The organism is Pseudomonas sp. UBA5666 (assembly GCF_002420785.1).
Classification (GTDB): domain Bacteria; phylum Pseudomonadota; class Gammaproteobacteria; order Pseudomonadales; family Pseudomonadaceae; genus Aquipseudomonas; species Aquipseudomonas fulva.
Map to the genome: position 1 here is coordinate 169713 of NZ_DIIQ01000002.1, position 56472 is coordinate 226184.

The following is a 56472-nucleotide window of genomic DNA, read 5'->3' on the forward strand; positions in this document are numbered from 1 at the left end:
TGCCGTTCACGAAGTGGCGCAACACGTGATAGCTGAGCTTCGACCAGCGCCAGGCACAGGGGCGTACCAATGGGGCAAGCAGCAATACCTGCCCATCGATGGGGCTTGTCTGTGGGTTGTGCAGCAGGTGATCCACGGCAATGGCCCCACCTGTGCTCTGCCCGCACAGGTGCCATGGATGAGGCAGCTGCAAGCTGCGCGTCTGTTCGAACAGGCACTCAAGTACCTGCTGGTAGATCGCGAAATCATCGATGCTGGCGCGTTCGCCGCTAGACAGGCCGTGGCCGGGTAAATCGCAGCTGACAACGGCATAACCGCGCTTCAATGCCCATGCCACCAGATGCCTGTACAAGCCCATGTGGTCGTAGTACCCGTGCAACAGCAGCAAGGTAGCCTTGGGCTGCTGTGGACACCACACCTGCGCAACCACCTCGAATCCGGCAACCGCAAACTGCCCAAGCCAGCTGTGGACAGGCAGATCGAGCCCATAGAAGCGTTGGTAGGCCTTCGCATGGGTGCACAGCGGCTTACGCGCATTCAGCGGGGCCAGGCTTGTGCGCAGGAGGTCTGGATGGAAGCTTGCAGGCATTTTGGTGGGTCCGGCGTGAAGCAAGTATTGACCTGAGATATTCAGCTCATCGACGCGCCGTGGCAAGCTGGCCGTACCAGCAACCCACCTCCCACTGCCCGTGGGAGCAGCAATCGGCCTTTCATGAACCTGCAAACTCTCAAATGGCTGAGCATGATGCTCGGCGTCGTGGCCGGGACGGTCATCATCTGGCAGGCGTACACGACCTTCCAGGTCCGCTATTTACGCCCGTTCGACAACCAGGCCACGTTGTTCGACGGCTCGCACTTACAGCTACCTACCGAACTGGCCGGCCCCGGGCCCGTGCGGGTCGTGCATTTCTGGGACCCAGCCTGCCCGTGTAACGTTGGCAACCAACAGCACCTGGCCGACCTGATGAAGCAGTTCACGAACCGGGGCGTCAGCTTTCACGTCTTGCACAAACCCGGCACACGGGGCTATCTGCCGGACGACCTTGCTGCGCTGGAACCACTAAACAACCTGCCTGGCAGTGAACATATGCCAGCGTCGCCCGCGGTAGCCATCTGGGATCGCCAAGGGCACCTGGCCTACTTCGGCCCGTACAGCGAAGGCGCGGTATGCAACGCTGCCAACAGCTTCATCGAGCCCATACTCACCGCGCTGCTCGACGGCCGCCCTGTCAGCGCCTCCAACACCCTGGCGATCGGCTGTTACTGCCCCTGGGCAGACTGATGTATGCGAGCAGGGTTGCCCACCACCGTCGCCCCTGCCGGAACATCCCGGGTAACGACACTGCCTGCGCCGACCACTGCATCATCACCGATGCACACCCCTGGAAGAATGATGGCACCGCCACCAATCCACACGTTATTGCCAATGCTGACCGGCCGCCCACTCTCAAGGCCCGTGCGCCGCAGCTGCGGGTCGAGCGGGTGGTCGGCCGTGTAGATCTGCACATTGGGGCCGATCTGGCAGTCCTCGCCGATGTGCACAGGCAGCACGTCAAGGATCACGCAATTGAAGTTCATGAACGTATTGCGGCCCACGCTGATGTTGTATCCATAGTCGCAATAGAAAGGGGCACGCAGCACCACACCCTCACCCGCATGGCCGAGGTGCCCTGCCAGCAATGCATGCCGCGCCTGGGCCGTCAGCTCCACGCTGTTGTTGTAGCGGTGCATCCAGTGTTTGTTGGCCGCCTGTTCGGCTTGCAACTCGGGGCACGTGGCGTGATACAGCTCGCCTGTCAGCATTTTCTGTTTTTCGCTTTTGGACATGGAAACTCCTGGCGGCTCGTTATGCTACTGATCGTCAGACCTCACGATGAACCAGACTTCCCAACGCGTCGCATGAAAACGGCGTGCTGCTCAACCCCGCAGCGGCTGTGCAGCGCGCTATCAGAACCCGCCGATGGCAACGCGTTTGCTAAAGGATACGTTCTGGTGTGCATCCACTAATCAGACAAGCGCATGTAACGAGCAGGCCTACGCGCTTACTGCATGCATTTTTTCTCAAGAGAAATGACCTATGCATAAAAGATTCATGGAAATCGATGGCGCACGGCTGAGCTACATCGACCAGGGCCAAGGTTTTCCAGTGCTCCTTGGCCACAGCTATTTGTGGTCAGCTGACATGTGGAGTGAGCAGCTCGACGCGCTGTCCCGGCATTTTCGAGTCATCATTCCAGAGCTCTGGGGGCACGGCGACTCCGATGCTCCGCCGGTTACGACCAGAACCACCTCTGATCTGGCGCGTCAGCACATTCAATTGCTCGACAAGCTGGGGATTGAACGCTGCCACCTGGTGGGGCTATCGGTCGGGGGGATGTGGGGGGCACTGCTGGCCGCCGAGCATCCCGAGCGGGTTGACCGCCTGGTGCTGATGGATACCTACCTGGGCGCAGAGCCGGACGCCACCAAACGCAAGTATTTCGCCTTGTTGGACGCTGCGTCTGCCGCAGGTGCGTTCGACGATGAGCTGCTGGACGTCATCGTACCCATCTTCTTTCATCCCGGCGGCCATACAGTGCCAGCACTGCGTGAACGGTTTCGAGCAACATTGAAGGCCACGTCCGCCAACACTATCCGCGACAGCTATGACCCAATGGGCCGCATCATATTCGGCCGACCGGACGCACTGGCGCAATTAGGGGGCCTTTGTAGCGAACGAACCATCGTGGTGTGTGGCGACCAGGACATCCCCAGGCCACCGGCTGAAGCCAACGAGATGGCGCAGATCATCAATTGCCTGGCCGCTCAGATCCCCGTTGCGGGGCATATCTCGTGCCTGGAAAACCCTGAGGTGGTGAACCAGTTTCTCTTGAATTGGCTACCGCGACACTGCTGAAGCCTGCTGGCCTGTTTCAAGCAGCTGACCATTCTTGCAACGCGGTAACCTGAGCCCAATAGGGTTGGGCTCAGGTGGAGACGCCCTCAGGTCGCGATTGGAAACGACCCGAAGGCAGCCGGTGCATCAGAATGCAGGCAGCACGGCACCTTGGTATTTCTTGGCGATGAATGCCTTCACTTCAGGGCTGGTCAAGGCTTTGGCCAGCTTCTGAATGGCATCGCTGTCCTTGTTGTCAGGACGCGCCACGAGGAAGTTGACGTAAGGCGAGTCGCTGCCTTCGATGACCAGGGCATCCTTGGCAGGATTCAGGCCGGCTTCCAGCGCGTAGTTGGTATTGATCATGTCCAGGTCGACCTGATCCAGCACGCGCGGCAACATGGCCGACTCCAGCTCGCGAAACTTCAGGTTTTTCGGGTTCTCGGCGATGTCTTTCGGGGTGGCCAGGGCGTTCTTCGGGTCCTTGAGGGTGATCAGCCCCGCCTTCTGCAAGAGCAGCAGTGCGCGGCCGCTGTTGCTGCCCTCGTTAGGAATGGCAACGGTTGAGCCTTCCTTGAGCTCATCCAGGCTTTTGACCTTCTTCGAGTAGCCACCAAACGGCTCGACATGCACGCCGATCACGGTCTCAAGGTGCGTACCCTTGCCCTCGTTGAAGCTCTGCAGGTACGGGAGGGTCTGGAAGTAGTTGGCATCCAGACGCTTCTGATCAACCTGCACGTTGGGTTGCACGTAGTCGGTGAATACCTTGATCTGCAAGTCGACACCTTCTTTGGCCAACGTCGGCTTGATCAGCTCCAAGATCTCGGCATGCGGCACCGGCGTTGCGGCAACCACCAGTTTTTCGGCGGCGGCGACCAGGCCGCTAAAGGACAGGGCGGCAGCCAGGGCAGTGGTCAGCAGGGTCTTCTTCATGGTGATCCTTGTTCTGCATCTGAGCCATCGAAGATGGCAAATGGGGCGCCCAACGCAATGCGATGACGGGCGTGAAGCGGACAATACCGATAATTTTTATTCCCGAACAATATCTTTTATTTCGTTGCTTATTCCAAAACCAAAATGCCACCAGCGTGTTTGCTTATGAGCTGCCTCTAGCGTGGAACGTCGGGCAGGTCCAGGTCTTCGGGCAGGATTTCCGGCCCATCACTGACCAGCAGGGCGAAGTGGATGACGTTTTCCAGCTCACGGGTATTGCCGGTCCAAGGATGCTGCTCGAGCAGGCTCTGTGCAGCCTCGCTTATCAACGGCACGGGCCGCTGCAAACGCCCGCTGTAGATGCCAACGAAGTATTCCGCCAACGCAAGGATGTCCCCCGGCCGCTCGCGCAGCGGCGGCAATTCAAGGGCGCCCTCGCGCAAATATTGATACAACCGCTCGCTGAAGCGCCCTGCCTTCACCACCCGCGCCAGGTCAATGCTCGTGGCCGCCACCAGTCGTACATCCACCGGCTGCGCCTGGTGTGCGCCTACGCGGGTGACTTCGCGGTTTTCCAGTGCTGCCAGCAGCTTGGCCTGAATGGCCTGTGGCAAGTCGGCGATCTCGTCCAGGTAAAGCGTGCCGCCGTTGGCCGATCCGAACCAGCCAGCGCGGCTGCTGGCAGTGCCGCCATGGCTACCGGCGCTATAACCGAACAGCTCTGCATCGGCATAGGTTGGGCTGATGGCGGCGCAGTTGACCGACACGAACAGGCCGGTGCGGTCGCTGGCGCGGTGAATCTGGCGGGCCAGCAACTCCTTGCCGGTGCCGGTTTCGCCTCGGATCAGCACCGGCAGCGGCAGCGGCGCCAGGTGCTCCAGCTCCGTGCGCAATCGCTGGGAACGCGGGTCGATGAAGACCAGCGCCTTGGCGCGAATGCTCAGCGGGCTCTTGTCGAGTTCGGGGAATGTCAGCAATGGCTGGCCGAAGGGGTTCTGATACGTCATGACGAGCTCCCGCCCCTGGCCTGCGGCGGCCGGGCGTGTGACGGATGGAAACGGACGCCGTTCAGGCGCGGCGCAGCGCGCGTTGTTCGATGCGGCCTTGCAGGCGATACAGGTAGGCGAACCCCTGCTCCCAGCATTCATGGCCGGATTTCACGTTGATGTGGCCGGCGCCGGTCAGAAGCCCTGCTTCTGCACCCCACTGCTGGGCCATGTGCAAGGCGCGCGGGACGCTGACAGCGGGATCGTTGTCCGAGCTGACCACCTGACTCGGAAAGGGAAGCGGCGCCTGCGGGATGGGCGAAAAATTGCGCAGCGCCGGCGCGCACCCTGGTCGCTCGACATCCGCCGGCGCCACCAACAAGGCGCCACGCACGCGACCGAGCAGAGCGGCAGCGGCCTGTTCGGCCCAATGCGCCACCGTGATGCAGCCCAGGCTATGGGCAATCAGGATCACCGGGCCGGGCTCGGCGGCGATGGCGGTATCCAGCGCCTTCACCCAGTCCTGGCAGAGCGGTGTCAGCCAATCGCGCTGCTCCACGCGTGCGCTGTTGGGCAGCGTACGCTGCCAGTGGCTTTGCCAATGATTGTCCGGCGATCCCTGCCAGCCTGGGATGATCAGGTAGCGAACTGATTCGTTACGCATGAAGTGGGTCTCCAGTAGCTTGCGTGCTTGGAAACCCAGTATAAGGCGGCCTATATATACTTAAAGGAATAAAAAGAAATTTGTTTATAACCTTTAAGTAAATAACCAGCCGACGTGACCTTGCGACGCCGCGTTATTCCCATCAAACGTACTGCCTCAAATGGCTGGCAGTTTCTGCCAGACCTTCGGCCGGAAGAACAACGTTTCGCCCCTTGCCAGCCCTGTCAGACTGTCGTGGTCCTTGACCACCTCAGCTTCGATCAGCTCGCTTTGGCCCTCGACTTTCAAGGTCACCCGCGTGGTGGCACCCAACGGGCGAATATCCCGAACTTCGGCGGCATGGTGGCCCTCGGTTTCATGACGCGACAACGACACTTCATGGGGCCGGAACAGCACATGCTGACCCTCGCTCAAGGCCAGGCGGTTGGAATCCCCCAGGAAGTGGTAGACGAAATCATTGGCGGGTTGTTCGTACACTTCGCCCGGCGAGCCGATCTGCTCGATCACGCCCTTGTTCATGACCACGATCCGGTCAGCCACTTCCATGGCCTCTTCCTGGTCATGGGTCACGAATACCGAGGTCAGGTTGATATCTTCGTGCAAGCGGGCCAGCCAGCGGCGCAGCTCCTTTCGCACCTTGGCGTCCAGTGCGCCGAAGGGTTCGTCCAGCAGCAGCACCTTGGGCTCCACGGCCAGCGCGCGGGCAAGGGCGATACGCTGACGCTGACCACCGGACAATTGCTCCGGGTAGCGATCGGACAGCCAGTCGAGCTGCACCATGTTCAGCAGCTCGTGCACTTTATGGGCAATGCTGCTTTCGCTCGGGCGCTCACTCTTGGGCTTCATGCGCAGGCCGAAGGCGACGTTGTCGAATACGGTCATGTGCCTGAACAGCGCGTAGTGCTGGAATACGAATCCGACGTTGCGATCACGAACGTCATGGCCAGATACGTCCTCGCCATGGAATACGATATTGCCCTGATCAGGTGTTTCCAGGCCGGCGATGATGCGCAGCAGCGTGGTCTTGCCGCAGCCGGATGGGCCCAGCAGCGCTACCAGCTCACCGCTGTTGATGTCCAGGTTGATACCATCGAGCGCCTGGAAACTGTTGAAACGCTTGCTGACGTTACGAACTTCGATCGACATGAATCATTCCTCCGCAGCGCTATGGCGCAGACGGTTAATACGGTTCTCGCTCCACTGCTTGAGCAGCAGGATGAAGAGCGCCAGGATCAGCAACAGGCTGGCCACGCTGAAGGCCGCCACGTGGTTGTACTCGTTGTAGAGAATTTCCACGTGTAGCGGCAGCGTGTTGGTCACGCCACGAATATGGCCGGAAACGACCGACACCGCGCCGAATTCGCCCATCGCCCGCGCTGTACACAACACCACGCCATAGATAAGGCCCCACTTGATGTTCGGCAGCGTCACATGCCAGAACATCTGCCAGCCATTGGCACCGAGCAACCGGGCAGCTTCTTCTTCCTGGGTGCCTTGTTCCTGCATCAGCGGAATCAGCTCGCGGGCTACGAACGGGACCGTGACGAAGATGGTGGCCAGGACGATGCCCGGCAGGGCGAAGACGATCTGGATGTCGTGATCCTGCAGCCACGGCCCGAACAGGCCCTGGGCACCGAACATGAGCACGTAGACCAGGCCGGCGATCACGGGCGACACCGAGAACGGCAGGTCAATCAGGGTGACCAGAATACTTTTGCCGCGGAAGCTGTACTTGCTCACGCACCATGCCGCACTGACCCCGAACACCAGGTTCAGCGGCACCGAAATGGCAACGGCGAGCAGGGTGAGTTTCAGGGCCGACAACGCGTCGGGTTCGAAGATGGCTTCGAAGAAAGTGCCGAACCCATTCTTCAGGGCCTGGGAAACCACGATGACCAGCGGCAACAGCAGAAACAGTGCAAACACCAGCCAGCCAAGGCCGATGAGTAACCGCCGCGATGTGGCGCTGCCGCGGCGGGCGGCGTTGGCGGCGGCGGTTGCATTCAGGGAAGAACTGGACATGCCGACCTCCTTCAAGGGGTTTCGATGCGGCGCTGCAACAGGTTGATCAGCAGCAGCAGAATGAAGGAAACCACCAGCATCAACACGCCAATGGCGGTAGCGCCGGTGTAGTCGTACTGGTCGAGCTTGACCATGATCAGCAGGGGCAGGATCTCGGTTTTCATCGGCATGTTGCCGGCGATGAAAATGACCGAACCGTACTCACCCACGCCACGGGCGAACGCCAGGGCAAAGCCGGTGAGCCAAGCCGGTAGCAAGGCCGGGGCCAGGATGTGGCGAAACACCTGCAGCGGTCTGGCGCCCAGGCAGGCAGCGGCTTCTTCGACCTCGCGCGGGATGTCTGCCAGCACTGGTTGTACCGTGCGCACCACGAACGGCAGGGTGACGAACGTCAGCGCCAGGGTGATGCCCAAGGGGGTATAGGCGATCTTGAAACCCAGGTCGGTCGCGAACTGGCCGACCCAGCCCGCCGGCGCGTACAGCGCGGTGAGCGCGATGCCGGCCACTGCCGTTGGAAGGGCGAAAGGTAAATCGATCATCGCGTCGATGATCTTGCGCCCGGGGAAGGTATAGCGCACCAGCACCCAGGCCAGCAGCGTCCCGATCACACCGTTGATGATCGCGGCAAACAGGGCGGTGCCAAAGCTCAGCTTCAGCGCAGCGATGACCCGCGGCGCGCTGATGATGGTCCAGAACTGTTCGAAGGTCAGCTGCGAGGCATGGATGAACATGGCCGCCAGCGGTATCAGCACAATCAGGCTGAGGTACACCAAGGTGTATCCCAGCGTCAGCCCGAAGCCGGGTATGACGGGGGAAATGCGACGTGACATAGAGATCCCTGGTTGAATGCACGTGGCCCGGGAACCATCCCGGGCCGTGGTAGGCGTCCGAATTGTGTGTTGTTCCTTGGCCCTTACTGTGCCTGATAGATCTGGTCGAACACACCGCCATCATTGAAGAATTTTGGCTGGGCGATCTTCCAGCCGCCGAAGTCCTTGTCGATGGTCACCAGGTCCAGCTTGGGGAACTGCTTGCCAAATTCAGCCGCCACCTTCTCGTCACGCGGGCGGTAGAAGTTCTCGGCGGCGATCTTCTGTCCGGCCGGGCTGTAGAGGTGTTTCAGGTACTCGGTAGCGATTTCGGTATTGCCCTTTTTCTCGGCGTTCTTATCGACCACCGCCACGGGCGGCTCGGCCAGGATCGACAGCGACGGCACGACGATGTCGAACTTGTCAGCCCCACCGTCTTCCTTCAACGCCAGGAAGGCTTCGTTCTCCCAGGCCAGCAGCACATCGCCCTGACCGTTGTTGACGAAGGTGATGGTCGATCCGCGGGCGCCGGTGTCCAGGACTGGCACGTGCTTGAACAGTTCCTGCACGTAGGCTTTTGCCTTGTCCTCGCTACCGCCGGTTTTCAGGCCATAGGCCCAGGCGGCGAGGAAGTTCCAGCGCGCGCCCCCGGAAGTCTTGGGGTTCGGGGTAATGACCGACACATCCTTCTTGATCAGGTCGCCCCAGTCCTTGATGCCTTTGGGGTTGCCCTTGCGTACCAGGAATACGATGGTCGAGGTGTAGGGGGTACTGGCGTCCGGCAAACGCGTCTGCCAGTTTTCCGGCAGGGTCTTGCCGAGCTTGGCGATTTCGTCGATGTCGCCGGCCAAGGCCAGGGTCACCACGTCGGCGCGCAGACCGTCAATCACCGCACGGCCCTGTTTGCCCGAGCCGCCATGGGACTGCTGGATCTTCACCTTATCGCCTGGATGGGCCTGCTGCCAGTGCTTGATGAACTCGGCGTTGTACTGCTGGTACAGCTCACGGGTCGGGTCGTAGGACACGTTCAGCAGTTCGTAATCCTTGGCGATGGCGGAACCGGCAAAAATAGCACTGGCCAGAGCGGCAAGCGCATAACGACGGATGGACATGGTGAAGCTCCCGATTGGCATTTTTCTAGTTCTGGAAGGTGGGGCGTGTTCAGCCGGGCTTGTTGCCAGGCTGCTGCAGGCGGAACTTCTCCTTGCGCTCGATCTGCACCACCTGGGCGTTGTGCACGGTGATTTCCACAGCGCCAAAGCGCAGATCGCGCAGCGCGCTCTGGATCTCACGCAAGATGGTGGCTTCGTCCTGACCGTCGATACTGCGCAGCGATGCACTCATGCTCGTTCTCCTTGGAGTGAGATTGCCGGGCAGAGGTTTGAATGAGGGTTTGCGCCTGGCGTGAGGGCAATAGTAGTGGGGGCGGATTATTCTTAAAAATACTGTTTGGGCATTTTTATATAACCATTTACACGATTGTCTGGATGCGCTTCCTCAATGGACGTATTAGCGCAGGCCATGCGCTGGTTGACGTGTTTGCGCGTAGAGTCCATCGCCGAAAAGTCGGCTTTTACGCGCAGGGTCGCTGGCTTCCAGGTCGTGGCTTAGGTGTGCAGTTGAGGGGTGCAGGTTCGCCTCGTAGGCGCGGCGTCTGCGGGGCGCCAAAGCGGCCATGATGGGCCGCAGAACGGCCCCGCATGGCAAGCGGCGCGATAGGCGCCTCAACCTTCCTGATGCGGCTCGCGGATCTTGTAGGACGCTACGTAGAGCGCTGGCAAGAACAGCAAGGTGAGCAAGGTTGCCACAATGATGCCGCCAATCATGGCGTACGCCATTGGCCCCCAGAATACTTCGCGAGCAATCGGAATCATGCCCAGGCTGGCAGCCGCAGCTGTCAGCAGGATTGGCCGGCGACGATGGTTGGTGGCCTCGACCACGGCATCCCATGGTGAATACCCCTGGGCTTCGAATTCATCGATCTGGGTGACCAGAATGACCGAGTTACGAATGATGATGCCCGCCAGCGCCAGGATGCCCAGGATCGCCACGAAGCCCATCGGCGTACCCGTCGGCACCAGCGCCAACACCACACCGATCAGGCCCAACGGCGCGACGCTGATCACCAGGAACAGCTTCTTCACGCTGTGCAACTGGATCATCAGGAACGTGGCCATCAGGAACAGCATCAGCGGGATCACTTTAGCGATGGGCCCCTGTGCCTTGCCGCTCTCCTCCACGGTGCCGCCGGTGGCCACTTCGTAGCCGGTAGGCAACTCGCTGGCGAACTTTTCGATGTCTGGCTTGAGCTGAGCCACCAGGTCCGTAGGCTGAATATCCCCGTTGACCGACGCTTTGAGGGTGATCGTAGGCTTGCGATCGCGCCGCCACACAAGAGGCTGCTCCTGCTCGTAGCGCACCGTGGCGAATGACAGCAAGGGTATCGAAGTGCCGTTGGGTGTAAGGATCTGCAGGTTCTGCAGCGTATCGGGCGAGCCCCGCTCGCTATCCACGGCGCGGGCCACCACGTCGATCAGGTAGATATCATCGTTGACCTGGGTAACGGGCACGCCGGTGACGATGCTGTTCATTACATTGGCCACATCTTCCGAAGAAAGCCCCAACTGGCGGGCCTTGTCCTGGGCAATATCGATGCGCAGCACTTTACCCGGCTCGTTCCAGTCGTAAATCATTTCGCCGATGTTGGGGTTCTTGTCCAACAGGGTCGCCAGCTCGATGGCATGCTTGCGCACCTGCTCGATGTCCTTCCCGCTGACGCGGTACTGGATTGGTCGCCCCACAGGTGGCCCCATCTCCAGCGACTGAACGTTCGAACCGATACCGACGAAGTCCTCTCGCAGGCGTTTCTGCAGGCGAGTGATGAGCTCACCGCGCTCTTCCAGGCCTTTGCTGACGATGACCAATTGGGCGTAGTACGGGTTCTGCAGTTGCTGGTCCAGCGGCAGGTAGAAGCGCACCGCACCTTGACCGATATAGGTGCTCCAGTGATCGATGTCTTCGTCATCCTTGAGCGTGGCCTCCAACTGGTCGACCACCTTGCGAGTTTCCTGGATCGACGCGTTCTGTGGCAGGTTCAGATCGACCAGGATTTCCGGACGGTCCGAAGCAGGAAAGAACTGGTTCTGCACGAAGCGCATGCAGAACACGGCCAGGGCGAACAGCACCACGGTGCCGATGATGGTCATCCAGCGGTGGCGCATGCTCCACAGCAGGCCATGCTCGAAGACCCGGGCTACCCTGCCCGGCTTGTCATCATGGGACTTCACTTTGCGGGCGTTGAGAATGTGCACGCCAAGCACGGGGGCGAAGAACACGGCCACCACCCATGACACCAACAGCGCAACGGCAATGACCGCGAACAAGGTGAAGGTGTATTCACCTGCCGAACTTGCGTTGAGGCCAATCGGTACGAAACCTGCGACAGTCACCAGCGTACCGGTGAGCATTGGAAATGCCGTGGAGGTGTAAGCGAAAGTAGCAGCGTCTTCCTTGCTCTCGCCCATTTCCAGGCGCGTGACCATCACCTCCACGGTGATCATGGCGTCATCCACCAGCAGCCCCAGCGCAATGATCAGTGCACCTAGCGAGATACGCTGCATGGTGATGCCGCTGTATTCCATGAATACGAACACCATGGCCAGTACCAGCGGGATCGAGCACGCCACCACCAGGCCTGCACGCACACCCAAGCTGACGAAGCTCACGGCCAGAACAATGATCACCGCTTCGAACAATGCACTGGTGAAGCCACCGACGGCCTTCTCCACCACCGTCGCCTGGTTGGACACCGTGTGCACATCGACGCCTACCGGAAGCTCGTTGGTGATGCGCTGCATGGTTTGCTTGAGCGCCTTGCCAAACTCCTGGATGTTGCCGCCCTTCTGCATGCCGATGGCAAGGCCCAGGGCCGTCTTGCCGTTGTAGCGGAACATCGGCGCAGGCGGGTTGGTGTAGCCGCGTTCGACCTCGGCGATGTCTGCCAAGCGGAAGAAGCGATCGTTGATGCGCAGGTTGACGTTCTCAAGGTCCTTTTCCGAGGCGAACTGCCCACTTGTCCGTACGGAGATGCGCTCCGGCCCGGCCTCGATCACGCCCGCTGGCGTCACGCTGTTCTGCGCCTGCAGAGCCTGCATCACCTGACGCTGGTCGATACCCAAGGCGGCGAGCTTGCGGGTGGAGAAGTTCAGGTAGAGCACTTCGTCCTGGATACCGACCATTTCGATCTTGCCGATATTGGGTACTTCGCGGACCTCGGCCCGCGCCTGCTCCACATAATCACGCAGCTGGCGCAGGCTCAGCCCGTCGGCGGTGAAGGCGTAGATGGAACCGAACACATCGCCGAATTCATCGTTGAAGCCGGGGCCCTGCAAGCCCTCGGGGAAATCGCCGCGAATGTCCTGGATCTTCTTGCGGACCTGATACCAGATCTGCGGTATGTCGTCTGCCTTGGTAGTGTCGCGCAGGTAGACGAACACCGTTGATTCACCAGGCCGGGTATAGCTCTTGGTGTAATCGAGCGAATCGAGCTCCTCGAGCTTCTTCTCGATCCGGTCGGTGACCTGCAGCAGCGTTTCTTCCTGGGTAGCGCCAGGCCAGCGGGTCTGGATCACCATGGTCTTGATGGTGAAGGACGGATCCTCCTCACGACCCAGGTTGAAGTACGAAAAGATGCCCATGAGCAAACCGACGAACATCAGGTACCACACGAACGACTGATGCTTGAGCGCCCATTCGGACAGGTTGAAGCTTCCTTTCATTGCGCATCCTCGTCGAAGGTGACCTGCTGGCCAGGCTTGAGGCTATTGACGCCGGCGATCACCACCCGCTCCCCAGGCTGTACGCCTGATGAGACGACGATGCGGTCCTCGTTTCGGTCGATCAGGGTCACGTCGCGCAAGGCGACGGTTTTCTGCTGGGGGTCGACGACCCATACCTGTGTCTTGCCATCGCGCTCCAGCAGCGCGCTGACCGGCAGCTCGCTGCGAGGAGAAACCTGCGAGCTGAGAGTGACGCTGACGGCAGTTCCCAGATGGAACGTTTCAGGGGTGCTGGCCAAGGTCAGCCGCGCACGCCGCGTGCGGGTGGTGGCATCGGCCTTGGGCTCGAGCTCGCGCAGGGTGGCGGTGGTGTTGACGGCGGGGTTGAGCTGCGAGGCGACAGTGAAGGTCAGGTCCGGTGTCAACTGCTCGGCAATGCCGATGGGCAGGTCAATCACCGCTTCCTTCACGTCCGGCCTGGCGAGCGTGACCACAGCCTGCCCAGCGGTGACGGTTTGCCCGGCTTCGGCCTGCCAGTCAGTAATCACCGCCGCATGATCGCTGCGCAGCGTGGTATAGCCCAGCTGGTCACGGGCCTGACTGACCGAGGAACGAGCCTGCTCCAGCGTGGCGCCAGCTGTTTTCAGGTTGGTCTGGGCGATGTCCAACTGGGCCTGAGCACCCACGCCTCGGTCGTACAATTGTTGTTGCCGGCGGGCGTCGGACTGCGCGTTGATCCACTGCGCCTGCACCCTGGCCAGATCGCCTTCGGCAGCGCGCAGCTGATTTTGCTGGTCGGTCGGATCCAGCGTGGCCAACGTATCGCCCGCTTTGACCTGGGCCCCGACGTCCAGCCAGCGGCGAGCGATGCGCCCGCCCACACGAAAGCCCAGGGTACTTTCGTAACGCGCTTCGATCACGCCTGCAAAGCGGCCCAAGCGGGCCTGCAACTGAGGTTGCACCACTACCGACAGCACTGGACGAACCGGCTCCGGCGGCTGCTCTTCCTTGCCGCACCCGACAAGCAAAACACCGGCACACATCAACGTCAGCCAAGGCTTCATAGCGGGCTCTCCGGCGCTTTGGCGGGTACTTTTTCAACTTTCATACCGGGGTGCAGCAGCTGCCCGCCGGTTACCACGACGACTTCGCCACCGTCGAGACCTTTGCCGATGACCACAGTGCCGGTCAGGTAGCGGCTTACTTCGACTTCCCGCAACTGCACCTTGTCCCCCTCGCCCACGATCCACACGGCGGGTTTCTTCAAGCCTTTGGTCAGTGCCGACCAGGGCAGCTCGACACTCGGCTTGCCGCGCCCTTGGGTGGTCACGGTGACGGGCGCGCCCAACTGCATCGCAGGCGGAACGTCCTGCAATCCGACCTTGACCTGCACCGTGCCGCTTTGAGCCGAGACAGTGGGGGTAATTTCACGCACCGCTCCACGGGCCTGCACCTTCGGATCGTCCAACAGGCTGACCACGACGCTGGCATCACTGGGCGTGCCCGCCAGAAGCGACTCGTACACGTTGAACACCGCATCACGCTCGCCGTCACGGGCCAGGCTGAAGATGGGCATGGTCGCTTGCACCACTTGCCCTACCTCGGCCTGACGCTCGGTGACCACCCCGTCGGCTTCGGAGACCAGCGCGGTATAACTCAATTGCTCGTTTGCGTTGGCCAGTTGAGCTTGCGCAGCCTTCAGCGCGCTTTGATTGCTGCGCAACGAGGCCTGGGCAGCATCATATTCGCTTTGACTGGTATAGCCCTTGGGCAACAGCTTCTGCTGACGAACGAAGGCAGCTTGGGTCTGGGTCACCCGTGCCTGCGCCGCGAACACTTCGGCCTTGGCCGAAGCCACGTCGTTCTGTAAGTCTTTAGGGTCGAGCCGGGCCAGTACCTGCTTGGCCTTTACGTGATCGCCTACATCTACACTGCGCGAAATGATCTTGCCGCCTACGCGGAATGAGAGGTCCGTCTGCACCCGCGCCTGGATGTCGCCAGTCAGCGTCACCCGGGCTGCGAAATCGGCGGACTGGACATTCTGTACCCCTACACGGGGCAGCGTTTCAGGCAGCTCTTCCTTGCTGCAGCCGGTGAGCATGCCCAGCAGCCCCAAGCCCGTGACCAGTAGCGCACGCGACAACGTCATGGAGGCTCCTTTCTTGCGCGCAAAAGATTCATGCATGCGATTCGCCAAGCAGGCCAGGGTTCCATAATTCTTGCTGTAGACGCCAGACGCCCTGCCCCCTCCAGCCTCGTGGGTGGCTTCGTCAGGCCAGGTGTTGGCAAACCCTGGCAATTCTGTCAGTAGCCCACGCTTTCAAGATCACGATACTGTCGCCTGACGCGAAACTTCCAACCTACCACTGCTTGCAGACGGTCGGTCTTATTCATCCGGGGATGTTGGTATGGACAAATCTGGCAGGGTCCACGCGTTCTATCAAGCCGGCCAACTCGTCACGGAACTGGGTGACGACGTCAAACGCTCGGTGTTCCGAGGTCAGGCACGCTTTCTAGGCCATCTTGCAGGCGATAAGCGGACGCCTTCAGTAAGCGCGGTAGACAGGGGCAACACCGTAATGGCCGAGCCCCACACCAACTGCCTGGCTCGCTTTTCCTACACGCCTTACGGCCAAAGGGCCCGTTTGAATGAACCGGACACGCCATGGGCGTATCACGGTGAGCGACTGGATGCACTATTGGATGGGTATCCACTGGGCAACGGCTATCGACTGTATAGACCGGCACTCATGCGGTTTGGCGCCCCTGACAACCTGAGCCCTTTTGGACAGGGGATGCTCAATGCGTATGCCTACTGCCTGGGTGACCCTGTCAATCAAAGTGATCCATCAGGCCACTTCGCGGTGAGAAGCCTGATCAAGTATGCAAGCTGGATCACAGCCGCTGCGTCCTTAACAGCAGGCACAGCCCTTGCTGTCGTCGGTGCTTCGAAAAATGACGATAACCTTATCGGAGTGGCGATCGGCGTTTATATTGGTGGGTCATCGCTTGTCGCCGCTTTATTCGTCCGGGAAAAATATATGAGTACGCTCAGAGCCGACTCGTCATATGGAGAACGGTTCTCGACTACAGTGGGAGGCAGCGACCGACGAAACGTGCATGACCCTGTACAGAGCTTTTCATCAGCGGATGTGACCTTGGTACCTCCAAGTGTCCATACGAATAGAAGATTTGGTGGCTCGCATTTAACAACGCAACCGGTAGTTCCGGCCCCGCCTCCCAGCTATTCGAGTTTAAACCTTCAAGCGCCAGGTCTGGACGAGCTTCCCAGCTATTTGGATCTTTATCCCAACCAGGACTCAACTGGAGGAAGCTTGTCGCACAGGAACAGCCTCCCCCCACATATCGAGCCACAGCGAATTATGAATAGAGTTCGGCGCTTAAGTGTCTAGTGACCTCGCCGTAGCAATTCGTCACAAACGATACGTTTATGCGGCCACATTCAGTTCTCCGCACGGCGCAAGCGCAAGTGTGGAACAGCTGCTCGCTCCAAAAGCGTAACGAGCAGCCATACCTCGATCAGATCGGCGCTACCGGCGCCGGGCGCCGTACCTGAGGCTGCGACGCATTGGCCGCCGCACCTTCTTCAATCGCCTGCTGTATGGCCTTGCGGCGACGCTCTTCGGCACGGCGACTGAAGTACCAGACGAAGAATGTCACCAACGAGACGGACAGCAGAATCAGGCTGGCCACGGCGTTGATCTCAGGTTTCACGCCCAGGCGTACCGCCGAGAACACTTCCATCGGCAACGTGGTCGAGCCTGGCCCGGACACGAAGCTGGCCAATACCAGGTCATCGAGCGACAAGGCGAACGACATCATGCCACCTGCCGCCAGCGAAGGCGCAATCATGGGGATGGTGATCAGGAAGAACACCTTCCAAGGCTTGGCCCCCAGGTCCATGGCCGCCTCTTCGATCGACAGGTCCAGCTCACGCAGCCGGGCCGACACGACGACGGCCACATAGGCCGCGCAGAAGGTGGTGTGGGCAATCCAGATGGTGACAACGCCACGCTCCTGCGGCCAACCGATCAATTGCGCCATGGCCACGAACAGCAGCAGCAGCGACAGACCCGTGATGACTTCAGGCATGACCAACGGTGCGGTGACCAAGCCACCGAACAAGGTACGCCCGCGGAACCGGGTGACCCTGGTGAGTACGAAAGCCGCCATGGTGCCCAACGCGACAGCCGCTACCGCCGTGTAGCAAGCGATTTCCAGCGAGCGCATCACCGAACCGATCAGCTGAGTGTTGTCCAGCAAGCCGACATACCATTTGACCGACCACCCGCCCCACACCGTCACCAACTTGGAGGCGTTGAACGAGTAGATGACCAGAATCACCATCGGCAAGTAGATGAACAGCAAGCCGAACACCAGCATCAGCTTGGAAAAACCGAAGCGCTTCATGCCCTGCCCTCCATTTCCTTGGCCTGGCTGCGGTTGAACAGCAAAATGGGCACGATCAGGATCGCCAGCATCACCACCGCAAGCGCCGAGGCCACCGGCCAGTCACGGTTGTTGAAGAATTCCTGCCACAACACTTTACCGATCATCAGGGTTTCCGGTCCGCCGAGCAGTTCGGGGATCACGAACTCGCCCACCACGGGGATGAACACCAGCATGCAACCGGCGATGATGCCGTTTTTTGACAGCGGCACGGTGATTTTCCAGAAGCTGTTGAAGGTGCTCGACCCCAGGTCGGATGCCGCTTCGAGCAGGCTTGGGTCATGCTTCACCAGGTTGGCGAACAAGGGCAGGATCATGAACGGCAGGTAGGAATAGACCACGCCGATGTACACCGCCAGGTTGGTGTTGAGTATCTGCAGCGGCTGGTCGATCAGCCCGGTCCACATCAAAAAGCCATTGAGCAAACCGTTGTTGCTCAGAATGCCCATCCAGGCATACACGCGGATCAGGATCGCGGTCCAGGTCGGCATCATGATCAGCAGCAGCAGGACGGTCTGGGTTTCCTTCTTGGCGTTGGCGATGGCATAGGCCATCGGGTAGCCGATCAGCAGGCAGAGCAGCGTGCTGATGAACGCCATCTTCAGCGAACCGAGGTAGGCCGAGATATACAGTTCGTCCTCGGTCAGCAAACCGTAGTTGGCCAGGTTGAGCACCAACTGGATCTTGTCCTCGACGTAGCTGTAGATCTCGGTGTACGGCGGGATCGCCACGTCGGCTTCGGCGAAGCTGATCTTCAGGACGATGAAGAACGGCAGCATGAAGAACAGGAACAGCCACACGAAAGGAACACCGATCACCAGGTGCCGCCCTTCAGGGGTGATGCGCCGGAACGCTCGCTTGAGCTTGCGCAGCTTCATGACCGCAGTACCACGCCGCTGTCGTCTTCCCACCATACGAAGACTTCATCGTCCCACGTAGGGCGCGCGCCTTGGCGTTCGGCGTTGGCGACGAACGACTGCACCACCTTGCCACTGGGTAGCTTCACGTAGAATACCGAATGCCCGCCCAGGTAGGCGATGTCATGGATCTTGCCGCGCGACCAGTTGTACTGGAAATCAGGCTGGACAGTGGTGACCAGCATCTTTTCCGGGCGCAGTGCATAGGTGATGTGCTTGTCCTCCACGGAGGTGGAGACACCGTGCCCGACGTAGATCTTGCGCTCAAGTTCAGGCGAGGCGATCAGGGCGTGGCCTTCGGCATCGTCGATCACCTCGGCATCGAACAGGTTGACGTTGCCGATGAATTCGCAGACCAGGCGGCTGGTCGGGGTTTCGTAAATGTCTACCGGCGAGCCGATCTGAGCGATCCAGCCCAGGTGCATGATGGCAATGCGCTGGGCCATGGTCATGGCTTCTTCCTGGTCGTGGGTCACCATCACGCAGGTCACGCCGACGCGCTCGATGATTTCCACCAGCTCCAGCTGCATCTGCGAACGCAGCTTCTTGTCCAGGGCACCCATCGGCTCGTCCAGCAGCAACAGCTTAGGCCGCTTGGCCAGGGAACGAGCCAAGGCCACGCGCTGGCGCTGGCCACCGGAGAGCTGGTGCGGCTTGCGTTTGGCGTACTGAGTCATGTGCACCAGCTTGAGCATCTCGGCCACGCGGGCGTCGACCTCGGCCTTGGGCAAGCGGTCCTGCTGCAGGCCGAAGGCGATGTTCTGCGCCACGGTCATGTGCGGGAACAGGGCGTAGGACTGGAACATCATGTTGATCGGCCGCTCGTAGGGCGGCATGTCGGTAATGTCCACGCCGTCCAGGAAGATGCGTCCTTCGGTGGGGCGTTCGAAGCCTGCCAGCATGCGCAGCAAGGTCGACTTACCGGAGCCGGAACCCCCAAGCAAGGCGAAGATTTCGCCCTTGCGGATTTCCAGGGACACATCGTCCACCGCTACCGTTTCGTCGAATTTTTTCGTGACCCGGTCGATCTTGACCAGCACCTGCTTGGGTTGCTGGCCACCCTCGAGGGCTTTCTTATAGGCGCCGGAGGCAACTGCCATGAGTGAAACTCCCAACAAGTTTTTTGTGCCCGCGCGGCCTGCCAGGCAGGCCGCGCGGGTGAGGTGGATTACTTGCCCGACTTGACCTTGGTCCAGCTGCGGGTCATCAGGCGCTGCACTTTGGGCGGCAGCTCTGAGTTCACGAACATCTTGTCCAGCACATCCTGCGGTGGATAAACCGCAGCGTCAGTCCTCACGGCCTGGTCCATCAGGTCGCCAGCCTTCGAGTTAGGGTTGGCATAACCGACGTAATCACTGACCTGGGCGATAACCTCAGGTTTCAGCAAATAGTTGATCAAGGCATGCGCCTGCTCCACGTTTTTGGCGTCCTTGGGAATCGCCAGCACGTCGAACCAGAGGTTGCCGCCTTCTTTGGGAATGGCATAAGCCAGGTTCACACCCTTCTTCGCCTCTTCGGCGCGGGCCTTGGCCTGGAACACATCACCCGAGAAACCTGCCGCGACACAGATGTTGCCGTTGGCAAGATCGGTGATGTACTTGGACGAATGGAAATACGTCACGTAGGGGCGTACCGCCAGCAGCTTCTGCTCGGCCTTGGCGTAATCCTTGGGGTTGGTGCTGTTGGGATCCAGGCCCATGTAGTTGAGGACGGCCGGAAGCATTTCGTCCGCCGAGTCGAGGAACGCCACGCCGCACTTGGACAGCTTCTTCATGTTCTCGGGTTCGAACAGCACCGCCCAGGAGTCGATGGTATCGACGCCAAGCGCCTCTTTGACCTTGTCGACGTTGTACCCGATGCCATTGGTGCCCCACAGGTAAGGCACGGCATACAGGTTACCCGGGTCGTTCTTCTCCAGGCGCTTCATCAACGCAGGTTCAAGGTTCGCGTAATTGGGCAGCAGTGCCTTGTCGAGCTTTTGGAAAGCGCCCGCCTTGATCTGCTTGCCCAGAAAATGGTTGGAGGGCACGACCACGTCGTAGCCGGTCCTGCCGGCCAGCAGCTTGCCTTCCAGGGTTTCGTTGGAATCGAAGACATCCTGCACCGGCTTGATGCCCGTGGCTTTCTCGAAGCCTGCGAGCGTGTCTGGGCCGATATAGTCGGACCAGTTGTAGAAATGCACCGTAGGCGCCGCTTGGACGCTGCATGCCAGCGTCAGGCTCGCTGCAGCCATCACGGCCTTGCGTAATACAGAATTGGACAAGTGGGTGGTCCTCACAATCAGTGTCTGGATAGCGACAATGCTGCCGCACACGCAAAACCGGCGCGCAACTTACCTTCGCAGCTTCGATGCCGCAATGCTCAATTGCCTTTCACTGGTTTCGGACCGGGAATACCCGGTCCGAAAATGCTACATCAGGCTTATTTGCCCGATTTGATCTTGGTCCAGCTGCGGGTAATTACCCGTTGCACTGCTGCTTCAGGGGCGGCAATGGCGTACAGATTCTTTTTCACTTCAGCGGACGGATAGATGCTTGGGTCGCTGGTGATGTCCTTGTCCACAAAGGCGGTCGCGGCCTTGTTGCCGTTGGGGAAGCGCACGGCATTGGTGATTTCGGCCATGACTTGCGGCTGCATCAGGAAGTCCATGAACTTGTAGGCCGCTTCCTTGTGCTCGGCATCCTTGGGCATGGCAACCATGTCATAGAAGGTGCCGGCGCCTTCTTTCGGGATCACGTAGTCCAGCTTGACCTTGTCCCCCGCTTCGTGGGCGCGGGTCTTGGACTGCTCCAGGTCACCCGAGTAGCCGACAGCCAGGCAGATGTTGCCGTTGGCCAGGTCGCCAATGTACTTGGAGGAGTGGAAATAGGTGATCGACGGACGGATCTTGAGGAACAGGTCTTCGGCAGCCTTGAGGTCTTCCTTCTTGGTGCTGTTGGTCGGCAGGCCCAGGTAATGCAGGGCCGCTGGCAACATTTCGGTTGGGGCATCAAGGAAGCTCACGCCACAGCTCTTGAGCTTGGCGATGTTCTCTGGCTTGAAGACCACGTCCCAGGAATCGATCTTGTCCACGCCCAGCGCGGCCTTGACCTTCTCGGGGTTGTAGCCGATGCCGATCGAGCCCCACATGTAGGGGAAGGCATGCTTGTTTTCCGGGTCGCTGGCATCGCCCACGGCCTTGAGCAGATCCTCGTCGAGGTTCTTCCAGTTGGGCAGCTGGGTGCGATCGAGTTCCTGGTAGACGCCCGCCTTGATCTGCTTGGCCAGGAAGTTGTTGGAAGGCACCACGATGTCATAGCCCGACTTACCGGCCAGCAACTTGGCCTCCAGGGTTTCGTTGCTGTCGAACACGTCGTACTTGACCTTGATGCCCGACTCTTTCTCGAACTTGGCGATGGTGTCCGGAGCAATGTAGTCCGACCAGTTGTAGACGTTCAGTACCTTGTCTTCAGCCTGTACAGCCCCGACCACTGCGCCCATCAGCGCAGCGGCCAACAACGTCTTGCCCATATTCTTCATGCGTCATGCTCCAGAGTGTTCGATTAGCCATCCGTTCAGAAGCCGGGTCCCGCAGTACACGCGTGTGGGCGACTGAAGCAGCCGCTAGTCTGGCAAGTTACAAGGCCCGGTTTCAAGGAAACCTGGCCCTTGTAACGACTTAATGTCACATCGCTAGCTGTCAGCGAATCGCCTCGAGTGTCAGGTCCAGGCATTTGCGTGCCTTTTCCACCAGCTCGTCGATCTGCGCCGGGCTGATGACCAGAGGTGGCGCGATGATCATCGTGTCGCCGACGGCCCGCATGATCAGGCCATTGTCGAAGCAGAAATTACGGCAGATCATGCCAGCACCTTTGCCCTCGAAACGGCTGCGTGTCGCCTTGTCCTTCACCAGCTCGATCGCGCCGAGCAGGCCAACACCGCGCACCTCGCCCACCAGCGGGTGGTCCTGCAACTCACGCAAACGCTTTTGCAAATACGGTGCCGCTTCGGTGCGCGCTTTCTCGACGATCTGTTCGTCGCGCAGGATGCGCAGGTTTTCCAGGCCTACCGCGGCAGCCACCGGATGCCCGGAATAGGTGAAGCCGTGATTGAAATCCCCGCCTTCGCTAAGCACCTTGGCAACCTTGTCACGCACGATCACACCGCCCATGGGGATGTAACCGGAGGTAAGGCCCTTGGCGATGGTCATCAGGTCGGGCCTGAGGTCATAGAAATCCGAGCCGAACCACTGCCCTGTTCGTCCGAAACCGCAAATGACTTCGTCGGCCACAAAGAGGATGTCGTACCGGGCCAGGATTTCCTTGATCTTCGGCCAGTAGGTGTCTGGCGGGATGATCACGCCACCGGCGCCCTGGATAGGCTCGGCGATGAACGCGGCGACGTTGTCCTCGCCGACTTCGAGAATTTTCTTTTCCAGTTGCTCCGCAGCCCAGACCCCGAACGCCTCCGGTGTCATGTCACCGCCCTCGCCATACCAGTACGGCTGAGGGATATGCACCACGCCCGGGATGGGCAAGCCGCCTTGCTCGTGCATGCCACTCATGCCGCCCAGGCTGGCACCGGCCACGGTGGAGCCGTGATAGCCGTTGACCCGACCGATCAGGGTCTGCTTGCTCGGCTTGCCCTTGAGTGCCCAGTAATGGCGAACCATGCGCAGCACGGTGTCGTTGCCCTCGGAGCCTGAACTGGTGAAGAACACATGGCTCATGCCCTCGGGCGCCACTTGGGTGATCGCCTTGGCCAACTCCAGCGCCGGAGGATGGGCGGTCTGGAAGAACAGGTTGTAGTAGGGCAGCTCACGCATCTGCCGCTCTGCCGCCTGAACCAGCTCCTCCCGTCCATACCCCACGGCCACGCACCACAGGCCAGCCATGCCGTCGAGAATCTTGTGCCCCTCGCTGTCCCACAAATGCACGCCTTGCGCCTTGGTGATGATGCGCGGCCCCTTGTCCTTCAGCTGCTTGTAGTCGCTGAAAGGCGCGAGGTGATGCTCGCCACTGAGGGCTTGCCATTCACGGGTTTGCGGGTTGTTCAGGCTCATGTGGTTCTCCGTTGACGGAAGGCCGCGCGTCTGCGGGGCCGAGGTTGATCAAACTGCGAACAGCAGGAATTCACGCTCCCAGGAACTGATGACGCGCTTGAAGTTCTCGTGCTCGGCACGCTTGGTGGCCACGTAGCCGGCGATGAATTTCTTGCCCAGGTATTGCTCCAGGGCGCGGCTGATTTCCATGCGTTCCAGGGCGTCTTCGATGGTCAGCGGCAGGCGCAGGTTGCGACGCTCGTAACCCCGGCCCTGGACCGGTGCGCTGGCCTCGATACCTTCGACCATGCCGATGTAGCCACACAGCAGGCTCGCGGCGATGGCCAGATACGGGTTGGCATCCGCACCCGGCAGGCGGTTTTCCACCCGGCGGCTTTGCGGGCCGGCGTCTGGGACGCGCAGGCCTACCGTACGGTTTTCCTCGCCCCACTCGACGTTCACTGGCGCCGAGGTATCCGGCAGGAAGCGGCGGAACGAGTTCACGTTGGGCGCAAACAGCGGCAACGCTTCGGGAATGAATTTCTGCAAACCGCCGATGTGGTTCAGGAACAGCGTGCTCATGCTGCCGTCTTCATTGCTGAAGATGTTCTTCCCGGTGGTCACATCGACCACGCTCTGGTGCAGGTGCATCGCACTGCCAGGCTCGCCGGTCATGGGCTTGGCCATGAAGGTGGCTGCCACGTTGTGCTTGAGCGCCGCCTCACGCATGGTGCGCTTGAACACCAGGATCTGGTCGGCCAGGTGCAGGGCATCGCCGTGACGGAAGTTGATTTCCATCTGCGCCGTGCCGTCTTCGTGGATCAGCGTGTCGAGGTCCAACTGCTGCAATTCGCACCAGTCATAGACATCCTCGAACAGCGGGTCGAATTCGTTCGCAGCTTCGATGGAGAAGGACTGGCGCCCGGTTTCAGGCCGGCCCGAACGGCCCACTGGCGGTTGCAGCGGGAAGTCAGGGTCTTCGCTGCGTTTGGTCAGGTAGAACTCCATCTCGGGCGCGACGATGGGCTGCCAGCCCTTGTCGGCGTAAAGCTTGAGCACCTTCTTGAGCACGTTGCGCGGCGACAGCTCTACGGGGTTGCCCTTTTTGTCATAGGTATCGTGGATGACCTGCGCGGTCGGCTCGATGGCCCATGGCACCAGGAACACGGCATTCTCATCGGGCCGGCAGATCATGTCGATGTCTGCAGGGTCCAGCAGCTCGTAATAGATGTCATCGTCGACATAGTCGCCGGTCACGGTCTGCAGCAACACGCTCTCGGGCAGGCGCATGCCTTTCTCGGCGATGAACTTGTTGGTAGGCGAAATCTTGCCGCGCGTGATGCCGGTCAAGTCGCTGATCAGGCATTCGACTTCGGTGATCTTGTGCTCTTTCAACCAATCGGTGAGCTGGTCGAGGTTGTTACTCATAAATACCTCAGGAGGTAAGGTGGTCCGCGACTTGATTCTGGATGCAGTGGATGGCTAAAGCAAAACCCCCGCGCAGGCGGACGGTGGATACACTGAAATGACGTGTGTCCTAAGTGATTCGTAATGGCAGAAAGAAGCGAAGCGTGGAGATGAGGTGCCATGAAGGCGGGGCCGAGCATGCCAGACGTCAATTATTGCGAGCACTGCCGCCATGGGATTGGCAGGCCAGGCTAACGTGACTGAACAGCCTGATTGCACTGCATTGGCAGCGCTTCTAGGTCGCGGCAGGCGGACCATGAGACCCTCGTATTATTCTGTTTTGGGTTGAATCGGAGCTTAGCGCCGTTCATTTTTTTACACAACACCTGCGTAAAAAATAAACGACGCAGTGCTCGCGATAGCGCTTTTCCAGAGAAATAGCGGATAATGCCGTGCCCCGATATGCAGCAAATCTGCCGTAGACGTGCCATTTCAGGGCATCATGGGGTTGGCTTGACATCAGTATGGCTTTTCGATTGACTGGTCCTGCAAGCCCCCCTTGATTGATATTTTTAACAACAAAGGTGTTGCATCATGTCGGTACCCCCGCGTGCCGTTCAGCTTAACGAAGCGAACGCGTTCCTTAAGGAACATCCTGAGGTTCTCTACGTTGACCTTCTGATTGCAGATATGAATGGTGTGGTGCGTGGCAAGCGCATAGAGCGCACCAGCCTCCACAAGGTTTACGAGAAAGGCATCAACCTGCCGGCCTCCCTGTTTGCACTGGATATCAATGGCTCCACCGTCGAAAGCACCGGGCTGGGCCTGGACATCGGCGATGCAGACCGCATCTGCTATCCGATCCCCGACACCCTCTCCAACGAGCCGTGGCAAAAGCGCCCGACTGCCCAGTTGCTGATGACCATGCACGAGCTCGAGGGCGAACCTTTCTTCGCCGACCCGCGTGAAGTACTGCGCCAGGTGGTGAGCAAGTTCGACGACATGGGCCTGACCATCTGCGCCGCCTTCGAGCTGGAGTTCTACCTGATTGACCAGGAGAACGTGAACGGCCGCCCACAGCCGCCGCGCTCGCCCATTTCCGGCAAGCGTCCGCAATCGACCCAGGTCTACCTGATCGATGACCTGGACGAGTATGCCGACTGCCTGCAAGACATCCTCGAAGGGGCCAAGGAACAGGGCATCCCTGCCGACGCCATCGTCAAGGAAAGCGCCCCGGCTCAGTTCGAAGTCAACCTGCACCATGTGCCAGACCCGCTCAAGGCGTGCGACTACGCCGTGCTGCTCAAGCGCCTGATCAAGAACATCGCCTACGACCATGAAATGGACACCACCTTCATGGCCAAGCCCTACCCAGGGCAGGCAGGCAATGGTCTGCATGTACACATTTCCGTGCTGGACAAAGATGGCAACAACATCTTCACCAGCGAGGATCCCGAGCAGAACGCCGCGCTACGTCATGCTGTCGGCGGTGTGCTCGAGACCCTGCCCGCGTCCATGGCGTTCCTGTGCCCGAACGTCAACTCCTATCGCCGCTTTGGCGCGCAGTTCTATGTGCCCAATGCGCCAAGCTGGGGCCTGGACAACCGCACCGTGGCGTTGCGCGTACCGACCGGATCCCCGGATGCCGTGCGCCTGGAGCACCGCGTGGCGGGTGCTGACGCCAACCCGTACCTGATGATGGCGGCCGTGTTGGCAGGCGTTCACCATGGCCTGACCAACAAGGTCGAGCCGGGCGAGCCTATCGAAGGCAACTCGTACGAGCAGCTGGAACAGAGCCTGCCGAACAACCTGCGTGATGCGCTGCGCGAGTTGGATGACAGCGAAATCCTGAACAAGTACATCGATCCGAAGTACATCGACATCTTCGTCGCGTGCAAGGAAAGCGAGCTGGAGGAGTTCGAACATTCGATATCCGACCTCGAGTACAACTGGTATCTGCACACCGTGTAAACCAGAACGCCGCCCTTGAAGGCGGCGTTTTCATTTCAGGCGCACAGGCGCAGAACGCCTCACCCCAACGGCTTTTCGAAGATTTTCGAATTGCGCTGGAAGTTGTACAGCGAAGCCCGTGCCGCCGGCAGCCGCTCGACACCACTGGGCGAGAAGCCGCGTTCGCGGAACCAGTGCGCCGTGCGTGTAGTGAGCACGAACAGGGTGCTCAACCCCATCTCCCGTGCCCGGCTTTCGATACGCGCCAGCAGCTCGTCCCCGCGCCCGCCATGGCGGTATTCCGGATTCACCGCCAGGCATGCCAGCTCGCCAGCATCGGACTCTGCAATCGGATACAGCGCTGCGCACGCGATGATCATGCCTTCGCGCTCCACCACACTGAACTGCTCGATTTCCCGCTCCAGCACTTCCCGTGAACGGCGCACCAGGATGCCCTGTTCTTCCAGCGGGCTGATCAGGTCGAGCAGGCCGCCGACGTCTTCGATGGTGGCCTCTCGCACGATCTCGAACTGCTCCTGGGACACCAGCGTACCGCCACCGCCCCGGGTGAACAGTTCGGTCAGCAGCGCGCCGTCCTCGGCATAGCTGACGATGTGACTGCGTGCCACGCCGCCTTTGCACGCCTCGGCAGCGGCATCGAGCAGCTCGGCCTGGTAATCACTGCCCAGGCGCTGCAAGTGCGGCGCAACCTGTTGTGGGCGCAGTTCGCGCACCAGGCGGCCATGCTCATCCAACAGACCAGGTGCTGCACCGAACAACACCAACTTCTCTGCACCCAGTTCGATGGCCGCACGGGTGGCCACGTCTTCGCAGGCGAGGTTGAAGATCTCGCCGGTTGGCGAATAGCCCAGCGGCGAGAGCAACACGATGGAGCGTTCGTCGAGCAGGCGGCTGATGCCCTTGCGGTCTACCCGACGCACTTCGCCGGTGTGATGAAAATCCACGCCTTCGAGCACGCCGATCGGCCGCGCGGTGACCAGGTTGCCGGAGGCCACCCGCAGGCGCGAGCCCTGCATGGGCGAGGCGGCGATGTCCATCGACAACCGCGCTTCGATGGCCAGGCGCAACGCGCCGACCGCGTCGATGACGCAATCCAGGGTAGCGGCATCGGTGATACGCAGGCCGTGGTGGTAATGCGCTGCCAGGCCACGTTCAGCCAGGCGGCTCTCGATCTGCGGACGAGAGCCGTGCACCAGGACCAGGCGTACCCCAAGGCTGTGCAGCAGCACCAGGTCGTGGACGATGTTGCCGAAGTTAGGGTGTTCGACCCCATCGCCGGGAAGCATCACCACGAAGGTGCAGTCGCGGTGGGCGTTGATGTAAGGAGAAGCGTGGCGTAGCCAGTTGACGTAATCGTGCATGACAGGGCCTGTGGATAAGTGGACGGAGAACGGCGTTACAGGGGCGTTCAGGATCATCGTCGGAACAGGCTTGCGGTCACGCGCGGTCTCCTCTAGGCAGAAACGAATGAATGGGGTGGACGTTTAATGCAGACAATAGTGCCCGATCAAGTCACGCAATAGACGCACGGTCGGCTCGATACGTGACATGTCCAGGTATTCGCCAGGCTGGTGTGCGCAGGCGATGTCACCAGGGCCGAGCACGATGGTCTGGCAGCCAAGCTGCTGAAGATAAGGTGCTTCGGTGCCGAATGCCACCGCTTCGGCACGGTGGCCGGTGAGCCGTTCTGCCACCTGGACGAGTTCACTGTCGGCCGCCTGTTCGAACGGCGGCACTTCGGGGAACAGCGGCGCGTAGTCGATACGCACGTCATGGCGCTCGGCCACCGGAACCAGTTTTGCACGGATGGCAGCGCGCAACTGCTCCACGTCCATGCCCGGCAATGGGCGCAGGTCGAACTCCAGGGCGCACTGACCGCAGATCCGGTTGGGGTTGTCGCCACCGTGAATGCAACCGAAGTTCATGGTGGGTGCCGGCACCGTGAACTGCGGGTTGTTATAGGCCTTCTGCCATTGCTGGCGCAGGCCCATCAGTTCGCCCATGACCGCATGCATGGCGTCCATGGCGCTACGGCCCAGGCTTGGGTCCGAGGAATGACCACTGCGCCCCAGGATGTCGATACGATCCATGAGAATGCCCTTGTGCATGCGGATCGGCCGCAGCCCGGTCGGCTCGCCGATGATCGCCGCGCGACCCAGGGGCTGGCCAGCATCGGCCAGGGCACGGGCGCCAGACATCGAGCTTTCCTCGTCGCAGGTGGCCAGAATCAGCAGCGGCTGCTTGAAGTCGTGCTGCAGCAACGGAATGACGGCTTCGATCACCAATGCGAAAAAGCCCTTCATGTCGCAACTACCAAGCCCCACCCAGCGACCCTCGACTTCGGTCAGCTTCAAAGGGTCGCTGCTCCAGAGCTGCTCGTCATAGGGCACGGTGTCGCTGTGGCCGGCCAGCACCAGGCCGCCCGGGCCGCTGCCGCGGCTGGCCAGCAGGTTGAACTTGCCGGGGGTCACCTGCTGAATGTCGCAGGTGAAGCCCAGATCGCCCAGCCAAGTAGCCAACAGGTCGATGACCTGACGGTTGGACTGGTCAAGCGAGGCCTGGGTGCAACTGACCGAAGGCGCGGCGATCAAGGCGGCAAATTGGTCTTTCAGCGTCGGCAACGGCATGCGTTTACTCCTCGGAAGCATTGCCCATCATAGGACCATCCGCCGTCTGGAATAAACCGTTGACGGCCTACTGCTGTAGACTCTGCATCGACCACGCCCCCTTTCGAGCCTGTGATGCCCAAAGAAACCGAACTCAAGCTGCGCGCCAGCCCCGAGACCCTCGCCGCCTTGCGCGAGCACCCGCTGCTGAAAAAGCGCAACAAGTCTGGCTGGCAGACCCGCGAACTGCTGAACCAGTATTTCGACACGCCTGAGCGCGCGCTGGCCGAGGCACGCGTTGCCCTGCGCCTGCGCCGTGACGGCGATACCGTCATCCAGACCCTCAAGTGCCGCGGAACCAGTGTGGCTGGCCTGTCCGAGCGCAACGAGCACGAATGGCAACTGGACAAGGTCAAGCTGGACCTCAAGAAGCTGGATGACAGCTGCTGGCCGGCGCAACTGGCCGACCTGGACAAGAAGACCATCAAACCGTTGTTCACCACCGATTTCACCCGCGAATATGCCGAAATCGCTTGGGGCCGTGGCAAGGCCAAGGTGGTGATCGAGGCTGCGCTGGACCAAGGCTTCGTAATTGCCGGCAAGCGCAAGGAAGCGATATGCGAGTTGGAACTGGAGCTGCGTGAAGGTGAGCCGGCGGCGCTGCTGGAACTGGCTGCCGAGCTGACCACAAGCGTTGCGCTGATGCCCTGCGATATCAGCAAGGCCGAGCGCGGCTATCGTCTGCTGGAGCCAGAGCGTTTCGAGCTGGACCTGAGCGTCGCCGACCTCGAAGCGGACATGGCCTTGGACGACGCCTATGCTGCGTTGGCCTGGCAACTGCTGGGCAACAGCCAGCGCCTGGCCGAGCAATACCGCCACAGCGGCCACTGGCGGTCGCTGCAGGACTGGGTGCAGAACCTCATCGAGCTGCGCGCAATCACCGCCAGCCTGGGCCAGGCCGCCCCCCGCGCGGCTACCCGTGACCTGCGCGCGCGCCTGGATGCCCTGCTCGAAGACTGGCGTCCACTGGTGCAAGCCGGCAACGATGACGAAGACATCCGCCGCGCCGCGCCCGAGCAGTTCGCAGAAGAGCTGGATGATCCTCGCTGGGGCCAGTTCTCCCTGGAAACCTCACGTTGGCTGTTGTCGCGTGCCTGGACTGCCGAACGCAAGGGCCGTGGCGAGCGCCAGGGCAAGGCGCTTCTGGCAAGCTGGCTTGCACACCTGATTGCCGAGGAAGGCCGCGCCCTGAAGTTGTCGCTGTACACCCAGCGCCCCGAGGACCTGGCAGAGCAACTGCCGCGCATCGAGCAATTGATGGCCTGGCTGCACCATGCCCGCCATGTGCTGGACGCACCACAAATGGACCGCCTGTACGGCGACATGAAGAAGTTGCACGAACTGGCTGAGCAACCGATCAGCGATGAGGTACTCGAAGCCCGCATCGAGCAGGCACGTGCCGTCGATCAGAGCCGTGGTTGGAAACATCTGCTCAAAGCGTGATGCCCTTAGCCCGATAGCGGCAGGCTGGTGGTGGACTTGATCTCTGAGAGGGCCACGATCGAGTTCACCTCCTGAATGCCGGGCACGTTCGAGAGCTTTTCGAAGAAGAACCGCTCGTACGCCTCGATGTCCGGGGTGACGATACGCAGCAGGAAGTCCACCGAGCCCATCAACACGTAGCACTCCAGTACTTCCGAAAACCCGCGAATCGCCTCCGTGAACTCGGTGAAGTTCGAACGGCCGTGGGCATTCAATTTTACTTCGGCGAATATTTGGGTGTTCAGCCCGATCTTCTTGCGGTCCAGCAAGGTGACCTGCCCGCGAATCACCCCCTCCTCTTTGAGCCGTTGAATCCGTCGCCAGCACGGCGATTGGGACAAGCCAATGCGTTCGGCGATCTGGGCGCTGGACAGCGAAGCGTCTTCTTGTAGCAACTCAAGGATACGACGGTCGTAAGCATCCAGTGCGCTGTGCATGAACAATTCTCCAGATCGACCCGCATCGATAATAGCTATGCAAAAAAAGACTCATTAGGTCGAATCTTAGCGAAAAAATTCCGGCCTAGGCATGCAAAACTTTCTGCATTCAACGAGGATAACGCATGAACTCACTGCCGCGTGCCGATGTATGGGCCAACAACAATGCCCACACCACCGTGCTGTATCGCTTGCAGGCCGAAGCCGAGCCCGACAGCTTGTGCCGGATACTCAATCAGTTCGCCTTGCAAATGCTCACACCGCACAGCATGCAGGTCACTCAACAGGATGACTGGTTGACCATCGACATCGGCATTGGCGGATTGAGCTGGCATCGCGCCGAGGTGATTGCTCAGAAACTGCGCAACATGGTGTGTGTGGCCGATGTGCACATGGCCCCGCAACACCGTGTGGAGCTGTCAGTAGTGCACGCCTAACGGCGCCTGCCAACGCATTGAGGCGCGGAGCAAGCGTCACCCTCAGGCAAAACCCTGAAACCCTTCCGATCCGGCTTGAGCGAAGGCTGAGCTAGCCTTGATCAGGTCTTCTTGATCAGGCACGGACGCCTCATGCATAACCCAGATACCCTGGCACTCGACCTGCACCGGGTGCTCGAAGCCCTGCTTATCGATCAGCGCCTGCATGCCAGCGATAGCGTGCGTGTCCTTGAGCAGGCCGTCGATCACCCCGCTGATCATCCGCTGGAGCAGGTGGCCGCCTGCAACCTTGTCGACCGCCTCCACCCGGGGCAGATACTGGACCTGGATCGGCTTTGCCAATGGCTGGCTGCCAAGGCGGGTCTGCCCTATCTGCGTATCGATCCGCTGCAAATCGACCTGCAGCAGGTGGCTGAGCTGGTGTCGCCGGCCTTTGCGCAAAACCACGGCATTCTCATCGTGGAGGCTGACGCCGCGAGCGTCACCGTGGCCAGCGCACAGCCCTATCAGTGCTGCTGGCAGGCCGATCTTGCCCTGAGCCTTGGACGAACCGTACGGCGGGTGCTCGCAAGCCCTGTGCAACTGCGTCAGGCCGGTGAACCCTTCCAGCGCCTGGCCCAGTCGGTGAAGGGCGCGCATCATCAGCAATCGAACCGCTTTAGCGAGCTCGAGCAGTGGCTGGAGCTGGGCAAACGCCACCTGCAGGCCAGTGCGGATGACGCGCACATCGTGCATATCGTCGACTGGCTGCTGCACTACGCGATCGACCAGCGCGCCAGCGACATCCATCTGGAGCCACGCCGCGACCAAGGGCACTTGCGCTATCGCATCGATGGCCTGTTGCACACCGTCTACGTGTTCCCCGGCGCAGTCATGGTGGCCCTGATCAGCCGCCTGAAGCACCTTGGGCGCATGGACGTCGCGGAAAAACGCAGGCCTCAGGATGGCCGACTGCAAAGCCGCCTGCCAAACGGTAACGAGGTGGAGCTCCGGTTGTCGACCCTGCCCACTGCCTTTGGTGAGAAGCTGGTTTTGCGCCTGTTCGACCCGCAGCAGTTGCACGAGAGCTTTGATCGGCTCGGCCTTCAGGGGCAGCAATTGAGCCATTGGCAAGGCCTGCTGCAACGGCGCCAGGGCATCATCCTGGTCACAGGGCCCACAGGCTCAGGCAAGACCAGCACGCTGTACGCCAGTCTCAAGCTGTTGGCCACCCCGCAGGTGAACCTGTGCACCATCGAGGACCCCATCGAACGGCTCGAACCCGCGTTCAACCAGTTTCAGGTGCAGCCGCCACTGGACCTGGGCTTTGCCAACGGCGTGCGCGCCATGCTGCGCCAGGACCCGGACATCATCATGATTGGCGAAATACGAGACCCCGATACCGCACGGGTGGCCGTGCAGGCCGCCCTTACCGGGCACCTGGTGCTGTCTACCCTGCACACCAACGACGCCTGTGCCGCAATTATCCGCCTGCAAGAACTGGGTGTGGCTGACTACCTGATCAAAGCGACGTTGATCGCGGTGATGGCTCAGCGGCTCGTGCGTACGGTGTGCAGCCAGTGCCAGGGGCGCGAGGCAGCCAGCTGCAGAACGTGCCGCGGCACGGGCTTTCACGGGCGTACAGGTTTGTTCGAATTACTCGAGCCTAGCGACAACCTGCGGGCTCTGATCGGCCCTGATACAGACCTTGCGCAATTGCGACGCCAAGCCCAGGCAGATGGTCTTGTGGACCTGCTCCGCTGCGGCGAAGCCAAGGTTGCGTGTGGGCGAACCCTGGCAGAAGAAGTCCTGCGTACATGCAGCTGATCAGAAGCGGCAAGCCCCGGAACTTGGCAGGCCCGCGAGCATCCAACCGCACATCTTCAACGCTCACCTTCGAGGTGTCTCATCATGCGTCTCAACACTGCCATCGCTGCCGCAGCCCTGCTCGCGCTGCCCGTGGGTTCGGCCATGGCCGATTCCTTCTGGCGTAATGTGATCTCTTCCGGGGCAACCACCGGCTCGACCTACCTGACCTCGCGCGACCACAAGTTGGTGATGGCGGCGCAGGATGATGCCGGCAGCTTCGTAGCCAGTGAAGGCGCTATCCGTGGGCCATTCCTGGAGTCGGCAATCAAGCAGGTGCGTGCGGAACATCCAGGCCTTCACGCGTCCGACATGGAACTGGCCAATGCCATTCTGGCCGAGCATGCAGTAGTCGACTGATCGATACAGCGCCGGCCCCATCGCTGGCAAGCTCGCGCCGGGAGGTCTTCACCCCCTGGCTGCGAGTGCTCATGCCAGTGATGGCCGGACGGCTTACTCGCCGATCACGGCCTTGTAGCCAGCCGCATCCAGCAGTTTATCCAGATCAGCCTGGCTGCTCGGCTTGAGCTTGAAGATCCATGCGTCGTAGGGCTGCTCGTTCAGTTGCTCAGGGCTGTCAGCCAATGCCTCGTTGACGGCGATCACTTCGCCACTGACCGGGGCATAGATGTCGGAAGCGGCCTTGACCGACTCCACGACACCGGCCGCGTCGCCTGCGGTGAACACCTTGCCCACCTCGGCCAGCTCGACGAACACCACGTCACCCAGCGCTTGCTGGGCATGGTCACTGATGCCTACCGTGACGGTACCGTCGGTTTCCAGGCGGGCCCATTCATGGCTTTCGGCAAAACGAAGTTCGGCGGGGATATTGCTCATGTCTTGAATTCCTCGATTGGCTCAGCGGTACGCCCGCCGTTTGATGATGGATCAGATCAGAATCTTGCCATGGCGCACGAAAGTCGGCCTGACCACGCGCACCGGGTACCATTTGCCACGAATTTCCACTTCGGCCCGGTCGCCCGTGGCCATGGGGACGCGTGCCAGGGCAATGGACTTGCTCAGCGTAGGTGAGAAACTACCACTGGTGATCTCCCCTTCGCCAATCCCCGCCACACGGACCACCTGGTGGGCACGCAGTACACCGCGCTCTTCCAGTACCAAACCCACGAGCTTTTCCTGTACGCCCCGCTCGATTTCCGCCAACAATGCCGCGCGCCCGATGAAGTTTCGGCTCGCCGGCTCCCAGGCGATGCTCCAGCCCAGGTTGCACGACAACGGCGTGTGCTGCTCGTCGATGTCCTGCCCGTAAAGGTGCATGCCGGCTTCGAGCCGTAACGTGTCGCGAGCCCCCAAGCCGCTGGGTGCAATACCGGCGCCGACCAGGTCGTTGAAAAAGGTCACGGCCTGGTCACCCGGAAAGATCATCTCCAAGCCATCTTCGCCGGTGTAGCCGGTGCGCGCGATGAACCACTCCCCGTCCATCACGCCTTCGAAGGGGCGTAGCGTGCGTATCAGCGCGGCCCGCGAGGCACTGACCAAAGCAGCTACCTTCTCGCGCGCGTTCGGGCCCTGAACGGCAAGAATGGCGAGGTCCGGACGAACCTGAACGTCGACGGCAAGCCCGTCACGCTGCTGGTCCAGCCACGCGAGCACCCGGGCTCGGGTAGCTGCGTTGGTGACCAGGCGGTAACCCGTCGCCGTGCGGTAGGCGATCAAGTCGTCGATCACCCCGCCCTGCTCATGCAACATGGGGCTGTAAAGTGCCTTGCCAACCTGATCGAGCCGGGCGACATCGTTAGCCAGCAACCGCTGCAACCAGGCCGTGGCCGCATCGCCCTGAATATCAATGACGGTCATGTGGGAAACGTCGAAGACCCCACAGTCACTGCGCACCTGGTGGTGCTCATCGACCTGCGAGCCATAATGCAGCGGCATGTCCCAGCCACCGAAATCGACCGTCTTGGCGCCAAGCGCCAGATGCAGGTCGTACAAAAGCGTGCGCTGTCCCATGGGTTTCTCCTTCCGGGCGTGGCGAAGCGGCAGCAGTGGAGGGCTCATGGCCTTCAGCTGTGTGAACAGCGTTGTTTTGATTGCCTGCTGCGCGAGTGCCGCGCATTGTAGCGGCAAGGGCGCATGCTGGCACCCTTAGCAGGAATGGCCGGGCCTGCGCGCCGAGCGGCGGATCAGGCCAATGACCGGCAGCAGCCCTACCACCACCAGCGTCAATGCTGGCAGCGACGCCCGCGCCCATTCACCCTCGCTGGTCATCTCGAACACCCGTACCGCCAGCGTATCCCAGCCAAATGGGCGCATCAGCAGGGTTGCCGGCATTTCCTTCAGCACATCGACGAACACCAGCAACGACGCGCTCAGTGCGCCTGGCAACAGCAGCGGCAAGTACACCTTGATGAACAGCCCTACCCCGCCCACACCCAGGCTGCGTGATGCCTGCGGCAGCGAGGGACGAATCCGATCCAGGCTGCTCTCCAGCGGGCCGTATGCCACGGCGATGAAGCGAATGACATAGGCCAGCAGCAACGCCGCAAGGCTGCCCAGCAGCAATGGCCTGCCAGCGCCTCCCAACCAGCTGGACAGCGGCGCGACGACCTGACTGTCCAGGTAACTGAAGGCCAGCATGATCGACACCGCCAGTACCGAGCCGGGCAAGGCATAGCCCAGGTTGGCAAGCCCTACGCCGATGCGGATACCCGGTGTAGGTGCCTGGCGACGGGCGAAGGCCAGCAGCAGCGCCACGCAGACCGTCACCAGCGCTGCAACGCCGCCCAGGTACAGGGTGTGGAGCACCAGGCCGATGTAGCGATCATCCAGATCATGGCGCCCGCGCTGCCAGAACCACACCAGCAGTTGCAGCAATGGGATGACAAATGCGCAGGCGAAGACCAACAGGCACCAGCCGCTGGCCAGCAGCGCCTTGCCACCCTGCAGTCGGTACAGCGCCTGGCCTCTGGGGCGTTCACTGGCGCTGTGGTTGGCGCCCCGCGCACGGCGCTCACCGTACAGCACCAGCATGACGGCCAGCAGCAGCAAACTGGCTAATTGCGCAGCGCTGGAAAGGCTGAAGAAGCCATACCAGGTCTTGTAGATGGCGGTCGTGAACGTGTCGAAATTGAAGACCGCCACGGCGCCGAAGTCAGCGAGGGTTTCCATCAGGGCCAAGGCGATACCCGCCCCAATGGCAGGCCGCGCCATGGGTAGGGCCACACGCCAGAATGCCTGCCAGGGGGAGAGCCCCAATACCCGGGCGGCCTCCATCAACCCTTTGCCCTGGGCAAGGAACGCTGTGCGTGCCAGCAGGTAAACATAGGGATAGAAGACCAGCACCAGCACGGTGATCACGCCGCCGGTGGAGCGCACCCGTGGCAGGCGCATGGGCCCGAAAGCCTCACGCAGGGCACTCTGCACTGGGCCGGCGAAGTCCAGCAAACCTACGAAGACGAAGGCCAAGACGTACGCCGGAATGGCGAACGGCAACATCAGCGCCCAATCCAGCCAGCGGCGGCCCGGAAACTCGCACAGGCTGGTGAGCCAGGCCAGGCTGACACCGAGCAAGGAGACGCCCAGACCGACCCCCACCACCAAGGTGGCGGTGTTACCCAGCAAGCGCCCCATCTGCGTGTCGAGCAGGTGGGACCAGATCTGCAGGTCGATCGACTGCCACGACAACAGCAGCACGCTCAGGGGCAGCAGCACGAGGCCAGCGATCAGGGTGACGGGGAGGTACCAGCGACGACGGTGGGTGTAGGGCACTTTAGATCTCTATGACGGGCCGCAGCTCGACCCACGAAGAGGCCTTTGCAGGCCTCTCGAGCGGGATGTGGCGCTCAGTTCCAGCCGGCACGGTCCATCAGGCGGATGGCTTGGGCCTGTCGCTTGCCGGCCACTTCCACCGCAATGCTGTCGGCCTTGAAGTCGCCCCACGCGGCGACTTCGTCCGAAGGCTTGACCTGAGGGTTGGCCGGGAACTCCTGATTGAGGTCGGCGAACAACTTCTGCGCCTGTTCACCGGTCATCCATTCCACCAGTTTCGTTGCGGCCTCAGGATGAGGCGCGTGCTTGGTCAGGCCGATGCCGGAGAGGTTCACGTGCACGCCACGGTCTTGCTGGTTGGGCCAGAAAATCTTCACCGGCAGGTTAGGATTCTGCTTGTGCAGCCGGCCGTAGTAGTAAGTATTCACAACACCCACGTCGCACTGACCCGCCTCGACGGCCTGGATCACTGCGTTGTCATCCGAGAACACGTCGGTGGAGAGGTTGTTGACCCAACCCTTGACGATCTGCTCGGCCTTCGCTTCGCCGTGGCTTTCGATCAAGGTGGCGGTCAGGGACTGGTTGTACACCTTCTTCGCCGTGCGCAGGCACAGCCGACCTTCCCACTGCTTGTCTGCCAGGGCTTCATAGGTGCTGAGCTCCGACGGCTTGACCCGTTCGGTGGAGTAGATGATGGTACGCGCCCTCAGGCTCAGGCCGGTCCAGTCGTGGGACGAGGCACGGTACTGAGGCGGGATGTTGCGCTCGATGATGTCGGATCGGATCGGCTGCAGGATGCCCATCTGCTCTGCCTGCCACAGATTGCCTGCATCGACGGTGAGCAGAAGATCCGCCACACCGTGCTCGCCCTCGGCCTTGATGCGCTGCATCAGGGGAGCTTCCTTGTCGGTGATGAACTTGACCTTGACGCCGGTCTCGGCCGTGTAGGCGTCGAACACCGGCTTGATCAGCTCATCGATACGCGAGGAGTAGACCACGACCTCGTCAGCGGCCTGCACGGTACCACCGACAACGCTCAGGGCCAGGGCGGCCAGTAGGGACTTGCGTGGCAACATGGAAGGCGCTCCTCGATCGAATAGAGAGGCGCAGATGGTAGTGAATCCCATTTGAAGGCTCACCCCCATTGCCGTTACTGGATGTTGCAATGTGCCAGGGCCCGCCACGCATCCGCTCTCGCCAACGCGCCAAGAGCAGCCTTTACACCTTGGCCAAATCCGGCAAATCGCCACTCAAGCCCAGTGCCTGTCGCACGAACACAGCCTTGGCCTCTGGCAGCTGCTCAACCAGCTTCAAGCCACTGTTGCGCAGCCAACGCAGCGGCAACTTGTCGGCCTGGAACAACCGCTCGAACCCTTCCATGGCTGCCATCAACGCCAGGTTGTGCGGCATGCGACGACGCTCATAGCGGCTCAGCACCTTGACATCGGCCAGCCTTTCTCCGCGCTTGCAGGCATCCACCAGGACTTCGGCCAGTACCGCCGCGTCAAGGAACCCCAGGTTCACCCCCTGCCCTGCCAGCGGATGAATGGTGTGGGCCGCATCACCGATCAGCGCAAGGCCGGGTTCCACGTAGCGTTTTGCATGTCGCTGGCGCAGCGGTACGCACAGCCGCGGGTCAGCCTGCAGCACCGTCCCGAGGCGGCCTTCGAATGCACGCTCCAGCGCCTTGAGGAAGGCTGGCTCATCCAGCGCCATCAGCCGCTCGGCCTCGGCCGGCGTGGTTGACCACACGATCGAGCACCAGTCCTGTTTGCCGTCGCGGGTCAATGGCAGGAAGGCGAGCGGACCATCGTCGGTGAAACGTTGCCAGGCGGTGGCCTGGTGATCCTGAGCGCAACGCACGCTGGTGACGATGGCATGGTGCAAGTAGTCCCACTCGCGCGTTTCACAACCTGCCAGGCGGCGAACCGCGGAATGAGCACCGTCGGCTGCGACGACCAGCGGCGCACGCAGCTGCCGGCCGTCGTGCAGCGTCATCAGCCAGTCGTCGCCGGAATGGCGCAGCTGTTCCATGCGCGCATTGGGCAACAGGCCAATGTCGCTGTCGTGCAGGCGCTCGAGCAAGGCATCCTGGACCACTTTGTTCTCGACGATATGGCCCAGCACCTGCGCATGCACGCTGGCGGCGGAAAAGTGGATCTGCCCGGTGCCGCTGCCATCCCATACCTGCATATCCGAATAGGGCGTCGCGCGCCGCCGTGCGATGCCTTCCCAAGCCCCCAGGCGGTCGAGAATACGCTGGCTGGCGGCCGACAACGCGCTGACCCGCGGCTCGAACGGCCCCTGGGCGTCGAACGGCCTGACGGCCAGGGGACCGCCATCGAGCAGCAGCACCTGCAAACCGCTATGGCGCAAGGCGAGCGCCAGCGCGCTGCCGACCATACCGGCACCTACGATCAGAACATCTGCGCGTGTTTCCATGCCTTACGCCAGCCTCGCTTGCGGCTTGAGCCGCACGTATAGGGTTTTATCGACCCGCGCCACCAGTTCACCTGCGCCGTCGCGGATATCGACCTGCAAACGGGGCAGGCATTTCTTGCCGGTGGCGGTCTGCTGGCGGATGTCGTCCAGCAGCGCGTCATCGACATGGAACTCGGCATACACCGGGCCCTTGCCAGGGGTGATGAAATCGATGCTGGCGGCCTTGTCCCAGACGATGTAGTCGCGCCCCAGCCGCTCGATGAGCAAGAGCATGTAGAACGGATCGACCATGGCATAGAGGCTGCCACCGAACTGGGTGCCCACGTAATTGCGGTTCCAGCGGGTGAGTTTCATCGCCACCCGGATGCTGCGCATGTCAGGGCTGATGTGCTGCACACGGATACCGGCGCCCAAGTAGGGCGGATACAGGTTCAGCATCCAGCGCAGAACGCGCGCACGCCGGGCCAGTTTGCGCGGGTTGCTCATGCCTTGCCCCGTACATCGGAACGCGTACCCAGGCCCATGGCCTGGCGGGCGAACCAGCTTTTGGCCGGTGGAAGCAGGTCCAGGCCCAGCAAACCCAGGTTACGGCCCGCGGCGAGCAAAGGCTGGCCGCTGCCGAACAACCGTGTTACCTGATCGGAAAACCCGATGGTGAGCGTTTGATCCAGGCGCTGGCGCTTACCGTAAGCCCGCAAGGTCGCAAGGTCGCCTGGCCGCTGCGGCCCTGCAAGCAGCGCCTCGGCAAGGGACTGCACATCCCGCAGCGACAGGTTGAACCCCTGGCCTGCGATGGGGTGCAGGCTGTGTGCGGCGTTGCCCAGCACAACCAGGTGGGGGCGGATCTGCTCCTGCGCCTCGATCAGCGACAGCGGGTACAGGTGCCGCACGCCTACCTGGCGAAGGGTCCCCAGGCGGTAACCGAAGACGCCCTGCAATTCACGCAGGAAATTGCGCTCATCCATGTCGGCCAGGCGCTGCGCATCCATGCCCTGCCGTGTCCAGACCAGCGCGCAGCGGTTTTCCGGTAACGGCAGCAAGGCCATGGGACCGGCTTCGGTGAAGCGCTCGAAGGCCTGGCCGCGGTGAGGCTCGCCGGGGGTGATGTTGGCGATCAATGCACTCTGCTCATAAGGCGTGTGGCAGACGTGAATGCCCAGTTGCTCACGCAGCCCCGAGCGCCCACCATCGGCCAGCACCGCCAGGTCGCAGTCAATGTGCGTGTCGTCATTGAGGCGCAAGCGGTAACCGCCCTCTATAGCCTGCATCGACGTCACTTCGGCCGGGCAGCGCCAGCTGACCACATCGCTGTCCAGGCCCTGCCAGAGGCATTGCCCGAGCCAGGCATTCTCGACCACGTAGCCCAGGGCCGGAACACCTTCCTCCCTCGCGTCCAGGCGGGTGGCACCAAAGCGTCCTCGGTCCGAGACGTGAATCTGTGCGATCGGTTCAGCACGCCGCTCGATGGCAGGCCACAGGCCCAGTCGATCGTAGATCTGGCGGGTCCCGAACGACAGTGCCGAGGACCGCGCATCGTAGCTGGGCTGGAAGCTGTCGCCGGGGGCAAAGGGTTCGATGAGAAGGATTTTCCAACCACGCGCCTTGGCGCCTGCCTGCAGGGTCAGCGCCAGGCTGGCCCCAACCAGCCCGCCGCCGATGATAGCGAGATTCACCTGGGTCATAGGCTGGCCTGACGCGCGTCGTGCATCAACGCCTCGATCTCGGCGACGGTGCGGGGAACGCCCGATGTCAGGATTTCACAGCCTTGCCTGGTGACCACCACATCATCCTCGATCCGAATGCCGATGCCGCGCCATTTCTTGGCCACGCTTTCATTGTCGGCTGCTATGTAAATGCCGGGCTCGACCGTCAAGGCCATGCCTGGCTCGAGCACCCGCCACTCACCGCCCACCTTGTAATCGCCCACGTCATGCACATCCATGCCCAGCCAGTGGCCGGCACGGTGCATGTAGAACGCCCGGTACGCCTCGCTCTCGATCAACGACTGCACGTCACCCTTGAGCAGGCCCAGCTCAACCAGCCCTTCGGTGATCACCCGCACGGTGGCTTCATGGGCATGGTTCCAGTGCTTGCCCGGGGCGATTTCGGCAAACGCCGCTGCCTGGGCGCTCAGAACAAGCTCATAGATAGCCTTCTGCTCGGATGAAAACCGCCCACTGACGGGAAACGTGCGGGTGATGTCACTGGCATAGCAATCGATTTCGCAGCCCGCGTCGATCAGGACCAGGTCGCCCTCCTTGAGCGGCGCGTCGTTCTGCTGGTAATGCAGGATGCAACCATTGCGCCCTGCGGCGACGATCGACCCATACGCCGGCATCTTTGCCCCGCCCTGGCGGAAGGCGTAATCGAGTTCGGCTTCAAGGCTGTACTCATGAAGGCCCGGGCGGCAAGCCTGCATCGCCCGCACATGGGCCTTGGCAGAAATCTCGGCGGCCGTGCGCATCACTTTCACTTCCGCCGCCGATTTATACAGGCGCATGTCGTGCAGCAGGTGATCCAGGGCAACGAATTCGTTCGGGGGCTGTGCACCGAGGCGGGCCTTGGAGCGAATCACGTTGATCCAGTCCATCAACCTGCGATCGAATTCGGGATTGCTGCCCATGGCGCTGTAGACGCGTTCGCGGCCTTCGATCAGCCCCGGCAGGATCTCGTCGATGTCGGCGATGGGAAACGCATCGTCAGCGCCAAAATCGCGCACCGCACCCTCCTGGCCGGCCCGCAAGCCGTCCCACAGCTCGCGCTCAGGGTTGCGCTCGCGGCAGAACATCACGTATTCGCCATGCTCGCGGCCAGGTATCAACGCAATCACCGCCTCGGGCTCGGGAAAACCACTGAGGTATTGAAAGTCGCTGTCCTGGCGATACACGTGCTCGACATCACGGTTGCGGATGGCAACGGCGGCGGCAGGCAAGATGGCAATGCTGTTGGGGACCATCTGCGCCATCAGCGCCTTGCGCCGGCGGGCATATTCGGCCTTGGGAATGCGGCTCATGGGCAGACTACCCCGTGGTTCAGTGCAGAGAAGGCTTGGGCGCAGGCGCCGCAGGCTTGGCCAGTTCGGAAAACAGCAGCAACGGCGCGACGCGCAGGTATTCCATCACTTCCATGTAGTCGCTTTCGCCGTCTTCGGATTCTTCCAGCGCTTCCTGGACCTGGGAGATGGCCACCAGGTCCTGGAGCACTTCCTTGGCCTCGATGGACAGGTCCTTGCCACCGGCGTTCAGGCCGAAGCCTGTGATGAAGCCCTGGCACCACTGCCCCAGGGCGGTGGCGCGATCGGTCAGCGCAGCGTCGTCGGACGGCAGCAGCAGCACGATGGCCATATCGTCGCTGGTAAGCTCGCCCTTGACCATTTCCTGCAGGCCAATCAGGGCATTACGCACAGCGTCTTGCGGTTCGGTTTCCAGCAACTGGGCCGCATCGGCCAGCCAGCCGTCGGCATCGAAGCCGGCGCCCGCACAGCTGCGGCCGATGAGCAGGCCGTGCAGTTCGGCGGGTGTGACGGGGTGGCCATTGCTGGAAAGCAGCATGGCGAAGGCAACGTAGGGCGATTGAGTATTGGGCATGGGCTGCTAGGCGCCGGAGGGCGCAATGACTAGAATGAAGGCCTTGTATCCTAGCACCGGCAGGCGCGCCAAGACCATCGGCACTGGCAGCCACGGCCCAGGGAGAGGCATCATCGCAAGATGAGTCAATGACGGAGCGAATCGAGTGCAACCCACGCAAGAGAACGACCTGCAGGCCCTGATGAGCCGATTCGAGCTGCTGATCGAGCGTGTCGAGCAACTTAAACGGCAAAATGCACTCCTAGTAGCTCAGGAAAAGTCCTGGCGCGAAGAGCGCGCCCACCTCATCGAAAAGAACGAGATCGCCAGACGCAAGGTCGAGTCGATGATCTTGCGTCTCAAGGCCCTGGAGCAAGACTCATGAGTTCAAGCAATAGCGTCACCGTGCAGATCCTCGACAAGGAATACTCGATCATCTGCCCGCCCGAAGAGCGCAACAACCTGGTCAGTGCAGCTCACTACCTGGACAGCAAGATGCGCGAGATTCGCAGCAGCGGCAAGGTGATCGGTGCCGACCGCATCGCGGTCATGGCGGCGTTGAACATTACCCACGAGATGCTCCATCGCCAGGAAGACCGCAGCGCTGCTCCGGCCGGCGGGGCCACGCGCGAGCAGGTGCGCGATTTGCTGGACCGGGTCGACCAGGCGCTGTCCGACGAGACGGGTACCAAAAAAAACTGAGGTTGTTATACTGGCGCCACTCCCTGGTGGATGCGCCAGTCGGTTATGTCCCTGAGCCGATACGCACAACCACGGGGGTTGCACGCTGGGGCAGGTGTGCATGTCCGCTCGACGGAAAGCCTTAATGTCCCCTGCAATCTCCACCTTGAACTTTCGGGTTCAAGGGCTACACCGATAGCGGTCTTATCGGGGAGCCCGAATTCCTTTGCCCGCCTCCCGGCGGGCAAATCGTTTTGGCCAACAGCAGTGGCCAGCACCCTCGGATCGCCCGTGCCATGACCGACACCGCGACGCTCACCCGCCCTCAACTTCGCAGGCACTTGCGCAATGCGCGCAGGGCGCTCACGCCCGCGCAACAGCGTCAGGCCGCTGCGGGCCTGTACCGTCTGCTGGCACAGCACCCGCTCTTTCGCAAGGCCAGGCATATCGCCTTGTACCTGCCCAACGATGGCGAGATCGACCCTGCATTGCTGCTGCGCGAGGCGCAGCGACGCGGCAAGCGCACCTACTTGCCGGTGCTGCATCCATGGCCACGCACCCGCATGGTGTTTCAGCGATTCGAGAAGGGCGAGAAACTCACGCCCAACCGGTTCCGAATCCCTGAGCCGACCACCGACCGCAGGCGTCAACGCCCCGTGTGGGCACTGGACCTGATTCTGCTGCCCCTGGTGGGCTTCGACGACGCGGGAGGGCGACTGGGCATGGGAGGTGGCTTCTATGATCGCAGCCTGGCTTACCTGGCTCGCCGGCAGACCTGGAAAAAACCACGGCTGCTGGGCTTGGCGCATGAGTGCCAGAAGGTCGAACGGCTAGCACAGGCCAGCTGGGACGTACCTTTGCAGGGAACGGTCTCGGATCGTCACTGGTACGTGGCACCACGCTGAGCGGTGCCGGGAGGGTCAGCGTTGCGCCTGACCGGCTTCGTACGGCATCTGGTAGGCGTTATCCAGCTTGCGCTCCCAGATCCCCTGCGCATAACCGGTGGTAACCACACCCAAGCCAAAGATGAACACCAGGACCCACAGTAGGTCCGGCTTTTTACGTTGATTCATCGACGATTGCCCCCCAGGCAAACTGTTCAGTGCTCGGCGACTTCTGGGTCGTACCTGAGCATCGCACCTCAAACGGGGCGCATTCTCCGACAACCTGAGCCACCACGCAAACGTTGACGTCAACCAGTCGTCGGTTTGATTGAACGAGTTATTTCAAAGCATTTCTGGAGCAAACAACATGGCCTATTGGCTGATGAAGTCCGAGCCCGACGAACTGTCCATCGAAGGTTTGGCTCACCTTGGCGAAGCCCGCTGGGACGGTGTGCGTAACTATCAGGCGCGCAATTTCCTGCGTGCGATGAGCGCGGGGGACATGTTCTTCTTCTACCATTCCAGCTGCCCTCAACCTGGCATCGCCGGCATTGCCAAGGTCATCCGCGCAGCCTATCCGGACCCCACTGCGCTGGACACGCAGAGCCCTTACCACGATGCCAAGGCCACGCCCGACAAGAACCCGTGGAGCGCGGTAGACGTGGCTCACGTGCGGACACTGCCACGCGTGCTTGAGCTGGGCTGGTTGAAACAACAGCCAGCCCTGGCCGAACTGGCGCTGGTGCAAAAGGGCAGTCGCCTGTCGGTCATGCCGGTAACGGCCGAGCAATGGACTGCCATCCTGCCGATGGATTGAGGCACCTGCCCCGCTCCGACATTCCCATGAAACCCAGCCTTCAGTGGCTGACCGAAGACCGGGTTAGCCGCTCACTGGACGATCAGGTTGTTGAACAGCAGGTCCTCGACGATCGGCTTGCCCTCTTCGGTCTCCATCACCTGCTGAACCTGCTTGAGCGCCTCCTGGCGCAAATGCTCCTTGGCCTCCACATTACTCATGCTGTCCACGGTCTGCTGGGTAAACAGTGCGACGAGCTGGTTGCGGATCAGCGGTTCATGGTGCTGTACCGCCTTGGCGGCCTCATCCCCGGTCACTCGCAACGCGACATCGGCCTTGAACACCCGCAACCGCGGACCACCATCGAGCGCATAGTTACCTACGAACGGCGGTGTCAGCGTGATATAGGCCACCTTGGGCGCGCCCTCCTTGGCCTCCTCGGCCACGGCTGCGGCGGGTAACACCAGTGCCAACACCATCAATATCCACGCTTTCACGAAATCGCTCCTCTATTCAGGTGGCGCCAGCTTAACCAGCACATCATTCAAACCCAAGCCTGGGCTTATGCCGGCTCATCAGGACAAGCCATGCTCGTTGACCCGACTGGCGGCCCTCCTACACTTATCGGCCATTACCCGCAAAGGAATAGGCCACGATGAAAGCGCTGCTCTGCAAGCACCTGGGCCCGGCCCGCGACCTGGTCCTGGAAGACGTGCCCAGCCCAACGCCCAAGCCCAACGAAGTGCTGCTGGACGTGCAGGCGGCAGGGGTCAACTTTCCCGATACCCTGATCATAGAAGGCAAATACCAGTTTCAGCCGCCCTTGCCCTTTTCTCCGGGTGGAGAGGCGGCGGGCACGGTCGCAGCCGTCGGCGCCAAGGTGGACGCCTTCAAGGTGGGTGACCGCGTCATGGCGCTGACCGGCTGGGGTGCTTTCGCCGAGCAAGTGGCAGTGCCCGCCTACAACGTAATGCCCGTGCCAGCCGGCATGGACTTCATTACCGCCGCCGCATTCGGTATGACCTACGGCACCTCGATGCACGCCTTGCGCCAGCGCGGTCGATTGCAAGCCGGCGAAACCTTGCTGGTATTGGGTGCTTCCGGCGGGGTGGGCCTGGCAGCGGTTGAGATCGGCAAGGCCATGGGGGCGCGGGTTATCGCGGCTGCCAGCAGCGCGCAAAAGCTCGCGGTGGCCCGTGCCGCCGGTGCTGATGATCTGATCGACTACAGCCAGGAAAATCTGCGCGAGGCCATCAAGCGCCTGACCGATGGCAAGGGTGTGGATGTGATTTACGATCCGGTCGGCGGCGCGCTGTTCGAGCACGCCGTGAGGGGCCTGGCGTGGAACGGTAGGCTGTTGGTGGTAGGTTTTGCCAGCGGCAGCATTCCCCAATTGGCAGCCAACCTGGTGCTGCTCAAGGGGGCGGCGGTGCTGGGCGTGTTCTGGGGCGCGTTTGCACAGCGCCAACCGGAGGATAACGCAGCCAACTTCAAGCAGCTGTTTGCCTGGCACGCGCAGGGCAAATTGAAGCCGCTCGTCTCACAAACCTACACCCTGGCCGACGCGGGTACGGCCATCGAAACACTGGGCCAGCGCCAGGCGGTCGGCAAGCTGGTGGTGGTGCCGCCCGGCACCTGATCACCGTTCGCGCAGGTCATGACAGCGCCTGAAGCGCGCCTCCAGGTTGCGATCAGGCATGTGATGGCTGCGCAGGGCGTGAAGGGTCTGCTCGACATAATCACGCGTGGTGCCATACCGCCCTTTAGCGCTGGCCAGTATGTGGCTGAGCACGTTATCCGGCAGATTGCCCGCATAGCAAGGCAGATGCCGCTCCAGCACGAAGCCCAGGGCCTTTACCTTGCTGCCATCGTCGAGCCGGCAGTTGAGCCAGTGCGGGCGGTAGGCCGGGTAAGGCATTTCGCGCTGCCACAGGGCACGAAGCGACGCATCGAGGGTGGCATCGTCCAGCCTGTAGGCAAAGCCGCTGCACGAGCCGCCTCGATCCAGACCGAACACCAAACCGGGGGTTTCAGGCGTGCCACGGTGCTCGTGCGACCACAGGTACAAGCCCCGGTGGTAACCGTGCACCCGCGCACGTCGACGCTCCACCGCGCTGCACTCGGGCCGCCAGATCAAGGAGCCATAGGCGAACAGCCACACTGGCCCGCCCTGGTGACGGGACATGGCGGCTTGCATGGAGTGATGCAGTTGCTCGTGGGTCAGTTGCTGACCAAAATCGAGCGAAGGGGGGTATGGGACTTGCCGGGATGAACGTTCGAGCGCCGACATAAGCTGCCGCTATGATTCCCTGTGAACAAAGCATGTAACGTGGCCGAGCCTGATGCGTTAGCCACTGGGTCGTTGACCAGAGCCCTCAGGCAAGTCATTTACGGCAGTCGCGCCAGGCGGTGTATAAGCTAAGTCAGGGCAAGGGGCTGAACAAGTGCATGCAGAGCTTTTCACGCCAGGCGCCGACGACCGGCCGTGCAGCGCGTCAAGTGCGTACGGGGTGGCGCGGGCAGCCTGACGGGCGCCGCGCACCGCGAGGGGATGCTTCAGCCGCGAGGCGCGTAAGCGAACACGTCCGCACGCATGCGGTGCGCATCCATGCCGGCGTCCACCAGCGCATCGAGCGTGGCGTAGATCATGTTCGGCGAGCCACTGGCGTACACGTGTACGCCGTTGAGGTCGGCAATGTCCTCGCAAACCGCTTCGTGCAGCATCCCACAACGGCCCTCCCAGCCACACAGGTCGCTGACCACCTGATGCAGGGACAGGTTGGGCAGACTCAGCCACTGATCCCAATGCTCGATCTGATAGAAGTCTTCCGGGCGTCGTACGCCCCAGTACAAGTGAACAGGGTGTTTGAAGCCCTGAGCGCGGCAGTGTTCCACAAGGCTGTGCATCTGCCCCATGCCGGTACCGGCGGCGATCAGCACCAAGGGGCCGTCGGGCAGTTCGGCCAAGTGGGTATCGCCGAAGGGCATTTCGATACGAGCCAAGCGCTCGCGCTGCAATTGCTCGATCAACTGCACGGCGCTGGGCTCGCGCGCCAGCACGTGCAATTCAAGCTCACGCCCTGCATGGGGAGCGGAGGCCAGCGAAAAGGCGGCCGGCTTGCCCGCTTCACGTTCGATCATCAAATACTGCCCGGCATGGTAGCGCGGCGGCTTGCCCGCAGGCGCCAACAGGCGCACGCGCCAAACGTCGCCACCCACTTCACGGCATTCACTGACCGTGCAGGTCAGCTTGCGCACCGGCAGCTCGCCCAAGGCCAGCACGCCGTCCCATAGCAGGATGCAATCTTCGAGCGGCTCGGCGATGCAGGTGAACAATTCGCCATGGTCCCGGACTTCTCCGTTCTGGCGCACACTGCCTTCGACCAGCAACGCAGCGCAGACATGACAGTTGCCATTACGGCAGCTGTTGGGGCAGTCATAACCCAGCCGACGCGCACCTTCCAGGATCCGTTCCCCGGGCTCTAGCGTCAGCACTGCTCCGGACGGCTGCAACGTTACCTGCATCAATCTATTCCCAACTGATCCCACAGCTCATCGATACGCCGGGTGACGGCTTCGTCCTTGACGATGACCCGCCCCCACTCGCGTGTAGTCTCGCCCGGCCACTTGTGCGTGGCATCCAGGCCCATTTTCGATCCCAGCCCCGACACTGGAGAGGCAAAGTCCAGGTAGTCGATCGGCGTGTTGTCGATCATCACCGTATCACGCTTGGGGTCCATGCGTGTGGTGATGGCCCAGATCACGTCGTTCCAGTCGCGGGCGTTGATGTCGTCGTCGGTCACGATAACGAACTTGGTGTACATGAACTGTCGCAGGAACGACCACACACCCAGCATCACGCGCTTGGCATGCCCCGGGTACTGCTTCTTCATGGTCACCACCGCCATGCGGTAGGAGCACCCCTCCGGTGGCAGGTAGAAATCGACGATTTCCGGGAACTGTTTCTGCAGGATCGGCACGAACACTTCGTTCAGCGCCACGCCAAGAATCGCCGGTTCATCCGGCGGCCGGCCGGTGTAGGTGCTGTGATAGATAGGGTTTTGCCGGTGGGTGATGCGCTCGACGGTGAACACCGGGAAGCTGTCCACTTCGTTGTAGTAACCGGTATGGTCCCCATAGGGGCCTTCAGGCGCCATCTCGCCTGGGTGGATTACCCCTTCGAGGATGATCTCGGCCGTGGCCGGCACCTGCAGATTGCTGCCGCGGCACTTGACCAGCTCAGTGCGATTACCCCGCAACAGGCCCGCGAAGGCGTATTCGGAAAGCGTATCGGGCACTGGGGTCACTGCACCCAGGATAGTGGCAGGGTCTGCCCCCAACGCCACCGCCACTGGGAACGGCTGGCCGGGATTTTTTTCACACCACTCACGGTAGTCCAGGGCGCCGCCACGGTGGCTGAGCCAACGCATGATCACTTTGTTGCGGCCAATTACCTGCTGCCGGTAGATGCCCAGGTTCTGGCGGTCCTTGTTCGGGCCGCGCGTGACGGTCAGGCCCCAGGTGATCAGCGGTGCCACATCGCCCGGCCAGCAGTGCTGGATCGGCAATGCGCCAAGGTCCACGTCCTCTCCTTCGAGCACCACTTCCTGGCAAACGGCGTCCTTGACCACCTTCGGCGCCATCGATACCACTTTCTTGAAGATCGGCAGCTTGGACCAGGCGTCCTTGAGCCCTTTCGGGGGTTCAGGCTCCTTGAGAAACGCCAGAAGCTTACCGATCTCGCGCAGCTCATCGACCGACTCGGCACCCATGCCCATGGCCACCCGCTCAGGCGTGCCGAACAGGTTGCCCAGCACGGGAATGTCGAAGCCGGTCGGCTTTTCGAACAACAGCGCAGGGCCTTTGGCACGCAGCGTGCGATCGCAGACCTCGGTCATTTCCAGCACTGGGGAGATCGGGACCTGGATGCGCTTGAGCTCGCCGCGCTGTTCCAGGCCACGAATGAAGTCGCGCAAGTCGCGATACTGCATGCATGAGCCTCGTGTTGGCCGTATCGGTCGGGGGTTCAGAGTGTAGCGCCGTTCAGAGCGCAATGGTCAAAACTGATGAGGGCCGCGTCGCGTCCCATCGCAGCCGGTCCGACGTCCCGGCAAAGCCGTTCTTACAGGATTACGCTATCCCTGTAGGAACGGCCTTGCAAAGGCATCGGACCAGCCGCGATGGGCTGCGAAGCGGCCCCATTCGATCTAGACCTGAAACGCTTACTTGCGCTTCATCGACAGGAAGAACTCGTCGTTGGTCTTGGTCTGCTTGAGCTTGTCGACCAGGAACTCGATGGCAGCGATTTCGTCCATCGGGTGCAACAGCTTGCGCAGGATCCACATGCGTTGCAGTTCGTCGTCGGCGGTCAGCAGCTCTTCGCGGCGAGTACCCGAACGGTTGATGTTGATGGCAGGGAACACACGCTTTTCAGCGATACGACGGTCCAGGGGCAGTTCCATGTTGCCGGTGCCCTTGAATTCCTCGTAGATCACCTCGTCCATCTTCGAACCGGTTTCGACCAGCGCGGTGGCGATGATGGTCAGCGAACCGCCTTCCTCGATGTTACGGGCGGCACCGAAGAAGCGCTTGGGCTTCTCCAGGGCGTGAGCGTCGACACCACCGGTCAGCACTTTGCCCGAGCTTGGAATGACCGTGTTATAGGCACGTGCCAGACGGGTGATGGAGTCGAGCAGGATGACCACGTCCTTCTTGTGCTCGACCAGGCGCTTGGCCTTCTCGATGACCATTTCGGCCACTTGCACGTGACGGGTTGGCGGCTCGTCGAAGGTGGAGGCAACCACTTCGCCGCGTACGGTACGCTGCATCTCGGTCACTTCTTCCGGGCGCTCGTCGATCAGCAGAACGATCAGGTGGCACTCGGGATTGTTACGCGTGATGTTGGCTGCGATGTTCTGCAGCATGATGGTCTTGCCCGCCTTGGGCGGGGCGACGATCAGGCCACGCTGGCCCTTGCCGATCGGGGCGCACAGGTCGATGACCCGGCCGGTCAGGTCTTCGGTGGAGCCGTTGCCGGCTTCCATCTTCAGGCGCTTGTTGGGGAACAGCGGCGTCAGGTTCTCGAACAGGATCTTGTTCTTGGCGTTTTCCGGCCGGTCGAAGTTGATGGTATCGACCTTCAACAGGGCGAAGTAACGCTCCCCTTCCTTCGGCGGGCGGATCTTGCCAACGATGGTATCGCCGGTACGCAGGTTGAAGCGGCGGATCTGGCTAGGCGAAACGTAGATATCGTCAGGGCCGGCCAGGTAGGACGCATCAGCAGAACGCAGGAAACCGAAACCATCCTGGAGAATCTCCAGCACGCCGTCACCCGAGATCTCTTCGCCGCTTTTCGCATGCTTTTTCAGCAGGGAGAAAATCACGTCCTGTTTGCGCGAACGGGCCATGTTCTCGATGCCCATTTGTTCGGCCATTTCCAAAAGATCGGTAATCGGCTTTTGCTTGAGTTCAGTCAGGTTCATAAGGGGAATGACGTAATCATGTAAGAAGGGAGAATTAAGCTTCTGGCTTAATGAAGCCGCGCCGCTAGATGGCGAAAGGATCGCGTACTGATTCGAATTGGGGATGCTTCGGCGACGGCATGTAGAGGGCACTGAAGAAGCAGTGCGAGGCCGAATGTAACACTTGCTTTTTTGTGCGTCTAGTGCTCTGAAAAAGAAAAGCCCCGCATTTGCGGGGCTTTTTTATCACAGGTGGGCGTCGAGGAACGCTGCCAGCTGCGATTTGGACAAGGCACCGACCTTGGTGGCTTCCACGTTGCCGTTCTTGAACAGCATCAGCGTCGGGATACCACGCACGCCGTGCTTGGCTGGGGTTTCCTGGTTTTCGTCGATGTTCAGCTTGGCGACGACCAGTTTGCCTTCATACGTGGAGGCGATGTCGTCCAGAACCGGAGCGATCATCTTGCATGGGCCGCACCATTCAGCCCAGTAGTCGACCAACACCGGGCCTTGAGCCTGAAGCACTTCAGCATCGAAGGTGGCGTCGGTGACGTGTTTGATTTTGTCGCTCATGGAAATCTCCAAGGTCGTAAGCACGGAAAACGTTGCCCATCATAGCCGCCCCCGCGGTCGACAGGAAGCCGCAGACGATTGAGTGTAACTATAGTTGTGCAAGAGCACTCGAATCAAAACTGTCACATCGTCTTCATAGAATCGAATGGCACATTGCCGTATATCAAGCGCATCGCGCAGGCCAGGTGCCACGCGTTGGCGACCAGCCTGCTATCGTGGCACGATTGCCAGGTTAACGACCGAGAACTTCCAGATCATGCCGCATACCACCGCGAAGAACCTGTCCCTGATAGCCGCCATCGACCTCGGCTCCAACAGCTTCCACATGGTCGTGGCCAAGGCCCACCACACCGAAATCCGCATTCTCGAGCGGCAGGGCGAGAAGGTACAGCTGGCCGCCGGCATCGACGAGGAGCGCAGGCTCAGTGAAGAAGCCATGGAGCGCGGCCTGGAGTGCCTCAAGCGCTTCGCTCAGCTGATCAACGGCATGCCCGCAGGCTCGGTGCGCATCGTCGGCACCAACGCCTTGCGTGAAGCGCGCAACCGCAACATCTTCATCCAGCGTGCCGAAGCCATTCTTGGCCACCCGGTAGAAGTCATCTCAGGCCGCGAAGAAGCCCGCCTGATCTACCTGGGCGTTTCCCATACGCTGGCCGACACCGCGGGCAAGCGCCTGGTGGCGGACATCGGCGGCGGCAGCACCGAATTCATCATTGGCCAGCGCTTCGAGCCGCTGTTGCGCGAGAGCCTGCAGATGGGCTGCGTCAGCTTCACCCAGCGCTATTTCCGTGACGGCAAGATCACCCCTGCGCGCTATGCCCAGGCCTATACGGCCGCCCGGCTTGAGTTGATGAGCATCGAGCATGCCCTGCACCGCCTGACCTGGGATGAAGCCATCGGTTCGTCGGGTACCATTCGCGCCATCGGCGCCGCCATTCGGGGTGCAGGCCTGGGCAATGGCGAGGTAAACGCCGAAGGGTTGGCCTGGGTCAAGCGCAAGCTGTTCAAGCTGGGCGAAGTCGACAGAATCGATTTCGAAGGGGTCAAGCCGGATCGGCGCACCATCTTCCCGGCGGGCATGGCCATCCTCGAAGCGATCTTCGATGCGCTGGAGCTGCAGCGCATGGACCACTGCGACGGTGCGCTGCGTGAAGGTGTGCTGTTCGATCTGCTTGGCCGGCATCATCATGAAGACGTACGCGAGCGTACCCTCAACTCGCTGATGGAGCGTTACCACGTCGATCAGGGCCAGGCCGCCCGGGTCGAGCGCAAGGCACTGCATGCCTTCGACCAGGTGGCCGTAGCCTGGGACCTGCAGGACGGCAATTGGCGCGACCTGCTGGGTTGGGCAGCCAAGGTCCATGAGATCGGCCTGGACATCGCCCACTATCATTACCACAAGCACGGCGCGTACCTGATCGAGCACTCCGACCTGGCAGGCTTTTCGCGCGAGGATCAGCAGATGATGGCCTTGCTGGTGCGCGGCCACCGCCGCAACATCCCCAAGGACCGTTATGCCGAGCTGGGGGATGATGGGGTCAAGCTGCTGCGCCTGTGCGTGCTGCTGCGCTTTGCCATCCTGTTTCATCACATCCGGGGCACGCAGCAGATGCCCAAAGTCGAGCTCAAGGCGGCCGATAACCGCCTGGAAGTGGTATTCCCGGAAGGTTGGCTCGAGCAGAACCAGCTGACCCAGGCCGACTTCGCCAACGAAGCGGAGTGGCTGGCCCGGGTCGGCTTCGTCCTCAGCGTACGTTGAGGACCGGGTTGCTCAGGCGCTCCAGCAAGGTCGCCTGGGCACTGCGGGGGTTCTGGTTACCCGTCGGGCTGCTGCGCACATAGCGCCCGTCTGGCTGAAGGGTCCAGGCGTGAGTGTTGTCGGTCAGGTACGCCTCCAGTTCCTTTTTCACCCGCAGCAAGAGCTTCTTGCCCTCGACCGGGAAGCAGGTCTCGACCCGCTTGTCGAGGTTGCGCTCCATCCAGTCCGCACTGGAGAGGTAGATCTGCTCTTCACCGCCATTGAGGAAGTAGAACACACGGGTGTGTTCCAGGAAGCGGCCGATGATCGAGCGTACCTGGATGTTGTGTGAAACCCCTGGAATACCTGGACGCAGGCAGCACATGCCACGCACGATCAGGTCGATCTTCACCCCCGATTGACTGGCCTTGTACAAGGCCTTGATGACCTTCGCATCGGTCAGCGAGTTGAATTTGGCGATGATGTGCGCCGGCTTGCCGTCCAGGGCGAACTGGGTTTCGCGGGCGATCATGTCCAGCATGCCCTTTTTCAGGGTGAACGGCGCATGCATCAGTTTCTTCATGCGCAGGGTCTTGCCCATGCCGATCAGCTGGCTGAACAGCTTGCCGACGTCCTCGGTGAGCGCATCGTCGGAGGTGAGCAGGCTGTAATCGGTGTACAAGCGGGCATTGCCAGCGTGGTAGTTGCCGGTCCCCAGGTGCGCATAGCGAACGATCTCGCCCTGCTCGCGGCGCAGGATCAACATCATCTTGGCGTGCGTCTTGAAACCGACCACGCCATAGATCACCACCGCGCCTGCCGCTTGCAGGCGGCTTGCCATCTGCAGGTTGGACTCCTCGTCGAAGCGTGCGCGCAGTTCGATCACTGCGGTGACTTCCTTGCCGTTGCGCGCTGCATCGACTAACGCATCGACAATTTCCGAGTTGGCGCCGGAGCGGTAGAGCGTCTGACGTACGGCCAGAACGTGCGGGTCCTTGGCCGCCTGGCGCAACAGGTCGATGACCGGCGTGAACGACTCGAAGGGGTGCATGAGCAGGATGTCCTGCTTGCTGATCACGCTAAAGATGTTGTCGGCGTTCTGCAGCAACTTCGGGATGGCCGGGGTGAACGGTACGTATTGAAGTTCGGGGTGGCTGTCCAGCCCAGTGATGCTGAACAACCGCGTCAGGTTGACCGGCCCATTGACCTGGTAGAGCTCGCTTTCGCTCAGGCTGAACTGCTTGAGCAGGTAGTCCGACAGGTGCTTGGGGCACGTATCGGCGACTTCCAGGCGCACGGCATCGCCGTAGCGGCGCGAGAACAGCTCGCCACGAAGCGCCCGGGCCAAGTCATCGACCTCTTCGGAATCCAGCGCCAGGTCGGCGTTACGGGTCAGGCGGAACTGGTAGCACCCCTTCACCTTCATACCCTGGAACAGGTCGTCGGCGTGGGCGTGGATCATCGACGAAAGGAAGACGTAATTGGCACCAGTGCCACCCACCTCCTCAGGCACGCGAATGACCCGTGGCAGCAGCCGCGGTGCCGGAATGATGGCCAGGCCTGAATCGCGGCCGAACGCATCGACGCCTTCAAGCTCGACGATGAAGTTCAGGCTCTTGTTCACCAGCAATGGGAATGGATGGGTAGGGTCCAGGCCGATCGGGGTGATGATGGGCGCAATCTCGTCGCGGAAGTAGCGACGCACCCATGTCTTGAGCTTGGGTGTCCAGTGACGGCGGCGAATGAATCGAATCTGGTGTTTTTCCAGCTCCGGAAGCAGCACATCGTTGAGAATCGCGTACTGGCGATCGACCTCGATATGCACCAGTTCGCTGATGCGCGTGAGGGCCTGGTGCGGCTGCAAGCCGTCGGCACCGGCCTGC

General features: G+C 61.3%; 54 protein-coding genes and 1 other RNA gene (2 of these 55 running past the window's edge). 15 read left to right on the forward strand and 40 right to left on the reverse strand.

Annotation, left to right across the window (positions count from 1 at the left end; all coding sequences use genetic code 11):
* Window positions 1-589, reverse strand: partial view of an alpha/beta hydrolase gene (locus tag B2Y33_RS00990; RefSeq protein WP_027913454.1) — the 5' portion only. 338 nt of this gene lie to the left of the window's left edge; 589 of the gene's 927 nt are visible here — the first part of the coding sequence; its start codon is at window positions 587-589; the stop codon falls past the left edge of the window.
* Between the two features lie 123 nt (window positions 590-712).
* Here B2Y33_RS00990 and B2Y33_RS00995 point away from each other — a divergent pair, with 123 nt between their 5' ends.
* Entirely contained in the window at window positions 713-1282 is a 570-nt protein-coding gene (locus B2Y33_RS00995; protein WP_206405104.1) for a DUF6436 domain-containing protein, read from the forward strand.
* On the opposite strand, the gene B2Y33_RS01000 is transcribed toward B2Y33_RS00995, so the two are convergent.
* Entirely contained in the window at window positions 1261-1827 is a 567-nt protein-coding gene (locus B2Y33_RS01000) for a sugar O-acetyltransferase (RefSeq protein WP_028686743.1), read from the reverse strand. The genes B2Y33_RS00995 and B2Y33_RS01000 overlap by 22 nt on opposite strands.
* A 250-nt stretch (window positions 1828-2077) precedes the next feature.
* On the opposite strand from B2Y33_RS01000, the gene B2Y33_RS01005 reads away from it, so the two are divergent.
* Complete coding sequence (locus B2Y33_RS01005; RefSeq protein WP_027913451.1) at window positions 2078-2896, forward strand: alpha/beta fold hydrolase; 819 nt, start codon at window positions 2078-2080, stop codon at window positions 2894-2896.
* A 126-nt stretch (window positions 2897-3022) separates the two neighbouring features.
* On the opposite strand, the gene B2Y33_RS01010 is transcribed toward B2Y33_RS01005, so the two are convergent.
* The 11 genes from B2Y33_RS01010 to B2Y33_RS01060 all read right to left on the reverse strand — a co-directional run bounded on the left by B2Y33_RS01010 (window position 3023) and on the right by B2Y33_RS01060 (window position 15216).
* Complete coding sequence (locus B2Y33_RS01010) at window positions 3023-3808, reverse strand: MetQ/NlpA family ABC transporter substrate-binding protein (RefSeq protein ID WP_027913450.1); 786 nt, start codon at window positions 3806-3808, stop codon at window positions 3023-3025.
* A 176-nt stretch (window positions 3809-3984) separates the two neighbouring features.
* Window positions 3985-4815, reverse strand: a complete 831-nt coding sequence (locus B2Y33_RS01015) for a sigma 54-interacting transcriptional regulator (protein ID WP_027913449.1) — start codon at window positions 4813-4815, stop codon at window positions 3985-3987.
* A 61-nt stretch (window positions 4816-4876) separates the two neighbouring features.
* On the reverse strand, window positions 4877-5458 hold the full coding sequence (locus B2Y33_RS01020; protein WP_027913448.1) for an alpha/beta hydrolase: 582 nt from the start codon (window positions 5456-5458) through the stop codon (window positions 4877-4879).
* 156 nt (window positions 5459-5614) lie between these two features.
* Entirely contained in the window at window positions 5615-6604 is a 990-nt protein-coding gene (locus tag B2Y33_RS01025; RefSeq protein ID WP_027913447.1) for a sulfate/molybdate ABC transporter ATP-binding protein, read from the reverse strand.
* Window positions 6605-6607: 3 nt separating this feature from the next.
* Complete coding sequence (gene cysW / locus B2Y33_RS01030) at window positions 6608-7480, reverse strand: sulfate ABC transporter permease subunit CysW (protein WP_023532630.1); 873 nt, start codon at window positions 7478-7480, stop codon at window positions 6608-6610.
* Between the two features lie 11 nt (window positions 7481-7491).
* On the reverse strand, window positions 7492-8310 hold the full coding sequence (gene cysT, locus B2Y33_RS01035; protein WP_023532644.1) for a sulfate ABC transporter permease subunit CysT: 819 nt from the start codon (window positions 8308-8310) through the stop codon (window positions 7492-7494).
* A gap of 83 nt (window positions 8311-8393) precedes the next feature.
* Window positions 8394-9401: a sulfate ABC transporter substrate-binding protein gene (locus B2Y33_RS01040; protein WP_027913446.1), complete on the reverse strand. Its 1008-nt coding sequence runs from the start codon at window positions 9399-9401 to the stop codon at window positions 8394-8396.
* Window positions 9402-9450: 49 nt separating this feature from the next.
* Complete coding sequence (gene oscA, locus B2Y33_RS01045) at window positions 9451-9633, reverse strand: sulfur starvation response protein OscA (protein WP_003248957.1); 183 nt, start codon at window positions 9631-9633, stop codon at window positions 9451-9453.
* A 380-nt stretch (window positions 9634-10013) separates the two neighbouring features.
* Window positions 10014-13067, reverse strand: a complete 3054-nt coding sequence (locus B2Y33_RS01050; protein WP_028686747.1) for an efflux RND transporter permease subunit — start codon at window positions 13065-13067, stop codon at window positions 10014-10016.
* Window positions 13064-14131 (reverse strand): efflux RND transporter periplasmic adaptor subunit, encoded by a 1068-nt coding sequence (locus tag B2Y33_RS01055; protein WP_027913444.1) that lies wholly within the window; start codon window positions 14129-14131, stop codon window positions 13064-13066. The genes B2Y33_RS01050 and B2Y33_RS01055 overlap by 4 nt, the downstream gene beginning before the upstream one ends.
* Complete coding sequence (locus tag B2Y33_RS01060) at window positions 14128-15216, reverse strand: efflux RND transporter periplasmic adaptor subunit (RefSeq protein WP_206405103.1); 1089 nt, start codon at window positions 15214-15216, stop codon at window positions 14128-14130. Before B2Y33_RS01060 ends, B2Y33_RS01055 begins: the two co-directional genes overlap by 4 nt.
* A 430-nt stretch (window positions 15217-15646) precedes the next feature.
* Here B2Y33_RS01060 and B2Y33_RS01065 point away from each other — a divergent pair, with 430 nt between their 5' ends.
* Window positions 15647-16480: an RHS repeat-associated core domain-containing protein gene (locus tag B2Y33_RS01065; protein WP_166741474.1), complete on the forward strand. Its 834-nt coding sequence runs from the start codon at window positions 15647-15649 to the stop codon at window positions 16478-16480.
* Between the two features lie 127 nt (window positions 16481-16607).
* Here the strand turns inward: B2Y33_RS01065 and B2Y33_RS01070 are convergent, their stop codons facing one another.
* The 7 genes from B2Y33_RS01070 to B2Y33_RS01100 all read right to left on the reverse strand — a co-directional run bounded on the left by B2Y33_RS01070 (window position 16608) and on the right by B2Y33_RS01100 (window position 24902).
* Window positions 16608-17498, reverse strand: a complete 891-nt coding sequence (locus B2Y33_RS01070; protein ID WP_023532426.1) for an ABC transporter permease subunit — start codon at window positions 17496-17498, stop codon at window positions 16608-16610.
* Window positions 17495-18415 carry an ABC transporter permease subunit gene (locus B2Y33_RS01075; RefSeq protein ID WP_027913442.1) on the reverse strand — a complete coding sequence of 307 codons (921 nt, stop codon included), beginning with the start codon at window positions 18413-18415 and terminating at the stop codon, window positions 17495-17497. The genes B2Y33_RS01070 and B2Y33_RS01075 overlap by 4 nt, the downstream gene beginning before the upstream one ends.
* Window positions 18412-19554: a polyamine ABC transporter ATP-binding protein gene (gene potA, locus B2Y33_RS01080; protein WP_027913441.1), complete on the reverse strand. Its 1143-nt coding sequence runs from the start codon at window positions 19552-19554 to the stop codon at window positions 18412-18414. Before potA ends, B2Y33_RS01075 begins: the two co-directional genes overlap by 4 nt.
* A gap of 68 nt (window positions 19555-19622) precedes the next feature.
* Entirely contained in the window at window positions 19623-20717 is a 1095-nt protein-coding gene (locus B2Y33_RS01085; protein ID WP_027913440.1) for a polyamine ABC transporter substrate-binding protein, read from the reverse strand.
* Between the two features lie 158 nt (window positions 20718-20875).
* Complete coding sequence (locus tag B2Y33_RS01090) at window positions 20876-21973, reverse strand: polyamine ABC transporter substrate-binding protein (protein ID WP_027913439.1); 1098 nt, start codon at window positions 21971-21973, stop codon at window positions 20876-20878.
* A gap of 160 nt (window positions 21974-22133) precedes the next feature.
* The gene (locus tag B2Y33_RS01095; RefSeq protein WP_049695307.1) at window positions 22134-23495 is read right to left on the reverse strand and encodes an aspartate aminotransferase family protein; all 1362 of its coding nucleotides are present in this window, start codon (window positions 23493-23495) and stop codon (window positions 22134-22136) included.
* Window positions 23496-23543: 48 nt separating this feature from the next.
* The gene (locus B2Y33_RS01100) at window positions 23544-24902 is read right to left on the reverse strand and encodes a glutamine synthetase family protein (RefSeq protein ID WP_023532328.1); all 1359 of its coding nucleotides are present in this window, start codon (window positions 24900-24902) and stop codon (window positions 23544-23546) included.
* Between the two features lie 573 nt (window positions 24903-25475).
* Between B2Y33_RS01100 and B2Y33_RS01105 the strand changes: the two genes are divergently transcribed.
* Window positions 25476-26852 carry a glutamine synthetase family protein gene (locus B2Y33_RS01105; RefSeq protein WP_023532636.1) on the forward strand — a complete coding sequence of 459 codons (1377 nt, stop codon included), beginning with the start codon at window positions 25476-25478 and terminating at the stop codon, window positions 26850-26852.
* A 59-nt stretch (window positions 26853-26911) separates the two neighbouring features.
* Here the strand turns inward: B2Y33_RS01105 and argA are convergent, their stop codons facing one another.
* Entirely contained in the window at window positions 26912-28213 is a 1302-nt protein-coding gene (gene argA, locus B2Y33_RS01110) for an amino-acid N-acetyltransferase (RefSeq protein WP_027913437.1), read from the reverse strand.
* Window positions 28214-28336: 123 nt separating this feature from the next.
* A complete protein-coding gene (gene argE, locus B2Y33_RS01115; RefSeq protein ID WP_028686748.1) occupies window positions 28337-29479 on the reverse strand; it encodes an acetylornithine deacetylase in 1143 nt (380 codons plus the stop codon).
* Between the two features lie 114 nt (window positions 29480-29593).
* On the opposite strand from argE, the gene B2Y33_RS01120 reads away from it, so the two are divergent.
* Window positions 29594-30961, forward strand: coding sequence for a CYTH domain-containing protein (locus B2Y33_RS01120; RefSeq protein ID WP_059183544.1), 1368 nt, complete (start codon window positions 29594-29596; stop codon window positions 30959-30961).
* A 5-nt stretch (window positions 30962-30966) separates the two neighbouring features.
* Here the strand turns inward: B2Y33_RS01120 and B2Y33_RS01125 are convergent, their stop codons facing one another.
* Entirely contained in the window at window positions 30967-31437 is a 471-nt protein-coding gene (locus B2Y33_RS01125; RefSeq protein ID WP_027913434.1) for an Lrp/AsnC family transcriptional regulator, read from the reverse strand.
* 125 nt (window positions 31438-31562) lie between these two features.
* Between B2Y33_RS01125 and B2Y33_RS01130 the strand changes: the two genes are divergently transcribed.
* The 3 genes from B2Y33_RS01130 (at window position 31563) to B2Y33_RS01140 (ending at window position 34079) form a co-directional block, all read left to right on the forward strand.
* Window positions 31563-31874, forward strand: coding sequence for a hypothetical protein (locus B2Y33_RS01130; RefSeq protein ID WP_027913433.1), 312 nt, complete (start codon window positions 31563-31565; stop codon window positions 31872-31874).
* Window positions 31875-32006: 132 nt separating this feature from the next.
* Complete coding sequence (locus tag B2Y33_RS01135; protein ID WP_206405102.1) at window positions 32007-33680, forward strand: GspE/PulE family protein; 1674 nt, start codon at window positions 32007-32009, stop codon at window positions 33678-33680.
* Between the two features lie 84 nt (window positions 33681-33764).
* A complete protein-coding gene (locus tag B2Y33_RS01140; RefSeq protein ID WP_028686750.1) occupies window positions 33765-34079 on the forward strand; it encodes a DUF2388 domain-containing protein in 315 nt (104 codons plus the stop codon).
* 93 nt (window positions 34080-34172) lie between these two features.
* Here B2Y33_RS01140 and gcvH read toward each other — a convergent pair whose 3' ends face one another.
* The 9 genes from gcvH to B2Y33_RS01185 all read right to left on the reverse strand — a co-directional run bounded on the left by gcvH (window position 34173) and on the right by B2Y33_RS01185 (window position 43477).
* Window positions 34173-34556 (reverse strand): glycine cleavage system protein GcvH, encoded by a 384-nt coding sequence (gcvH, locus tag B2Y33_RS01145; protein WP_028686751.1) that lies wholly within the window; start codon window positions 34554-34556, stop codon window positions 34173-34175.
* Between the two features lie 51 nt (window positions 34557-34607).
* Window positions 34608-35690 carry a glycine cleavage system aminomethyltransferase GcvT gene (gcvT, locus tag B2Y33_RS01150; RefSeq protein ID WP_104926625.1) on the reverse strand — a complete coding sequence of 361 codons (1083 nt, stop codon included), beginning with the start codon at window positions 35688-35690 and terminating at the stop codon, window positions 34608-34610.
* Window positions 35691-35825: 135 nt separating this feature from the next.
* Entirely contained in the window at window positions 35826-37448 is a 1623-nt protein-coding gene (locus B2Y33_RS01155) for an ABC transporter permease (protein ID WP_027913428.1), read from the reverse strand.
* A gap of 74 nt (window positions 37449-37522) precedes the next feature.
* A complete protein-coding gene (locus B2Y33_RS01160; RefSeq protein ID WP_028686754.1) occupies window positions 37523-38524 on the reverse strand; it encodes an extracellular solute-binding protein in 1002 nt (333 codons plus the stop codon).
* Between the two features lie 142 nt (window positions 38525-38666).
* On the reverse strand, window positions 38667-39890 hold the full coding sequence (locus B2Y33_RS01165; RefSeq protein WP_027913426.1) for a 2-octaprenyl-3-methyl-6-methoxy-1,4-benzoquinol hydroxylase: 1224 nt from the start codon (window positions 39888-39890) through the stop codon (window positions 38667-38669).
* Between the two features lie 3 nt (window positions 39891-39893).
* Window positions 39894-40376, reverse strand: a complete 483-nt coding sequence (locus tag B2Y33_RS01170; RefSeq protein WP_027913425.1) for a DUF4442 domain-containing protein — start codon at window positions 40374-40376, stop codon at window positions 39894-39896.
* Window positions 40373-41572 (reverse strand): 2-octaprenyl-6-methoxyphenyl hydroxylase, encoded by a 1200-nt coding sequence (ubiH, locus tag B2Y33_RS01175; protein WP_027913424.1) that lies wholly within the window; start codon window positions 41570-41572, stop codon window positions 40373-40375. The genes B2Y33_RS01170 and ubiH overlap by 4 nt, the downstream gene beginning before the upstream one ends.
* The gene (gene pepP / locus B2Y33_RS01180) at window positions 41569-42903 is read right to left on the reverse strand and encodes a Xaa-Pro aminopeptidase (RefSeq protein WP_028686758.1); all 1335 of its coding nucleotides are present in this window, start codon (window positions 42901-42903) and stop codon (window positions 41569-41571) included. The genes ubiH and pepP overlap by 4 nt, the downstream gene beginning before the upstream one ends.
* A 19-nt stretch (window positions 42904-42922) precedes the next feature.
* Complete coding sequence (locus tag B2Y33_RS01185) at window positions 42923-43477, reverse strand: YecA family protein (protein WP_027913422.1); 555 nt, start codon at window positions 43475-43477, stop codon at window positions 42923-42925.
* A 181-nt stretch (window positions 43478-43658) separates the two neighbouring features.
* Between B2Y33_RS01185 and B2Y33_RS01190 the strand changes: the two genes are divergently transcribed.
* The 4 genes from B2Y33_RS01190 (at window position 43659) to B2Y33_RS01205 (ending at window position 45042) form a co-directional block, all read left to right on the forward strand.
* Window positions 43659-43841: a TIGR02449 family protein gene (locus B2Y33_RS01190; RefSeq protein WP_033693939.1), complete on the forward strand. Its 183-nt coding sequence runs from the start codon at window positions 43659-43661 to the stop codon at window positions 43839-43841.
* Window positions 43838-44158, forward strand: a complete 321-nt coding sequence (locus B2Y33_RS01195) for a cell division protein ZapA (protein WP_023532287.1) — start codon at window positions 43838-43840, stop codon at window positions 44156-44158. Before B2Y33_RS01190 ends, B2Y33_RS01195 begins: the two co-directional genes overlap by 4 nt.
* A 17-nt stretch (window positions 44159-44175) precedes the next feature.
* Window positions 44176-44355, forward strand: a non-coding RNA gene (gene ssrS, locus B2Y33_RS01200) — 6S RNA.
* A gap of 78 nt (window positions 44356-44433) precedes the next feature.
* Window positions 44434-45042, forward strand: a complete 609-nt coding sequence (locus B2Y33_RS01205; RefSeq protein ID WP_027913421.1) for a 5-formyltetrahydrofolate cyclo-ligase — start codon at window positions 44434-44436, stop codon at window positions 45040-45042.
* 15 nt (window positions 45043-45057) lie between these two features.
* Here B2Y33_RS01205 and B2Y33_RS01210 read toward each other — a convergent pair whose 3' ends face one another.
* On the reverse strand, window positions 45058-45210 hold the full coding sequence (locus B2Y33_RS01210) for a hypothetical protein (RefSeq protein ID WP_023532702.1): 153 nt from the start codon (window positions 45208-45210) through the stop codon (window positions 45058-45060).
* 178 nt (window positions 45211-45388) lie between these two features.
* Between B2Y33_RS01210 and B2Y33_RS01215 the strand changes: the two genes are divergently transcribed.
* The gene (locus B2Y33_RS01215; RefSeq protein ID WP_049695304.1) at window positions 45389-45838 is read left to right on the forward strand and encodes an EVE domain-containing protein; all 450 of its coding nucleotides are present in this window, start codon (window positions 45389-45391) and stop codon (window positions 45836-45838) included.
* A gap of 71 nt (window positions 45839-45909) precedes the next feature.
* On the opposite strand, the gene B2Y33_RS01220 is transcribed toward B2Y33_RS01215, so the two are convergent.
* Entirely contained in the window at window positions 45910-46314 is a 405-nt protein-coding gene (locus B2Y33_RS01220; protein WP_027913419.1) for a flagellar basal body-associated protein FliL, read from the reverse strand.
* Window positions 46315-46472: 158 nt separating this feature from the next.
* Between B2Y33_RS01220 and B2Y33_RS01225 the strand changes: the two genes are divergently transcribed.
* The gene (locus B2Y33_RS01225; RefSeq protein WP_206405101.1) at window positions 46473-47456 is read left to right on the forward strand and encodes an NADPH:quinone oxidoreductase family protein; all 984 of its coding nucleotides are present in this window, start codon (window positions 46473-46475) and stop codon (window positions 47454-47456) included.
* On the opposite strand, the gene B2Y33_RS01230 is transcribed toward B2Y33_RS01225, so the two are convergent.
* The 5 genes from B2Y33_RS01230 to trxA form a co-directional block, all read right to left on the reverse strand.
* Entirely contained in the window at window positions 47457-48107 is a 651-nt protein-coding gene (locus tag B2Y33_RS01230; protein WP_206405100.1) for a gamma-glutamylcyclotransferase, read from the reverse strand.
* 266 nt (window positions 48108-48373) lie between these two features.
* The gene (locus tag B2Y33_RS01235; protein ID WP_027913416.1) at window positions 48374-49342 is read right to left on the reverse strand and encodes a CDP-6-deoxy-delta-3,4-glucoseen reductase; all 969 of its coding nucleotides are present in this window, start codon (window positions 49340-49342) and stop codon (window positions 48374-48376) included.
* Entirely contained in the window at window positions 49342-50808 is a 1467-nt protein-coding gene (ubiD, locus tag B2Y33_RS01240) for a 4-hydroxy-3-polyprenylbenzoate decarboxylase (protein WP_028686760.1), read from the reverse strand. The genes B2Y33_RS01235 and ubiD overlap by 1 nt, the downstream gene beginning before the upstream one ends.
* A gap of 231 nt (window positions 50809-51039) precedes the next feature.
* A complete protein-coding gene (gene rho, locus B2Y33_RS01245) occupies window positions 51040-52299 on the reverse strand; it encodes a transcription termination factor Rho (RefSeq protein ID WP_023532437.1) in 1260 nt (419 codons plus the stop codon).
* Window positions 52300-52524: 225 nt separating this feature from the next.
* Window positions 52525-52851: a thioredoxin TrxA gene (gene trxA, locus B2Y33_RS01250; RefSeq protein WP_023532641.1), complete on the reverse strand. Its 327-nt coding sequence runs from the start codon at window positions 52849-52851 to the stop codon at window positions 52525-52527.
* A 256-nt stretch (window positions 52852-53107) separates the two neighbouring features.
* Between trxA and ppx the strand changes: the two genes are divergently transcribed.
* Window positions 53108-54610 (forward strand): exopolyphosphatase, encoded by a 1503-nt coding sequence (gene ppx / locus B2Y33_RS01255; protein ID WP_027913414.1) that lies wholly within the window; start codon window positions 53108-53110, stop codon window positions 54608-54610.
* Here the strand turns inward: ppx and ppk1 are convergent.
* Window positions 54597-56472, reverse strand: partial view of a polyphosphate kinase 1 gene (ppk1, locus tag B2Y33_RS01260; RefSeq protein ID WP_027913413.1) — the 3' portion only. It continues 368 nt past the right edge of the window; the window shows 1876 of its 2244 coding nt (coding positions 369-2244); its start codon lies beyond the right edge, outside the window — the gene reads right to left on this strand; it ends in the stop codon at window positions 54597-54599. The genes ppx and ppk1 overlap by 14 nt on opposite strands.

Coding starts and splice junctions, on each gene's coding strand:
- B2Y33_RS01040 (WP_027913446.1), bottom strand. CDS start 9,401: ATGTCCATCCGTCGTTATGCGCTTGCCGCTCTGGCCAGTGCTATTTTT.
- B2Y33_RS01105 (WP_023532636.1), top strand. CDS start 25,476: ATGTCGGTACCCCCGCGTGCCGTTCAGCTTAACGAAGCGAACGCGTTC.
- B2Y33_RS01235 (WP_027913416.1), bottom strand. CDS start 49,342: ATGCAGGTAACGTTGCAGCCGTCCGGAGCAGTGCTGACGCTAGAGCCC.
- B2Y33_RS01225 (WP_206405101.1), top strand. CDS start 46,473: ATGAAAGCGCTGCTCTGCAAGCACCTGGGCCCGGCCCGCGACCTGGTC.
- cysW (WP_023532630.1), bottom strand. CDS start 7,480: ATGTCCAGTTCTTCCCTGAATGCAACCGCCGCCGCCAACGCCGCCCGC.
- B2Y33_RS01075 (WP_027913442.1), bottom strand. CDS start 18,415: ATGAAGCTGCGCAAGCTCAAGCGAGCGTTCCGGCGCATCACCCCTGAA.
- B2Y33_RS01170 (WP_027913425.1), bottom strand. CDS start 40,376: ATGAGCAACCCGCGCAAACTGGCCCGGCGTGCGCGCGTTCTGCGCTGG.
- argA (WP_027913437.1), bottom strand. CDS start 28,213: ATGCACGATTACGTCAACTGGCTACGCCACGCTTCTCCTTACATCAAC.
- B2Y33_RS00995 (WP_206405104.1), top strand. CDS start 713: ATGAACCTGCAAACTCTCAAATGGCTGAGCATGATGCTCGGCGTCGTG.
- B2Y33_RS01125 (WP_027913434.1), bottom strand. CDS start 31,437: ATGCACAGCGCACTGGATGCTTACGACCGTCGTATCCTTGAGTTGCTA.
- B2Y33_RS01130 (WP_027913433.1), top strand. CDS start 31,563: ATGAACTCACTGCCGCGTGCCGATGTATGGGCCAACAACAATGCCCAC.
- B2Y33_RS01020 (WP_027913448.1), bottom strand. CDS start 5,458: ATGCGTAACGAATCAGTTCGCTACCTGATCATCCCAGGCTGGCAGGGA.
- B2Y33_RS01195 (WP_023532287.1), top strand. CDS start 43,838: ATGAGTTCAAGCAATAGCGTCACCGTGCAGATCCTCGACAAGGAATAC.
- B2Y33_RS01185 (WP_027913422.1), bottom strand. CDS start 43,477: ATGCCCAATACTCAATCGCCCTACGTTGCCTTCGCCATGCTGCTTTCC.
- trxA (WP_023532641.1), bottom strand. CDS start 52,851: ATGAGCGACAAAATCAAACACGTCACCGACGCCACCTTCGATGCTGAA.
- gcvT (WP_104926625.1), bottom strand. CDS start 35,690: ATGGGACAGCGCACGCTTTTGTACGACCTGCATCTGGCGCTTGGCGCC.
- argE (WP_028686748.1), bottom strand. CDS start 29,479: ATGCCGTTGCCGACGCTGAAAGACCAATTTGCCGCCTTGATCGCCGCG.
- B2Y33_RS01120 (WP_059183544.1), top strand. CDS start 29,594: ATGCCCAAAGAAACCGAACTCAAGCTGCGCGCCAGCCCCGAGACCCTC.
- B2Y33_RS01005 (WP_027913451.1), top strand. CDS start 2,078: ATGCATAAAAGATTCATGGAAATCGATGGCGCACGGCTGAGCTACATC.
- gcvH (WP_028686751.1), bottom strand. CDS start 34,556: ATGAGCAATATCCCCGCCGAACTTCGTTTTGCCGAAAGCCATGAATGG.
- B2Y33_RS01000 (WP_028686743.1), bottom strand. CDS start 1,827: ATGTCCAAAAGCGAAAAACAGAAAATGCTGACAGGCGAGCTGTATCAC.
- B2Y33_RS01050 (WP_028686747.1), bottom strand. CDS start 13,067: ATGAAAGGAAGCTTCAACCTGTCCGAATGGGCGCTCAAGCATCAGTCG.
- B2Y33_RS01070 (WP_023532426.1), bottom strand. CDS start 17,498: ATGAAGCGCTTCGGTTTTTCCAAGCTGATGCTGGTGTTCGGCTTGCTG.
- B2Y33_RS01065 (WP_166741474.1), top strand. CDS start 15,647: ATGGCCGAGCCCCACACCAACTGCCTGGCTCGCTTTTCCTACACGCCT.
- pepP (WP_028686758.1), bottom strand. CDS start 42,903: ATGAGCCGCATTCCCAAGGCCGAATATGCCCGCCGGCGCAAGGCGCTG.
- B2Y33_RS01055 (WP_027913444.1), bottom strand. CDS start 14,131: ATGAAGCCTTGGCTGACGTTGATGTGTGCCGGTGTTTTGCTTGTCGGG.
- B2Y33_RS01160 (WP_028686754.1), bottom strand. CDS start 38,524: ATGTTGCCACGCAAGTCCCTACTGGCCGCCCTGGCCCTGAGCGTTGTC.
- B2Y33_RS01095 (WP_049695307.1), bottom strand. CDS start 23,495: ATGAGCCTGAACAACCCGCAAACCCGTGAATGGCAAGCCCTCAGTGGC.
- B2Y33_RS01060 (WP_206405103.1), bottom strand. CDS start 15,216: ATGACGTTGTCGCGTGCGCTACTGGTCACGGGCTTGGGGCTGCTGGGC.
- B2Y33_RS01205 (WP_027913421.1), top strand. CDS start 44,434: ATGACCGACACCGCGACGCTCACCCGCCCTCAACTTCGCAGGCACTTG.
- ubiD (WP_028686760.1), bottom strand. CDS start 50,808: ATGCAGTATCGCGACTTGCGCGACTTCATTCGTGGCCTGGAACAGCGC.
- potA (WP_027913441.1), bottom strand. CDS start 19,554: ATGGCAGTTGCCTCCGGCGCCTATAAGAAAGCCCTCGAGGGTGGCCAG.
- B2Y33_RS01100 (WP_023532328.1), bottom strand. CDS start 24,902: ATGAGTAACAACCTCGACCAGCTCACCGATTGGTTGAAAGAGCACAAG.
- ubiH (WP_027913424.1), bottom strand. CDS start 41,572: ATGACCCAGGTGAATCTCGCTATCATCGGCGGCGGGCTGGTTGGGGCC.
- B2Y33_RS01010 (WP_027913450.1), bottom strand. CDS start 3,808: ATGAAGAAGACCCTGCTGACCACTGCCCTGGCTGCCGCCCTGTCCTTT.
- B2Y33_RS01015 (WP_027913449.1), bottom strand. CDS start 4,815: ATGACGTATCAGAACCCCTTCGGCCAGCCATTGCTGACATTCCCCGAA.
- oscA (WP_003248957.1), bottom strand. CDS start 9,633: ATGAGTGCATCGCTGCGCAGTATCGACGGTCAGGACGAAGCCACCATC.
- ppx (WP_027913414.1), top strand. CDS start 53,108: ATGCCGCATACCACCGCGAAGAACCTGTCCCTGATAGCCGCCATCGAC.
- B2Y33_RS01090 (WP_027913439.1), bottom strand. CDS start 21,973: ATGAAGAATATGGGCAAGACGTTGTTGGCCGCTGCGCTGATGGGCGCA.
- B2Y33_RS01190 (WP_033693939.1), top strand. CDS start 43,659: ATGAGCCGATTCGAGCTGCTGATCGAGCGTGTCGAGCAACTTAAACGG.
- B2Y33_RS01230 (WP_206405100.1), bottom strand. CDS start 48,107: ATGTCGGCGCTCGAACGTTCATCCCGGCAAGTCCCATACCCCCCTTCG.
- B2Y33_RS01165 (WP_027913426.1), bottom strand. CDS start 39,890: ATGGAAACACGCGCAGATGTTCTGATCGTAGGTGCCGGTATGGTCGGC.
- B2Y33_RS01140 (WP_028686750.1), top strand. CDS start 33,765: ATGCGTCTCAACACTGCCATCGCTGCCGCAGCCCTGCTCGCGCTGCCC.
- B2Y33_RS01135 (WP_206405102.1), top strand. CDS start 32,007: ATGCATAACCCAGATACCCTGGCACTCGACCTGCACCGGGTGCTCGAA.
- cysT (WP_023532644.1), bottom strand. CDS start 8,310: ATGTCACGTCGCATTTCCCCCGTCATACCCGGCTTCGGGCTGACGCTG.
- B2Y33_RS01215 (WP_049695304.1), top strand. CDS start 45,389: ATGGCCTATTGGCTGATGAAGTCCGAGCCCGACGAACTGTCCATCGAA.
- B2Y33_RS01210 (WP_023532702.1), bottom strand. CDS start 45,210: ATGAATCAACGTAAAAAGCCGGACCTACTGTGGGTCCTGGTGTTCATC.
- B2Y33_RS01025 (WP_027913447.1), bottom strand. CDS start 6,604: ATGTCGATCGAAGTTCGTAACGTCAGCAAGCGTTTCAACAGTTTCCAG.
- rho (WP_023532437.1), bottom strand. CDS start 52,299: ATGAACCTGACTGAACTCAAGCAAAAGCCGATTACCGATCTTTTGGAA.